Origin of the sequence: Pseudomonas mohnii, from assembly GCF_900105115.1 — a bacterium.
GTDB classification, from domain to species: domain Bacteria; phylum Pseudomonadota; class Gammaproteobacteria; order Pseudomonadales; family Pseudomonadaceae; genus Aquipseudomonas; species Aquipseudomonas mohnii.
The window spans coordinates 5122057-5176523 of the sequence record NZ_FNRV01000001.1 but is presented as its reverse complement, the minus strand read 5'-3'; the positions used below and the strand labels follow the sequence as shown (position 1 = coordinate 5176523).

At 59.2% G+C, this 54467-nt stretch carries 62 protein-coding genes (1 of these 62 running past the window's edge); 31 read left to right on the top strand and 31 right to left on the bottom strand.

Translation table 11 applies throughout. From position 1 onward, the window contains the following. Positions 1 to 133, bottom strand: the 5' portion of a protein-coding gene (locus BLV61_RS24145; protein WP_090467879.1) for a phage regulatory CII family protein. The gene continues 290 nt to the left of window position 1, outside the view; only the first 133 of its 423 coding nucleotides appear in the window; its start codon is at positions 131 to 133; its stop codon lies beyond the left edge, outside the window. 570 nt (positions 134 to 703) lie between these two features. Between BLV61_RS24145 and BLV61_RS24135 the strand changes: the two genes are divergently transcribed. The 3 genes from BLV61_RS24135 (at position 704) to BLV61_RS24125 (ending at position 2919) form a co-directional block, all read left to right on the top strand. After that, complete coding sequence (locus tag BLV61_RS24135) at positions 704 to 1603, top strand: LexA family transcriptional regulator (protein WP_341865091.1); 900 nt, start codon at positions 704 to 706, stop codon at positions 1601 to 1603. 363 nt (positions 1604 to 1966) lie between these two features. Further along, on the top strand, positions 1967 to 2470 hold the full coding sequence (locus tag BLV61_RS24130; protein WP_090467872.1) for a hypothetical protein: 504 nt from the start codon (positions 1967 to 1969) through the stop codon (positions 2468 to 2470). 8 nt (positions 2471 to 2478) lie between these two features. Next, positions 2479 to 2919 (top strand): type II toxin-antitoxin system YafO family toxin, encoded by a 441-nt coding sequence (locus BLV61_RS24125; RefSeq protein WP_090467870.1) that lies wholly within the window; start codon positions 2479 to 2481, stop codon positions 2917 to 2919. A 164-nt stretch (positions 2920 to 3083) separates the two neighbouring features. Here the strand turns inward: BLV61_RS24125 and BLV61_RS24120 are convergent, their stop codons facing one another. Continuing rightward, entirely contained in the window at positions 3084 to 3404 is a 321-nt protein-coding gene (locus BLV61_RS24120) for a DUF1654 domain-containing protein (protein WP_090467868.1), read from the bottom strand. A 966-nt stretch (positions 3405 to 4370) separates the two neighbouring features. Between BLV61_RS24120 and BLV61_RS24115 the strand changes: the two genes are divergently transcribed. The 9 genes from BLV61_RS24115 to BLV61_RS24075 all read left to right on the top strand — a co-directional run bounded on the left by BLV61_RS24115 (position 4371) and on the right by BLV61_RS24075 (position 10929). After that, the gene (locus BLV61_RS24115; RefSeq protein WP_090467865.1) at positions 4371 to 4892 is read left to right on the top strand and encodes a hypothetical protein; all 522 of its coding nucleotides are present in this window, start codon (positions 4371 to 4373) and stop codon (positions 4890 to 4892) included. 265 nt (positions 4893 to 5157) lie between these two features. Next, a complete protein-coding gene (locus BLV61_RS24110; RefSeq protein ID WP_090467863.1) occupies positions 5158 to 5610 on the top strand; it encodes a hypothetical protein in 453 nt (150 codons plus the stop codon). A 526-nt stretch (positions 5611 to 6136) separates the two neighbouring features. Further along, entirely contained in the window at positions 6137 to 6382 is a 246-nt protein-coding gene (locus BLV61_RS24105; RefSeq protein ID WP_090467860.1) for a hypothetical protein, read from the top strand. Positions 6383 to 6387: 5 nt separating this feature from the next. Then, positions 6388 to 6834 carry a hypothetical protein gene (locus BLV61_RS24100; RefSeq protein WP_090467858.1) on the top strand — a complete coding sequence of 149 codons (447 nt, stop codon included), beginning with the start codon at positions 6388 to 6390 and terminating at the stop codon, positions 6832 to 6834. 157 nt (positions 6835 to 6991) lie between these two features. After that, positions 6992 to 8191, top strand: a complete 1200-nt coding sequence (locus tag BLV61_RS24095; protein ID WP_090467856.1) for a hypothetical protein — start codon at positions 6992 to 6994, stop codon at positions 8189 to 8191. Positions 8192 to 8198: 7 nt separating this feature from the next. After that, positions 8199 to 9110: a hypothetical protein gene (locus BLV61_RS24090; RefSeq protein WP_090467854.1), complete on the top strand. Its 912-nt coding sequence runs from the start codon at positions 8199 to 8201 to the stop codon at positions 9108 to 9110. After that, on the top strand, positions 9107 to 9751 hold the full coding sequence (locus BLV61_RS24085; RefSeq protein ID WP_090467852.1) for a lambda exonuclease family protein: 645 nt from the start codon (positions 9107 to 9109) through the stop codon (positions 9749 to 9751). The genes BLV61_RS24090 and BLV61_RS24085 overlap by 4 nt, the downstream gene beginning before the upstream one ends. Then, the gene (locus BLV61_RS24080; RefSeq protein WP_090467850.1) at positions 9748 to 10341 is read left to right on the top strand and encodes a hypothetical protein; all 594 of its coding nucleotides are present in this window, start codon (positions 9748 to 9750) and stop codon (positions 10339 to 10341) included. The genes BLV61_RS24085 and BLV61_RS24080 overlap by 4 nt, the downstream gene beginning before the upstream one ends. A gap of 69 nt (positions 10342 to 10410) precedes the next feature. Further along, positions 10411 to 10929, top strand: a complete 519-nt coding sequence (locus tag BLV61_RS24075) for a hypothetical protein (protein WP_090467847.1) — start codon at positions 10411 to 10413, stop codon at positions 10927 to 10929. An 11-nt stretch (positions 10930 to 10940) separates the two neighbouring features. Here BLV61_RS24075 and BLV61_RS24070 read toward each other — a convergent pair whose 3' ends face one another. After that, positions 10941 to 11162 carry a hypothetical protein gene (locus BLV61_RS24070; RefSeq protein ID WP_090467845.1) on the bottom strand — a complete coding sequence of 74 codons (222 nt, stop codon included), beginning with the start codon at positions 11160 to 11162 and terminating at the stop codon, positions 10941 to 10943. A 502-nt stretch (positions 11163 to 11664) separates the two neighbouring features. Here BLV61_RS24070 and BLV61_RS24060 point away from each other — a divergent pair. From BLV61_RS24060 to BLV61_RS24050, 3 genes are all read left to right on the top strand, one after another. Continuing rightward, the gene (locus BLV61_RS24060; RefSeq protein ID WP_090467840.1) at positions 11665 to 12417 is read left to right on the top strand and encodes a phosphoadenosine phosphosulfate reductase domain-containing protein; all 753 of its coding nucleotides are present in this window, start codon (positions 11665 to 11667) and stop codon (positions 12415 to 12417) included. Between the two features lie 62 nt (positions 12418 to 12479). Further along, complete coding sequence (locus BLV61_RS24055) at positions 12480 to 12686, top strand: hypothetical protein (protein ID WP_090463572.1); 207 nt, start codon at positions 12480 to 12482, stop codon at positions 12684 to 12686. Next, positions 12683 to 12874, top strand: coding sequence for a hypothetical protein (locus BLV61_RS24050; protein ID WP_090467838.1), 192 nt, complete (start codon positions 12683 to 12685; stop codon positions 12872 to 12874). Before BLV61_RS24055 ends, BLV61_RS24050 begins: the two co-directional genes overlap by 4 nt. A gap of 21 nt (positions 12875 to 12895) precedes the next feature. Here BLV61_RS24050 and BLV61_RS24045 read toward each other — a convergent pair whose 3' ends face one another. Then, positions 12896 to 13138, bottom strand: a complete 243-nt coding sequence (locus tag BLV61_RS24045; protein WP_090467836.1) for a hypothetical protein — start codon at positions 13136 to 13138, stop codon at positions 12896 to 12898. 99 nt (positions 13139 to 13237) lie between these two features. On the opposite strand from BLV61_RS24045, the gene BLV61_RS24040 reads away from it, so the two are divergent. The 12 genes from BLV61_RS24040 (at position 13238) to BLV61_RS23990 (ending at position 23319) form a co-directional block, all read left to right on the top strand. Further along, positions 13238 to 14059: a hypothetical protein gene (locus tag BLV61_RS24040; RefSeq protein ID WP_090467834.1), complete on the top strand. Its 822-nt coding sequence runs from the start codon at positions 13238 to 13240 to the stop codon at positions 14057 to 14059. Then, positions 14056 to 14679 (top strand): coiled-coil domain-containing protein, encoded by a 624-nt coding sequence (locus BLV61_RS24035; RefSeq protein WP_090467832.1) that lies wholly within the window; start codon positions 14056 to 14058, stop codon positions 14677 to 14679. Before BLV61_RS24040 ends, BLV61_RS24035 begins: the two co-directional genes overlap by 4 nt. A gap of 46 nt (positions 14680 to 14725) precedes the next feature. Further along, positions 14726 to 15364 carry a hypothetical protein gene (locus BLV61_RS24030; protein ID WP_090467830.1) on the top strand — a complete coding sequence of 213 codons (639 nt, stop codon included), beginning with the start codon at positions 14726 to 14728 and terminating at the stop codon, positions 15362 to 15364. Then, positions 15361 to 15585, top strand: coding sequence for a hypothetical protein (locus BLV61_RS24025; protein WP_090467828.1), 225 nt, complete (start codon positions 15361 to 15363; stop codon positions 15583 to 15585). The genes BLV61_RS24030 and BLV61_RS24025 overlap by 4 nt, the downstream gene beginning before the upstream one ends. 49 nt (positions 15586 to 15634) lie before the next feature. After that, positions 15635 to 16111 (top strand): class I SAM-dependent methyltransferase, encoded by a 477-nt coding sequence (locus tag BLV61_RS24020; protein WP_090467826.1) that lies wholly within the window; start codon positions 15635 to 15637, stop codon positions 16109 to 16111. A gap of 159 nt (positions 16112 to 16270) precedes the next feature. Beyond that, the gene (locus BLV61_RS31085) at positions 16271 to 16609 is read left to right on the top strand and encodes a hypothetical protein (protein WP_139213647.1); all 339 of its coding nucleotides are present in this window, start codon (positions 16271 to 16273) and stop codon (positions 16607 to 16609) included. Positions 16610 to 16646: 37 nt separating this feature from the next. Next, entirely contained in the window at positions 16647 to 16991 is a 345-nt protein-coding gene (locus BLV61_RS31675; RefSeq protein WP_244159918.1) for a helix-turn-helix domain-containing protein, read from the top strand. Next, positions 16886 to 18013 (top strand): tyrosine-type recombinase/integrase, encoded by a 1128-nt coding sequence (locus tag BLV61_RS24010; protein ID WP_244159989.1) that lies wholly within the window; start codon positions 16886 to 16888, stop codon positions 18011 to 18013. Before BLV61_RS31675 ends, BLV61_RS24010 begins: the two co-directional genes overlap by 106 nt. A gap of 38 nt (positions 18014 to 18051) precedes the next feature. Continuing rightward, positions 18052 to 19824: an N-acetylglutaminylglutamine amidotransferase gene (locus BLV61_RS24005; protein WP_090467821.1), complete on the top strand. Its 1773-nt coding sequence runs from the start codon at positions 18052 to 18054 to the stop codon at positions 19822 to 19824. A gap of 3 nt (positions 19825 to 19827) precedes the next feature. Then, positions 19828 to 21573 (top strand): N-acetylglutaminylglutamine synthetase, encoded by a 1746-nt coding sequence (gene ngg / locus BLV61_RS24000; RefSeq protein ID WP_090467818.1) that lies wholly within the window; start codon positions 19828 to 19830, stop codon positions 21571 to 21573. Positions 21574 to 21721: 148 nt separating this feature from the next. Continuing rightward, positions 21722 to 22912, top strand: coding sequence for an osmoprotectant NAGGN system M42 family peptidase (locus tag BLV61_RS23995; RefSeq protein WP_090467816.1), 1191 nt, complete (start codon positions 21722 to 21724; stop codon positions 22910 to 22912). 179 nt (positions 22913 to 23091) lie between these two features. Further along, positions 23092 to 23319: a YheU family protein gene (locus BLV61_RS23990; RefSeq protein WP_003199186.1), complete on the top strand. Its 228-nt coding sequence runs from the start codon at positions 23092 to 23094 to the stop codon at positions 23317 to 23319. On the opposite strand, the gene csrA is transcribed toward BLV61_RS23990, so the two are convergent. The 3 genes from csrA to BLV61_RS23975 all read right to left on the bottom strand — a co-directional run bounded on the left by csrA (position 23308) and on the right by BLV61_RS23975 (position 24858). Continuing rightward, positions 23308 to 23499: a carbon storage regulator CsrA gene (gene csrA, locus BLV61_RS23985; protein WP_047527050.1), complete on the bottom strand. Its 192-nt coding sequence runs from the start codon at positions 23497 to 23499 to the stop codon at positions 23308 to 23310. The genes BLV61_RS23990 and csrA overlap by 12 nt on opposite strands. 146 nt (positions 23500 to 23645) lie before the next feature. Beyond that, positions 23646 to 23978, bottom strand: a complete 333-nt coding sequence (locus tag BLV61_RS23980) for a YnfA family protein (protein WP_047527048.1) — start codon at positions 23976 to 23978, stop codon at positions 23646 to 23648. Positions 23979 to 24042: 64 nt separating this feature from the next. Continuing rightward, positions 24043 to 24858: an SDR family oxidoreductase gene (locus tag BLV61_RS23975; protein ID WP_047527046.1), complete on the bottom strand. Its 816-nt coding sequence runs from the start codon at positions 24856 to 24858 to the stop codon at positions 24043 to 24045. Positions 24859 to 25144: 286 nt separating this feature from the next. Here BLV61_RS23975 and BLV61_RS23970 point away from each other — a divergent pair, with 286 nt between their 5' ends. Continuing rightward, positions 25145 to 25297, top strand: coding sequence for a DUF3309 family protein (locus tag BLV61_RS23970; RefSeq protein ID WP_008012020.1), 153 nt, complete (start codon positions 25145 to 25147; stop codon positions 25295 to 25297). A gap of 148 nt (positions 25298 to 25445) precedes the next feature. Here BLV61_RS23970 and BLV61_RS23965 read toward each other — a convergent pair whose 3' ends face one another. The 10 genes from BLV61_RS23965 to BLV61_RS23920 form a co-directional block, all read right to left on the bottom strand. Continuing rightward, positions 25446 to 27539 carry an LTA synthase family protein gene (locus BLV61_RS23965; RefSeq protein ID WP_090467814.1) on the bottom strand — a complete coding sequence of 698 codons (2094 nt, stop codon included), beginning with the start codon at positions 27537 to 27539 and terminating at the stop codon, positions 25446 to 25448. 293 nt (positions 27540 to 27832) lie between these two features. Further along, positions 27833 to 28438, bottom strand: coding sequence for an START domain-containing protein (locus BLV61_RS23960; protein WP_047527040.1), 606 nt, complete (start codon positions 28436 to 28438; stop codon positions 27833 to 27835). Positions 28439 to 28524: 86 nt separating this feature from the next. Further along, positions 28525 to 28779 carry a zinc/iron-chelating domain-containing protein gene (locus BLV61_RS23955; RefSeq protein ID WP_047527038.1) on the bottom strand — a complete coding sequence of 85 codons (255 nt, stop codon included), beginning with the start codon at positions 28777 to 28779 and terminating at the stop codon, positions 28525 to 28527. Positions 28780 to 28944: 165 nt separating this feature from the next. Beyond that, complete coding sequence (locus BLV61_RS23950; RefSeq protein ID WP_047527037.1) at positions 28945 to 29412, bottom strand: hypothetical protein; 468 nt, start codon at positions 29410 to 29412, stop codon at positions 28945 to 28947. 99 nt (positions 29413 to 29511) lie between these two features. Continuing rightward, positions 29512 to 30951, bottom strand: a complete 1440-nt coding sequence (locus tag BLV61_RS23945) for an aminotransferase-like domain-containing protein (protein WP_047527036.1) — start codon at positions 30949 to 30951, stop codon at positions 29512 to 29514. Between the two features lie 200 nt (positions 30952 to 31151). After that, on the bottom strand, positions 31152 to 31964 hold the full coding sequence (locus BLV61_RS23940; protein WP_090467812.1) for an OmpA family protein: 813 nt from the start codon (positions 31962 to 31964) through the stop codon (positions 31152 to 31154). Continuing rightward, a complete protein-coding gene (locus BLV61_RS23935; protein WP_047527033.1) occupies positions 31961 to 32317 on the bottom strand; it encodes a DUF4398 domain-containing protein in 357 nt (118 codons plus the stop codon). Before BLV61_RS23935 ends, BLV61_RS23940 begins: the two co-directional genes overlap by 4 nt. A gap of 9 nt (positions 32318 to 32326) precedes the next feature. Then, the gene (locus BLV61_RS23930) at positions 32327 to 33163 is read right to left on the bottom strand and encodes a substrate-binding periplasmic protein (RefSeq protein WP_090467810.1); all 837 of its coding nucleotides are present in this window, start codon (positions 33161 to 33163) and stop codon (positions 32327 to 32329) included. Positions 33164 to 33373: 210 nt separating this feature from the next. After that, positions 33374 to 34303: an electron transfer flavoprotein subunit alpha/FixB family protein gene (locus BLV61_RS23925; protein ID WP_090467807.1), complete on the bottom strand. Its 930-nt coding sequence runs from the start codon at positions 34301 to 34303 to the stop codon at positions 33374 to 33376. Further along, complete coding sequence (locus tag BLV61_RS23920; protein ID WP_007987229.1) at positions 34304 to 35053, bottom strand: electron transfer flavoprotein subunit beta/FixA family protein; 750 nt, start codon at positions 35051 to 35053, stop codon at positions 34304 to 34306. It lies immediately after the preceding gene. Between the two features lie 548 nt (positions 35054 to 35601). Between BLV61_RS23920 and BLV61_RS23915 the strand changes: the two genes are divergently transcribed. Continuing rightward, positions 35602 to 37266 carry an electron transfer flavoprotein-ubiquinone oxidoreductase gene (locus BLV61_RS23915; protein WP_090467805.1) on the top strand — a complete coding sequence of 555 codons (1665 nt, stop codon included), beginning with the start codon at positions 35602 to 35604 and terminating at the stop codon, positions 37264 to 37266. 185 nt (positions 37267 to 37451) lie between these two features. Here BLV61_RS23915 and BLV61_RS23910 read toward each other — a convergent pair whose 3' ends face one another. The 6 genes from BLV61_RS23910 to BLV61_RS23885 all read right to left on the bottom strand — a co-directional run bounded on the left by BLV61_RS23910 (position 37452) and on the right by BLV61_RS23885 (position 43352). Then, entirely contained in the window at positions 37452 to 38255 is an 804-nt protein-coding gene (locus BLV61_RS23910) for an IclR family transcriptional regulator (RefSeq protein ID WP_047527025.1), read from the bottom strand. 60 nt (positions 38256 to 38315) lie between these two features. After that, the gene (locus BLV61_RS23905; protein ID WP_047527023.1) at positions 38316 to 39626 is read right to left on the bottom strand and encodes an MFS transporter; all 1311 of its coding nucleotides are present in this window, start codon (positions 39624 to 39626) and stop codon (positions 38316 to 38318) included. Between the two features lie 164 nt (positions 39627 to 39790). Further along, the gene (gene dgoD / locus BLV61_RS23900) at positions 39791 to 40939 is read right to left on the bottom strand and encodes a galactonate dehydratase (protein WP_047527021.1); all 1149 of its coding nucleotides are present in this window, start codon (positions 40937 to 40939) and stop codon (positions 39791 to 39793) included. 47 nt (positions 40940 to 40986) lie between these two features. After that, the gene (locus BLV61_RS23895) at positions 40987 to 41607 is read right to left on the bottom strand and encodes a 2-dehydro-3-deoxy-6-phosphogalactonate aldolase (protein ID WP_090467803.1); all 621 of its coding nucleotides are present in this window, start codon (positions 41605 to 41607) and stop codon (positions 40987 to 40989) included. Between the two features lie 20 nt (positions 41608 to 41627). Continuing rightward, positions 41628 to 42620, bottom strand: a complete 993-nt coding sequence (locus tag BLV61_RS23890) for a 2-dehydro-3-deoxygalactonokinase (RefSeq protein WP_090467800.1) — start codon at positions 42618 to 42620, stop codon at positions 41628 to 41630. A gap of 249 nt (positions 42621 to 42869) precedes the next feature. Then, positions 42870 to 43352, bottom strand: coding sequence for a GNAT family N-acetyltransferase (locus BLV61_RS23885; protein ID WP_047527014.1), 483 nt, complete (start codon positions 43350 to 43352; stop codon positions 42870 to 42872). 209 nt (positions 43353 to 43561) lie between these two features. On the opposite strand from BLV61_RS23885, the gene BLV61_RS23880 reads away from it, so the two are divergent. Next, a complete protein-coding gene (locus tag BLV61_RS23880) occupies positions 43562 to 44767 on the top strand; it encodes an MFS transporter (protein WP_090467798.1) in 1206 nt (401 codons plus the stop codon). Between the two features lie 80 nt (positions 44768 to 44847). Continuing rightward, positions 44848 to 45171 (top strand): hypothetical protein, encoded by a 324-nt coding sequence (locus BLV61_RS23875; RefSeq protein ID WP_090467796.1) that lies wholly within the window; start codon positions 44848 to 44850, stop codon positions 45169 to 45171. A gap of 102 nt (positions 45172 to 45273) precedes the next feature. Here the strand turns inward: BLV61_RS23875 and BLV61_RS23870 are convergent, their stop codons facing one another. From BLV61_RS23870 to BLV61_RS23835, 8 genes are all read right to left on the bottom strand, one after another. Beyond that, positions 45274 to 46203, bottom strand: coding sequence for a PfkB family carbohydrate kinase (locus tag BLV61_RS23870; protein ID WP_090467794.1), 930 nt, complete (start codon positions 46201 to 46203; stop codon positions 45274 to 45276). Next, entirely contained in the window at positions 46196 to 47662 is a 1467-nt protein-coding gene (locus BLV61_RS23865) for a purine-cytosine permease family protein (RefSeq protein WP_090467792.1), read from the bottom strand. The genes BLV61_RS23870 and BLV61_RS23865 overlap by 8 nt, the downstream gene beginning before the upstream one ends. A 222-nt stretch (positions 47663 to 47884) precedes the next feature. Then, the gene (locus tag BLV61_RS23860) at positions 47885 to 48883 is read right to left on the bottom strand and encodes an ADP-ribosylglycohydrolase family protein (protein ID WP_090467789.1); all 999 of its coding nucleotides are present in this window, start codon (positions 48881 to 48883) and stop codon (positions 47885 to 47887) included. Further along, the gene (locus tag BLV61_RS23855; RefSeq protein WP_047527004.1) at positions 48880 to 49593 is read right to left on the bottom strand and encodes a GntR family transcriptional regulator; all 714 of its coding nucleotides are present in this window, start codon (positions 49591 to 49593) and stop codon (positions 48880 to 48882) included. The genes BLV61_RS23860 and BLV61_RS23855 overlap by 4 nt, the downstream gene beginning before the upstream one ends. Before the next feature lie 197 nt (positions 49594 to 49790). Then, complete coding sequence (gene araH, locus BLV61_RS23850) at positions 49791 to 50759, bottom strand: L-arabinose ABC transporter permease AraH (RefSeq protein WP_090469963.1); 969 nt, start codon at positions 50757 to 50759, stop codon at positions 49791 to 49793. Between the two features lie 12 nt (positions 50760 to 50771). Next, on the bottom strand, positions 50772 to 52331 hold the full coding sequence (araG, locus tag BLV61_RS23845) for an L-arabinose ABC transporter ATP-binding protein AraG (RefSeq protein WP_090467786.1): 1560 nt from the start codon (positions 52329 to 52331) through the stop codon (positions 50772 to 50774). A gap of 64 nt (positions 52332 to 52395) precedes the next feature. After that, positions 52396 to 53400 carry a substrate-binding domain-containing protein gene (locus BLV61_RS23840; protein ID WP_047527000.1) on the bottom strand — a complete coding sequence of 335 codons (1005 nt, stop codon included), beginning with the start codon at positions 53398 to 53400 and terminating at the stop codon, positions 52396 to 52398. A gap of 145 nt (positions 53401 to 53545) precedes the next feature. Then, positions 53546 to 54364 (bottom strand): SDR family oxidoreductase, encoded by an 819-nt coding sequence (locus BLV61_RS23835; protein ID WP_090467784.1) that lies wholly within the window; start codon positions 54362 to 54364, stop codon positions 53546 to 53548. Positions 54365 to 54467: the final 103 nt, after the last annotated feature.

The window sequence follows — 54467 nt, the reverse complement described above, 5'->3', positions numbered from 1 at the left end:
TGAACCAGGCGCCGTCGTAGTTCGCGTTGGCACGCTGAAGCAGGCTCACTGGCGGCATGCACATCAAGGTCGCAAGGTTCTTGGTGTTCGCCTCTTCAACGGCTACGTCACACGCCCTCAGAAATTCTTGCATTCCTAAAACCTCTAATTTGTTTATGTGGCTGCGTGCCATCACGAGTTGCAAAATGTGTCCATCAACTGATCAGGGACGCATCCATGACCGACTCTTCCGAACTTCAAGGCGAGGTAGCCGCCCTTTGCTGCTTGGTGGTTGCCTTGGCTTCCACCCTTCCCTTGTCGTCTCAACTCAGGCTTTGGCCTGCGTTTGAAAGGGTTGCCGGTCCGTTACGGGATCGGCTTGGTCGTGAAGAGCTGCGAGGGTTTGAGCGGGCGACTGCTTCGCTCAGTTCGCAGCGGGTTGTGGGTTAGGCGGCGGACTTCTTTGGGTGAGCTTCCGAGAGCAGCCAAGACGGCTGGAATGGTTTTCCATTCGCAGCAGCCAGAGCGGCAATTCGTTCGGCATAGCGCGTCTCACCGGTGTATTCAGTGCGCGGCAAACAGTCAGCTGTAAGCCACTTGTAAACAGCTCGAGGTGACTTTCCGCAGGCCAGCGCGACAGCTGGAACACCCCCAGCGTCATCGATAGATTTCTTGAGCGGCCGCATAAGGCCTCCGAGTCAATTATGAACTTACAGTACATATTATGTCGGAACTGAAAGTACATGCAAGGGCATGCGATATTGAACCTATGGTTCAAATAGAAGAGATTCGCGCCGCGTTCGCCTCCCGCCTTAAGAAATCAGTTGCCGCCAAAGGCATTGATCAATGGGGCGCGGGCGCTCGCCTCGCTGAAGTTGCCAAGGTCACGCCGAAGGCTGCTAGCAAATGGCTGAATGGGGAGTCCATCCCTGGCCCCGCCAAGATGCAGGCGATCGCATCCTTTCTCGGCGTGAAGATCGAGTGGCTGCAACATGCCTCTGGCGAGGGTCCTGACTTGTCAGTGAGCCCAGCTGCGCCTGAGCAGGCGCCCACTGCCGCCGATAAAATCCGCGAAATGCTGGCGGGCAAGAGTCTCGGTAACGACAAACTGCAAAAGCTGCTAGCCATCGCAGAAGGCGACGATGCTGAAGAGGCTGGTGGCGTACTTGTGCGAGACGCCTACAAGCCCGGAAAGGTCGGCGATGAGGTCTGGATCGCGCATTACGACATACGTGGAGCTATGGGTGATGGCGAGGTCAATCACGACTTTCCCGAAATGCTTCAGGACGTGCGCATTAGCCCCTCCCAGCTCCGGGCCATGGGTGTCGAATTCAAAGAGCACTACCACCTGAAGATTATCACCGGCTGGGGTCAGTCGATGGCGCCGACCATAAAGCACGGCGATCCATTGCTGGTGGATATCAGCATCAAGGACTTCGTCGGCGACGGGATCTACTTCTTTTCGTACCAAGGCTTTCAGTACATCAAGCGCTTGCAGATGAAAGGGAAGGACAAGCTCAAGATGATATCGGACAACCGGAAGCACAAAGCCGAGGACATCTTCATAGATGAAACCTACATACAGTCTCGGGTGCTGTTGGTGTGGAACGCTAATTTAGTTTAGTGATATTCCGCCGTAGACGACTCAATGGGAGCCCCTCCATGCCTCTCACCAAGCCCAACCAAGAGCTGCGCCGCGACCTGAAAGAGGCTGTAGCCCTGCTCGGGTTATGAGGCTGTGATTCGATCGCGGCAGGAAGGGTCATGTCGCGGTCCTTGTAAGCATTCTCTTACAAGACGAACGGCTAATCTCTTCAGCAGTTACTCAGGGTGAAACCTTCAGGTTCGATTACACTCGAATCGGGTACGCGACACGTTTTCGTAAATCTAATTTCGTGTCGCGCGATTTCATTTGACTTAGGTAGCACGCTGTTGATAATCGCGCTCCGGTTTCAGTACAAAATTTAACGCCCGCAGGGAGGTAATCATGTCCATCAGAGCAACAGCTTCGACTTTGATAGTCACGGCTTTGGCATTGGTGGGGGATTATTCCGCGATCCAGCCTGTGGGGCATGCGCATGCAAGTCATGAAGCAACCCATAGGCACCCCAAGGTTCGCGATTTGCGGCAAACCATTGCTGAGCTGACCAAAGGCTGGCAGGAGCTCGATTCAATCTACACCGAGGCTCTCAGGCTCGCCTACGACTCCAATACGTTTGATGACAAGCGATTCCTCCGCAACATGGAACTGCTAAGTGCCACTCGAACTCTAGAGTCGTCCCTAAAAGCTGCAGTTGTGCCGACCGAGCTTTCCTCCGACCATCTGACCCTCCGCCGCGCGATTGCCAAAACACGAACTCGCCTGGCGATGCTAGACAGCTTCTATAGGCAATTCTTTGTCGTTCCGGAGGAGTTTGAGAGCGCAGCATCTCCTGCAGGGCTCAGGGCTCTAGCTGACCATACTACTAGAAGACTCAGCGAGCTCGCCTAAGGGATAAAATGGCTGTCGAGGTGTATTTCCATACAGGGACGTTTACAGAATTTTTCCACCCGATTGACCTCAAGCACCCTGGGCTTTCAACCATCCTCAAATCTGAATTTACTCGCTATATCGAGTCGGGCAGAGAGGTGCTTCCGAGTATCTTCGGTAAAGATACTGCTTATATGCAGCCGCCTCAGGCCGTTCAAGCTTGTTTGATGCATATCCACATAAAGATTCCACCCGCACAATTCCCTGAAAACCTTCCACGCAACCAGCGAACGTGCTCTAGGGGTAAGCCAAACGAAGATGCTGCCTTGGTTTATGTGCCGGGCGAGCTGGAGGAGGACAGGTATTTAATACTAGCCTTTCTCTGGCCGGATGCTCATGGTAAAAGCCGGGACAGAGCAACAATGAAATACCTGGCTCGCCTCGCAAAAGATTGGCGCGACAGAAATTAGATCAAGCCCGGCCATGTGCCGGGCTTTTCGTTTCCGTCCTTCAGATCCCTGCATCACCCCCTACCCCTCGCAGGCATTGACCTGCAAATAACGTAACGGCCTGCTGATTTTCGGTCGCCCTGCACCCCATCGAAGCCCGCCGAGCGCGGGCTTTTTTGTGATCATCAGAACGGTGCGGGCTCTTCGGCGGACATGAATTCGTCTTGCGCTTCAACCTGATGAGCGTCCCCAGGTGACGGTTCCCACCTCAGCGTGACTGATTCATTCTCGTCATTGAACGTCATTTCTATCCCGTCCACCTCAGATAGTACGCTCATCACCTCCTCCCACTCCCTCTCACCATCCGTGTCGAGCCGATGGATCGTCACCCAGCGCTGAACCTGCGCAACCGGGTGATTGATCATATTTGACACTCGAAGGTTAAGCCGCTCGATACCTGTCAGCTCAACTCGTTGCTGCTCTTTTTGTTGCTGCATCACGCCCATGCATTGCTCCTTGAATGCTGTACATCCATACAGTTTTGCGAAGGATAGCGAACCATTGGTTCGCGGTAAATCCCCCTGCAGGCAATCGCGCGAAATCCTACAAATGCGTACTTTCTGAAAATTATGTACTTTTGGTGCTTGACCCAATGTGAACCTATAGTTCATATTTCACCCATCGCAGCGACACACAGCCACTGCGAAGGGCCGAGAGGCCTCGGGCAACCGGAACGCTCTTTAAAAGTCAGCGCAATACAGAAATACCAACAGACCGCATTGCCTCTACCGGCGACCGGCGATCAGACGGGTCAGATAGCCCGCCCACGACAGGAACACCCTGTACGGCTGATCGATGGTGAAACGCCTTAACCGAGTGAGTGACCCGGCAAGCAATGCGCCCCGCGAATCCCAGCGGATGAAGGGAGATTCAGAGAATACCGGCCCGCCGAATGTGGGTCGGATGCTCTCCAGGTGGCCCTACTCAGGACCACGCGGAAAGCAGGAGAGCGAAGTGAGACGACTTATTTGCAAAGCCATCTATTGGCTGATTGAGCCCTTGCTTGATCTTATCGAGCAGGGACGCCGCGAGCGGAGTATCCGTGAAGCCACTCGAATGACGCCTGAAGAAGCTAGAGCGTCAGGTGTGTTCCGCCTTACAGAAACTCCACTGGATTCGGTTGAGGGCTCTTTTGCGACTCAAAAGGCCTAGCGAAAACTGAGTGGATGATTCCACATTCGCCGCAGCTTGCGATCAGGATGTTTTTGCTGCCTGGAGCGGGCTGGATCGCGATATTGCCAAGCCCTTCGACTCCGCATGCAGAGCATTTCGGTTTTGCAGCTTCCATGTTGTTGCCTCAATGGTTGTAGGGACTGGAGAGGCTAGCACGGCCCGGCGTGGGTAAATATCCGGGCACCTATTTACTGATGCCGCTTCGATGAGGCGGCATTGGAAATCAACGGAGGTGAGAGATGGCCTACTACAAGACAAGCGATGCCGGAGTTTTGGCAGCGTGGAAAGCGTACATGGAAAGCGCAGATCGCTTGCAGGCGCTGGGTGATGAATTCGCCAAGCGCTATGAAGGCGCCTCTGCTCTTTTCTCAACCTGCATCCACAGCGGCCGGAACTTCTACGGGCTCAAATTTAACCCGCCGATGCCGCAGCCGCTTTGGACCAAGCCAGACCCGAAAGCAGAAGGGGCTCAGTTCCCACGCCAGAGCTTGCCGTCCGGTTTCAAGGGTGACGAGCGCAAAGCGCTGAAGGATGAGCTGACAAAGCTTCAGGATGGCTTCAAAGAACACAGGCCCAAGGAAAAGGCTGATCTTCAACCGTTTATGGATGCTATGGGGCTCGGCGGCGGCGCGCTGTTCTTCTCCAGCTATAAGCACGTCGCCAAGGACGATTGCATCTATGTCAGCACCTCGGCCAAGCCGTCGGATGTGATGACGGAAATCCTTGGCAGCGAGTTTGAAGCAGCCGAAAAAGCCAACTGAACAACCAGCGCCACGACAGCATGTCGTTAACTGCCCGATCTTTCTTGCCGGCCCGGATCTCGTACCCCTGGCAAGACCGCATCGGAGATCGCTCGGCCTTCTGTCGTGATAGCAGGGTGGCCACCTTGTCCTGAGCTGGTGCGATCAATAGCGCCTTGTGAAGACGGACAACACTCGGAGGGATTCGAGCGATCTCCGATGCGGACGATTCTGCACCGCGCAACGCGGCCCCCTGCATCAACCCTCACGTATTGGAGACTCGCCGATGAACTTCGAGCGGAAAGTGATTATCACGCTGGCCGCGCACGAAGCGTGCCTCCAGCAAATAAAGCGCCTGACACGCGTCATTGGAAGTTGCATTAACAAGTGCCAGAGCGGCTACGACGAAATCGGCCCTCGGCCTAATGGGCTGGCTGAGCTCATGCCCTGGCCGAACGGCAACCATCACGAAATTCTGCACGACGAGCAGAACCGCCGGAAGACGCACATCTGGAAAGCCTTTCAGCACCGCGAGCCTTCTAGCTGCGGATACGGAATGGTCGGCCTGGCGGTAGACGAGATTGCCGACTTCCTCGCTGACGAAGGTTGCGTGCATTGCACCAGGGCATGGCACTTCATTCGAGAGCGCAAGAAGGCCCGGAAAGACCTCGGGCACTTCCGGCTTTCAATTCGCGGCCTTGGCAAGTCGGCACTCAAGAAGATGTTGCCGCAAGGGTAACCGCAAGAGGCTGCATCGGAATGTCGGCGCCCCATGAAAAAAGCTGATCCAGGCCAACTGTTTGTATGCGAACGGGCGGACGTAGTTAGGCATCTTGGTCAGGACCGACATTCCAATGCAGCTTCGACAGGTGGCCACTGCCTTCCCAGTGAGCGAACGAAAGGAGTCACTGCCATGAAGCGCTAACCCGCCGTTGCCGAGCAACAGCATACCCAGCCACTACAGTGCTGGGCGCTTGGACCGACGAGAGAATATCGGTTCCGGAGAGCGCGCTTTGTCAGCGCCCCGCAGCGGGCATGGCCCACAGGATCTGCTGGTGACATCAGCACCGGACAAGTAACCGGTACCGCAGGCGAGTCCGAGGGCGTAGCTGGCCAGACTTGACGCATCCGGGAAGCGCCGGCGCCTGCACCCCCTTTCCCCGACACCACCCGCATGCACTCCCCTCCGCGCCCAACGGCAACCAGCGGAATGGATGAGTGCAGCCGAGTTTTGTTGGATCAACACCGCCACTCTGGAGGCGAACATGCACCCAAGCATTCAAAGCCGACGCGAAGTTCTTTCAGGGCTTCGCCAGCGCTCTCAAATCGCAACTGCTGACTTCTACCGGTTGGCCGGAATCAGCGAGCCGGTGCGTGCGCCTCGCTTTCTGGTGTCGCCAGCCGGCCTCGCTTTCTTCCATATCATCGATAGCCGCACCGGCAAGGTGAAGGGCTTTCGTCGCGACCATAACGCTGCCTGCGCCTTTGCGCGAAAGCTCGAACAGGAGTAGATGCCATGACCGACTTTCTCAGCACTCCAGAAGGGCCTGACTGGCTTCACGATGCAATCAACGCACTGATCTGCGGCGAGAACGTGACCGCGCCGCGCTCCCATGGCAAAGCTGTTTCCCTGGTCACTCCGCAATCGTTGTGGGAGGCGGTCGCCGAGCATCTTGGGGCGCAAGAACACATCGCCCCGCTACTCACCGACAACCGCGAATACCCGATTGAGCGAATGCTGTGCGAGGTCATTGCCGACGGCCGCCGTGTGCATGGCAAGGCCTTCGATCTGGCATGTGAGGCGCTAGGCCAGTCGAAGCATGGCCACCCTACCGCGCTGCATGACGTTGCCGAAGCGCTGATCAGGCCTTGGGCCAATGAATTTGGCCGTGCTCGCGCAGATGAATTGGCAGCAGATGAAGCGGCCTGTCGAGCAGAGCAGCGCAAGGCTGATGCGGCATGACCGCCTACCAACGCGCCAAGCGCTTCTGGTTCTGGCGTGGCTCTGCCATCGCCCTTCTCTTTTTCACTGCCTGGATGCTGGCAAGCGCTTACTCCGGCCAGATCACTCAATAACCCCACACTTTCAAACGCTGCGTGCATCGCGGCAAGGAATCCTCATGTCCGCAGAACAGCAACTGGCGATCCTGCCAGCCAAAGAAGTAGCCCTGGCAGTGTTCAGCGCGCCTAACGGCCTTGATCCATACCTGCAGAGCGTCCGGGAAGAAATCGACAAGTTCAACGCCTCGGCGCCCGACGTGAAAACCAAGAAGGGCCAGGCCGCGTACCGATCGATTGCATACGACCTCGCCACATCGAAAACAAAGCTCGACGCCATGGGCAAAGAACTGGTCGCCGAACTGAAGGATGTCCCGAAGAAGATCGACGCCGAGCGTAAGCGTGTTCGAGAGTTGCTTGGAGCATGGCAAGAGGAAGTCAGGAGGCCGCTGACTGAATGGGAAACGGCTGAGGCTAACAAGAAACGAGAGATAGAAGCCTGGGTTGGCGAGCTTCGTCTTGACCCGCAAATCATCAGCACCGCCGATTCCGAATACCTGAAAATCAGCATCGGAGCCTTTGAGGGCATCGTGATCGACGGCGATTGGCTGGGCGAGCACGAAGCTGAGGCGCTTCGATTGAAAGCTGACACATTGGCCATGCTGCGGACTGCACTTGAAAAGCGTACCAAGTACGAAGCCGAGCAAGCCGAACTTGTCCGGCTGCGCGCTGAGGCTGAAGCACAGGCCCAGCGTGATCGGGAAGCTCAGATCGCCCGAGAGGCAGAAGAGCGAGCTCGACGCGAAGCCGAGCAGCGCGTCCAGGCCGAGCGTGATGCAACAGCCAAGCGTGAAGCTGAGGCAAAGGCTGCCGCAGATCGCCGGGAACTGGAGCTGAAATTTGCCGCCGAGCAGGCGGAAAGAGCCGCTGCCCAGGCTGCGCGGGAAAAGATCGAATCAGAACAGCGCGCAGCTCAACAAAAAGCTGATGACGAACTGCGCCACCAGCAAGCCATCGCCCAAGCCGAAGCGGATCGAATCGCCGCAGAGCAGCGCGCCGAACAAGAGCGAATTAACTCGGAAGCGCGCCAGGCAGAAGCCGCAGAGCGAGCCCGTCTCGCTGAAGTCGCCCGCCAGAATGCAGCAGCTGACGAGATCCTGCGCCAAGCAGCAGCCCGCGAGGCCGACAAGGCTCACAAGATGAAAATCAACCGTGCTGCGCTGGACGCCTTCGTCGCTGGCGGGATGCCAGAGGAATGCGCCAAGCAGGCTGTCGTCCTCATCGCTCAGCGCAAGATTCCTGCCATCACCATTCAATACTGAGGCCGCCATGAACGAGATCATACAGATGCCAGCACGGGAGGCCTCAGGACTCACCGCGGCGGAAACACACCGCTTCTCGGCGGTCGAGATTCGCCAGCGAGTGAACCTGGTGCAAGAAGTGATGCAAGGCATCATGAAGCGTGAAACCCACTACGGCACCATCCCAGGCACTCAAAAGCCAACCCTGTACAAGCCCGGCGCCGAAGTGCTTTGCGTGACCTTCAGGGTTGCCCAGGAATACAAGATCGAAGACCTGTCTGTGCAAGGAGTGGCTCGCTACCGGGTCACCTGCGTGGGTCGCCATCAGATTTCCGGCGTAGCCCTCGGCGAAGGCGTTGGCGAGTGCTCATCCAGCGAAGAGAAATACAAATGGCGAAGCGTGATCTGCAAGGCAGAGCTCGACGCCACCCCGGAAAACCTGCGCCGGAAAAAGTACTACAAGAACGGCAACACCGCCGACCAGATCCGCACCGAGCCGGCAGACCTGGCGAACACCATCCTCAAGATGGCATGCAAGCGCGCCATGATCGCCATGACGCTCAACGTCACCGCAGCCTCGGACATCTTCACGCAAGACATCGAAGACCTGCCGGAAGAGCTGCGGCCACAGGAGTCGACGCAGTCGGGAAACCAAAAGCCCACCCCGGCACCGCACGACCCAGCGCTGGCTGAGCATTGGATTGCCCAGGCCAATGCAGCAGCCACACCGGAAGCCCTGACAGAGGTTTGGAAGGCAGGCGTATCGGCCATCAACGAAGTCAAAGACATGACCTCTTACGAGGCATTCAAGGTGGCTGTTGGAGCTCGCGGTGTAGCACTGAAGCCCGCCGAAACGAAACCTGAGCCAGTGGCTGACGCCGAAACAGTCGGCGATGCAGGCGCAGACGAAGAAGTCGAATTTGAGGAGGTGTCAGCATGATTATCGTAAATTGCGCCCAGGGCTCAGAGGCTTGGCACCAGGAGCGGGCCGGCGTTATCACCGCCAGCATGTTCGGCGACGCCCGAGCTCGCCTGAAGTCAGGCCCAAACAAGGGCGAGCCTACTGCCAAGGCTTTGGATTACGCATTCCGCCTTGCCGTTGAGCGGATCGGTGGCAAGCCGCTGGATAACGGCTTTGAAACCTGGCAAATGCGCCGGGGGCACGAACTGGAACCTGAGGCGAGGATGGAGCACGAAATCCAGACTGGCCTGATGGTTACTCAGGTGGGGCTGGTCAAGACCGATGATGGTGTGTTCGGAGCCAGTGCCGACGGCTTCATCGGCGAAGATGGCGGCGCAGAATACAAGTGCTTCCTCGCACCGGAAAAGCTCCGCTCGTTCCACATCGACAATGATGCCAGCGAAATCATGGACCAAGTCCAAGGCTGTATGTGGATCACCGGGCGCAAATGGTGGCACATCGGGATGTACTGCCCGGACCTGAAGGTGGTTGGTCGCCAGCTCTGGTGGAAAGAGTTCCAGCGCGATGACGACTACATCGAAAAGCTCGAAGAAGACCTTTGGCAGTTCAAGCTCCTGGTTGACGGCTATGAGGAGATACTGCGGAGTAAAGCCGCATGATCAGCAACCACCTCAGTCTGGTCGAGCAGCTTCGACCCAAGGCAAATGAACTGGCGGCCCAGGTCGAGCGGTACCTGGCCGCTGGCGGCAAGATCGAAGAAGCCGAGCCCTACAACTACAAGCCCAAGCCGATCAGCTACAGCAATCAAATGCCGCCGGCGCCCAAGCCATTTGTTCGGCGCCGGGTTGAAGCGCCTCCCCCACCACCAACTGCATTCGATGCCCGCCAGCAGGCGCGCGAAAGGCTGGTCGATCAAGTCCGTGGGTTGAGCAGCAAGCATACCCAAGTGGAAGTTGCGGCAGCCGTCGGCATCAGCAGGAAGGCTATCTACAACATCGCCAAAGAGCATGACATCACATTCCAGCGCCCAACCCGGGGCGGTGCGAATGACGCGCTGCGCAAGGAGCAAGCAGATGCCAGAGATGCGAAGTATGCCGAGCGGATCAGGGCCTTCCTGGAGCTTGGAATCTCCCGGCGCCAGTGCTGCGGAAAGCTGGCCATCGGCAATAAAGCCTTCGAGCGAATCATTGCCGCCCACGGCATCGACTACCCGAAAGCACGTCAGGGCAGAACCTCATGCGCCGCATAGCTCGAGTCCAACAACGCAAACGACAAACTTGGCTGGCATTGCCGGCCAGTGGGATAGAAGAGGTAGGTCATGGCGATGACAGATCAGCAGCGATCGGCCAAAGCTGCGTTAAAGCGTGCTGCGCTCAGCGAAGAGGAGTTGAGGTTGCGCGTTCCACCCAGTACACGCCATGCGCTGGCCGAGCTGATGGAGTGGGCCGGGATTACTGAGCAAGGCGAGGCGCTGACATTGATGATTCATCATGTCCAAGACCTGGGCCCGGAAGGCGTTGTGCGGTTTATTGGCTCGCGCCACAAAATCGAAAATAGCCAAAACGTGGCGCGCATTGCAGACAGTGCACCGATCAGGTTCGGCGCCAGGCCGGGCACCTTGGCAGCACTGGATGACTTGGTGAAATGGACTGGTGCACACGATCAAAGCGCAGCGATGAGGCTGATAATTCCCGCCCTTCACGAGGTCGGACGTGAGCAGGCCATTTGCTTCCTAAAGCCGCCACCGCGACAAAAATACGAAGTGCCCGAGCCCATGGCGCGAAAGCTTGAGCTCGCCTACAGGCGTGAAGCCCTGCGCATCTGTCGTGACGAATAATCCTGCCTCGACTATGAAGCTGGAGCGGTGCTCAATGCCTGTGTATGAGCATCACTCATCACTTGAATGGCATTTGATACATGCGGGTGCCCTACCCAGCGATATGGCGCATTACCCAACAAGCCCGCCGCCGCGTCATCCAGCAGAGTTTTAACATCGAGTCCGCTGGCAATGGCCGCGCCAATGATGGCTACCAACGCCTGCTCTAGCGCAACTTCGCGATCTGTAATCATCCGGATTTACTCCATTTGCCTGAATACCGGGCGGAAAGAAATACTCCAAAAATATTAAACCAATGTCTACAACCTCTAACTTTGAGAAAACTCAACAAAATGTCGCATCCGGTCACGGAGGGCGGCGCCTACCCGGAGATAACCTTGACCCCACAATTCGAAAGCCCCAACGGGCTATGGCGGCGTCTTGGTTACGCCGTTGAGCGTGGGCCGCGCGGAGCTCGGACGATTCGCCGCCCAGACGGATCGGAAGTGGGCATCGATAGCGAACGCGGACGCCACGTTGGAGAGATTGAAGCGGCGCGGCAGGAGCTGGCGTGCCTACCCCATAGTCAGGGTGAGTGCCAGGCTGCGCAGTTCGACATCGCCTACTGAGTCGAACCAAACAAAAAAGGCACCCGCTAAGCAGGTGCCTCTCACCGGATTAAGCAGGGAAGTGCCCCGCTCCGGCAATTCAAAAAATACCCCACTTCAACGAATCACGCCAGCCGGCGAGGTCAACATGAAACTCAACGAACACGTTGAGGCCCTGGCGGCCTCTGGCGCGCTTTTCGTCGCCAATCATTCAGGCGGCAAGGATTCCCAGGCCCAGCTCATCAAGTTGCTTGAGGTGGTGCCAGCCGCTCAGATACTTGTGATCCACGCCTCGCTCGGGGCGATGGAATGGCCTGGTGCAATGGAGCTGGCACGCGATCAGGCTGCTGCTGCCGGTCTGCCTTTCATTGTGGCCACCGCGACCAAAACGCTTCTGGAAATGGTAGAGCGCCGTTTTGAGGGTCGCCCCGAGGTACCGAGCTGGCCATCGGCATCGACGCGTCAATGCACCAGCGACCTCAAGCGTGGACCAATCCAGCGCGAGGTGCGTCGGTTCGCCAAGGCCAACGGATACAAGGTGATCGTCAACTGCCTGGGATTGCGCGCTCAGGAATCGCCAGGACGAGCCAAGCGAAAGGAGTTCAGCCATATGAGGATCAGCAACAGCGTGAACACCTGGTACGAGTGGCTGCCCGTTCACGACCTGTCCACAGTCGAGATATTCGACACCATTGAGCAGGCAGGCCAGAAGCCGCACTACGCCTATGCTCTGGGCAACGATCGTTTGAGCTGCGTGTTTTGCATCATGGCCAGCAAGAAGGACCTGGCCACGGGAGCCGCGCATAACCCAGGCCTGCTGAAGCAGTACGACGCCCTTGAAAAGCGCACCGGCTACACCATGCACATGAGCCGAATTCCTCTGGCCGAGCTGTCGGCCTAACCCATCCCAACAACTACGAATCACGCCAGCCGGCGAGGCAGGCGCGCACCTGGAGGCAATCAATGTCTACCCCCCCCCTTCGCATCAAGCGGATTGACCTGTCGCGCCCACGCATCCGTCGGCGCGTCCTGCGGGCTCTCAAATCCAGCTACAGCCTAACTGGCGGACCGATCACAAGAGCCTGGCTGTGCACTCCCGGCACTCTGGTATTCAAGCTTGGCGAATGGCGCGGTCACTACAACGCCAAGAACGAATGGGTGCCGCTATGACACCTCATGAATTCATCGAGAAAAATGTGCACGACGAGCTGGTTAAGCAGGGATTCAAAGAGGGGATTTGCTTCTCGGTATCCCGCCACGCTGTCGACTATTACCGCCAGCGCAGCATGTTCAAGAAGAACGTCATTGCAGATGTTCTGGCCTGGTCGAAGAAGCAGGCTAAAGAGTTGTCGCGGTAACCCTCCCTCGCATATTGAAATTCAAGTCGCCCAGTGATCGTCGACGAACTTCTCGGCCGCCTTTATTCCCGAGTGAAGCGCCTCCTCATACGTCGGCCAGCTTCCAAAAATCACATCGTACACAACCAGCTGGCTATCAGTAGGCCTATCGGGCTGCTGGTCAGGAGAAATGAAGATCCTCTGGTAATTTCCCCTTACCGAAAAAGAGATGAGCAAATTTTCTTCTCGATAGGAGTGGATGTAGGAAGGCCAGGTTTCACTCATAAATCGCTCCTTGATCCGGCCTTATGCCGGATTATCAATCAATAGCCCACATATCCAATTCACGCCACCGCCCGGGCATGACCCGGCATAGGACGCCCCATGCCCCCAGAAAACAAACCGGCGAGCACGTTCATCGTGCTTAGCCTGAAACACACCCATCGCCGCCATAAGGCAATCACGCTCTGGCGAGCAGACGACAGTGGCTACTGCTGGAAGCTTTCCAGCGCCGGAGCTTATGAAGAAGCCCGGGTGCTGGAGCATCTGGGCTACTACAACAGCGGCTGCTCGAACGTTGCAGTGCCTGCGGATCTGGTGGAACGGCTCTCCTGCGAAGTCGAGTACGACACTAAGGAGTTTGGGATTTGTCTGCCAAACAATGCCGACACCTGGGCGCAATTACTGGCCTGCGTGATCCGCCCTACCGATTACGAGCCGAAGCCGGAATATCGCGGCTGTCGCTACAAAGAAAACAGCCTGTGGATCAAGCGTAAGCGGTGTGAGCAGGTCAATCAGGCCATCCGCATCATCGCCGACCACGGCCGCCGGTTCTTCTACAGCCAGACCGTGAATCGCTACGCCAGCATGGAAGTCGACGCACGCGGCAAGGTCTGGTTCATCGACGATTACAGCGGCAAGCGCATTTTCACGCATGAAACGGTGCGGGGTGGTCGGTGGCGCGGATTCAGCCACGGCGGAACGCTGCGCAGTCTGGTCGAAGCCCTCCGTGATTACATTTGCACCGGCACTCCGCTGAACCCCGGCTATCTAGGGCCTGAACGGTTCGATGACAGCAACATCTGGGGTTATGACGAAGCGGGCATGAAGGCTGTGCGCGAGCAGGCAGGCGCCCTTCCCGTTTTTCGTCAGCCCAAGCCAGTTGTGGATGCCCATGATCTGGTATCGATGGAGATTGCAGGATGAGGAACATCAAAACGCGCGAAGGTTTCGAGTTCTGGGACAAGGTAAATGCGCTACCACACTACGCCTTCCTCCTTTCGCCATCCGGCAAGTCAGTGCAGAAGTTCGAAGACAAGGCCATGGGCAACTGGATCGACGTGCACGAAGCACAGAAGATCGTTGACCAGGCGCAGGATCGGATCAGCGAACTACGCGACGAACTTGGTGCGGCGAAAGGTGAATACGATCGGGCGGTGAACAAGCTGGACGACCTGCAGCTGCGCCTGAGCGCAGCGGATCAGCGGATTGATGACTTCGCCGGCGGCGAATGCGAGTGGCACCGTGAAGCTGACAGCGGCATCTGGAACAGTGGCTGTGGTGAGACTTGGTCATTCCACGAGGACGGCCCGGAAGAGAACGGCATGAACTTCTGCCATTCGTGCGGAAAGTCGCTGGTGGTTGCGTGCGATGAGGAAGAGCCGGACTCGGATGACGACTGGCGCATGAACCCGTGCAAGCAAGGGCACCGCGATGTCGGAGCGGCCGGCAGCGTTGCGCACTGCTACCAGTGCGACGAGAAGATCGAAGCAGCTACCACGCAAGAAGCCTTCGAACGCTGGAACGCCACCCACCCCAAGCAGTAACCCCCTCCCCCTTCAAAGTCAGCCGCTATAGCGGCAAGGAATCCGCATGTCTGAGATAAAGGAACGGCCGATCTTGTTCTCGGCCCCGATGGTGCGCGCCATCCTGGAAGGCCGGAAGTCAGTCACGCGGCGGGCACTAAATGAACGAGCGCTGAAGAACATTGGTTACGGCGTTCAGCTCGGCGAATGCCACGAACTGCCAACCGAAGGCCCGCTGCACCCTAACAGCGTCGGTTACTACAACGACTTCTGCCCCTTTGGCCAGCCAGGTGACCGGCTTTATGTGCGCGAGACGTTCAATCGCACCAACCCAGGTGGCGCGGAGGGCGTTTATTACTATCGCGCTGATGGGGAGTTCCCAAAGTGCATCGGCGGTGGGAAGTTCACCGACGTCGAATCATGGAAGCCTTCGATTCACATGCCTCGCACGGCCAGCCGAATCCTGCTGGAAATCACTGCCGTCCGCGTCGAGCGGTTGCAGGACATCACGCCAGAACAGGTAACCGCTGAAGGCGTGAGCACCCGCGGCGAAGCAATGTGGGGAAGTCGATGGTGGGTAGATGCGCCTGAGCAGACTATCGAAGACGCTCGGAAGGACTTCGCTGATCTTTGGACTTCCACCGGTGGCGACTGGGACGCGAACCCTTGGGTCTGGGTCGTCGAGTTCAAGCGGGTGACGCCATGAGCCTGCGCGAAAGGATCATCCAGTACATGAGCGGCGTGCCGGGCTCACGCGGATGGTTCTGCACCTGGTGGTTTCGGTTCCACATCGAGCCTTTCACCACCAGGCAGATCCGCCAAGAACTGGAAAGCATGAAGCGCGACGGTCTGGTCGAGTCTGACCATAGTCAGAGCAACAACACCAAATGGAAGCTGACACAGCAAGTAGCGGAGGTGACCCCATGATCGCCCTCGCCTGGTTCGTCTGCGTGTACTGCTACAAGGGGCCTAAGTGATGAGCGCTGCAGCGAAAGTCCTCGACCCTTGCAGCGCCAGCCGAATGATGTGGTTCGACAAGAAGGATCAGCGCGCACTGTTCGGCGACATCCGTGACGAGCAGCACCTGCTTTGTGATGGCCGGGTATTGAAGGTTGAGCCGGACGTGCTGATGGACTTCCGCCAGTTGCCCTTCGATGACGGCGTCTTCCGGATGGTGGTGTTCGACCCGCCACACCTGACCCGCGCCGGCGTCGACAGCTGGATGCGCGCCAAGTACGGAATGCTCACTTCCGACTGGCGTGAAGACATCCGCAAGGGGTTCAACGAGTGTTTCAGGGTTCTGGAGCCCGAGGGGATCCTGATCTTCAAATGGAATGAAACTCAGGTACTGGTCAGCGAGCTGTTAGCTCTCACCGACGAAAAGCCCCTGTTTGGCCACAAGTCCGGCAAGCGTGAAAAGACGCACTGGATCACGTTTATGAAACGCCGGTAAGGGTTCGTCCCGCCAGCCACTTCAGGGGAGAAAGCGTGTACGCAACTGGCGAGGCGAACCAATAGACCTTAGCTCGCCTGTTCAGCCTCCCTCTCACCCTTCATCCGATTTCACAATCCATCTACAAGTCTGCCGGTGAACGGCGGGCGAGGAGTCTCTATGTCCGAAAATAAGCACACGCCAGCACCGTGGAGCATCGGCGACTACCAAGGTCCGTGCGAAAGCAGCGACCTCGTATATGGCGCGCCGCTGCCTCATGGCCACTTTTCAATTTGCTCGCTGACCGGGTATTTCCCAAGGGAGCAGCGAATGGCCAACGCCAAGCTGATTGCCGCTGCGCCGGATCTGTTAGCTGATCTGCGGGAAGCAGCCAGCACCCTACGCCGCTACGAAGCCTTGCATCGCGACAAAGGCACCGACGAGAGCACGGCAAAAGCCGAGGTCAATGCTGCGCTCGCCTCGCGGTTCGAGACCACCATCGCCAACGCCACCCAATAACCACCTTCTGCCGCCACGCGCGGCATGGAGCAACACAATGGCAGCAGCCGAAAAACTGGCCGATGAGTCCGGCCATGACAAGGTCACCGAAAAGCGGATGGCCGAACTGCTGGGCACCACGCCGAAAGCCCTGCAGCGCAAGCGAGAACGTAACATCATCCCGGCCGGCGTCTGGTCGAAAATCGACGGACGAATCATGTACAGCAAATGGAGGTATGACGAATGGCTAGAGAGCCAATGGAGCTGCCCACCGGAGTTGAGTTTGTCGGGAAGTCGATCAGGATCAGGTTCTCCTGGAACAAGAAACGGCACTGCGAAACGCTCCCTCTCCCGCAAACCCCAAAAGGAATCGCAGCAGCCGAGGCTTTACGTTCTCAAATAACGCAACTGGCCAAGCTGGGAGTCCTCACCCCTGAAAAGTACCGGGAGCTATTCCCAAACAGCCGAAGCGACTCGACTGGGCAGATGCCGATCTTTTTCGACTATGCCCAGGACTGGTTGAACAGCCTCCAGATCGAGGACAGCACGCGGAAGAACTACCGAAGCACCATGCAAAATTACTGGGTGCCACACCTGGCCGAGTACCCCCTCGACAAAATCACGCCGGTGCTGATGCGCAAAATCGTCAACGGGATCACGTGGACATCGCCGATCCGTAGAAAGGGTGCCATCCGGCTCGTTACCAGTCTGCTAACCCAGGCTGTGAACGATGAACTGATCCTGAGAAACCCGGCCAACTCCATTCCACCGACGAGAGTTGTTAAGCGCGAGATCGACCCGTTCAGTCGAGAGGAGGCGGACGAGTTGATCGCCAAGCTCTACGAAGTGACGAGCGGTTTGCAATCAATTTATGCATGTTTTTTTGAGTTTTCTTTCTATACAGGAATGCGTCCAGGAGAGGCGATGGCCCTGCGCTGGAGCGAGGTTGATACGCGATCGAGGCGCGCCAAGGTTTGTCGTATCAGGCTGTACGGCAAGATCAAGGAAAGAACGAAGACGAAGGTGTCGCGGGAAGTTTTATTGAACGATCGCGCGTTGCAGGCGCTCGAAAAAGCCAGACCTCTTACGGCGGCGCGCTCTGATTACGTTTTCGCGCCGGAAGGTTCGGGTGAAAGATCAGAGCTGTACATCCGTTCCGAGACAGGGGCTAAGCGCTATTGGTTGGCAGCGCTACGCAAGGCGGGAATCCGTTATCGCCGGATGTACGACACCAGGCACACCTACGCAACGATGTGCCTGATGTCCGGGATGAATCCGGCATTCATCGCCGCGCAGCTTGGACACAGCGTTCAGGTATTGCTTTCAACCTATGCCAAGTGGATCAGTTCTTCGAGTGATTTCGCGGAGCTTGAAAAGCTGGATTTGCCGAAAAACGGTACAAAATTGGTACTTGATTCGAGGTAAATACGCTTAGGCCCAGCAATTAAAAGGCCTTTTGGAATATGTGCGGATTAGCTGGCGAGTTACGTTTTGACAATCAACCTGCAGACCTCGCAGCGGTTGAACGAATCACCCATCACCTGGCGCCTCGCGGCCCCGACGCCTGGGGTTTTCACAGTCAAGGGCCGATAGCCCTGGGCCATCGCCGCCTGAAAATCATGGACCTGTCGAACGGTTCGGCGCAGCCGATGATCGATCATCAACTGGGCCTGTCCCTGGCCTTCAACGGCGCGATCTACAACTTCCCCGAACTGCGTATCGAACTGGAAAGCCTCGGCTACGCCTTCTATTCCGGTGGCGACACCGAAGTGCTGCTCAAGGGCTTTCACGCCTGGGGCGAGGCATTGCTGCCCAAACTCAACGGCATGTTTGCCTTCGCCATTTGGGAGCGCGACACCCGACGCCTGTTCATCGCCCGTGACCGGCTCGGGGTGAAACCGCTGTACCTGTCGCGCACCGGCCAGCGCCTGCGCTTTGCCTCGTCCCTGCCGGCGTTGCTCAAGGGCGGCGACATCAACCCGATCCTCGATCCGGTCGCGCTCAATCACTATCTGAACTTCCACGCCGTGGTACCGGCCCCGCGAACCTTGCTAGCGGGCATCGAAAAACTGCCGCCGGCCACCTGGATGCGTGTCGAAGCCAATGGCAGCACCGAGCAGAAAACCTGGTGGACCCTGCCCTACGGCCCACACGCCGATGAGATGAATCTGACGCTCGAAGACTGGACCGACCGGGTGCTCGACAGCACGCGTGACGCCGTGGCGATCCGTCAGCGTGCGGCGGTAGACGTTGGCGTGTTGCTGTCCGGCGGTGTCGATTCGAGCCTGCTGGTCGGTCTGTTGCGTGAAGTCGGCGTGGAAAACCTGTCCACGTTCTCCATCGGTTTCCAGGACGCCGGCGGTGAGCGTGGCGACGAGTTCCAGTATTCAGATCTGATCGCCAAACACTACGGCACTCGCCACCATCAACTGCGTATCGACGAAAAAGAAATCATCGAGCAGTTGCCCGCCGCGTTCCGCGCCATGAGCGAACCGATGGTCAGTCATGACTGCATCGCCTTCTATCTGCTGTCACGGGAAGTGGCCAAGCACTGCAAAGTGGTGCAAAGCGGCCAGGGCGCCGACGAACTGTTCGCCGGCTATCACTGGTACCCGCAGGTGGACGGCGCACGCGACCCGTATGCCGCCTATCGCGAGGCGTTTTTCGATCGCAGCTACGACGAATACGCCGCCACTGTTCAGCCCAAATGGCTGACGGCCAACGACGCTGCAGGCGACTTCGTGAAGGAACATTTCGCACAGCCCGGTGCGGACGCAGCGGTGGACAAAGCCCTGCGCCTGGACAGCACGGTGATGCTGGTGGATGACCCGGTCAAACGCGTCGACAACATGACCATGGCCTGGGGCCTGGAAGCGCGCACACCGTTTCTCGACTATCGCCTAGTGGAGTTGTCGGCCCGGGTGCCGGGTCAATACAAATTGCCGGATGGCGGCAAGCAAGTATTGAAGGAAGCCGCGCGCCGGGTGATTCCGAGCGAGGTGATCGACCGCAAGAAAGGTTACTTCCCGGTACCGGGTCTCAAGCATTTGCAAGGCGACACGCTGAACTGGGTCCGCGAACTGCTGCTCGATCCCAGTCAGGATCGCGGTCTGTTCAAGCCCGCCATGCTCGACCGCCTGCTGACCGATCCGCAGGGGCAGTTGACCCCGCTGCGCGGTTCCAAGCTGTGGCAACTGGCGGCCCTGAACCTGTGGCTCAGCGAACAAGGAATCTGATCGATGAAACCTCACGCCACGGCCATCAACCAACGCTTGTTGCGCGGCCAGACACCCTCGTACGAACGCTTGCAGGCACGTCTGGCCGAAGACGGCAGCGAGTTGGGGGGCGCGCCAATCGCCCTGCATTGCGGCTGGGGCAGGTTGCTGATCGGCCACACCTTTGCCGATGCGGCCAGCCTTGCCCAAGAGTTACTCAACGAGCAGCCCGGCGAACGCGATATCGCCCTGTACGTCGCCGCGCCGCAACAAGTGCTGGGACTGGAACCGACCCAGTTATTTCTCGATCCCTCCGACACCTTGCGCCTGTGGTTCAGCGATTACCGTCAGGCCACCCGGGTATTTCGCGGCTTTCGCATCCGCCGTGCCCAAAGTGAAGCGGACTGGAACGCGATCAATCAGCTGTACCAGGCGCGGGGCATGCTGCCGATCGATGCCACGTTGCTGACGCCACGGGGCTCGGGCGGGCCGGTGTACTGGCTGGCCGAAGACGAGGACAGCGGCGCGGTGATTGGCAGCGTCATGGGCCTCAATCATCACAAGGCCTTCAATGATCCGGAAAACGGCAGCAGCCTCTGGTGCCTGGCGGTCGATCCGCATTGCTCGCGACCGGGGGTCGGCGAAGTGCTGGTGCGGCACCTGATCGAACACTTCATGAGTCGTGGCCTGAGTTACCTCGACCTGTCGGTGCTGCACGACAATCGGCAGGCGAAGAACCTCTACGCCAAGCTCGGTTTTCGCAACCTCTCGACGTTCGCCATCAAGCGCAAGAACGGAATCAATCAGCCGTTGTTCCTCGGCCCGGGCCCCGAGGCGCCGTTCAATCCCTATGCGCGGATCATCGTCGAAGAAGCCCATCGACGCGGCATTGATGTGCAAATCGATGACGCCGATGCCGGGATGTTCACCCTCAGTCATGGCGGGCGCCGGGTGCGTTGTCGCGAGTCCCTCAGCGATCTGACCAGCGCCATCAGCATGAGCCTGTGCCAGGACAAAAGCCTGACCCACAAAGTGCTCAAGAACGCGGGCCTGAACCTGCCGGCGCAACAATTGGCGAGCAACGCCGATGACAACCTGGCGTTTCTCGACGAGCACCACAGGGTGGTGGTCAAGCCGCTGGACGGCGAACAAGGGCAAGGTGTGGCGGTGGATTTGCAGACCATCGAAGACGTCCAGCACGCCATCGAAGCCGCTCGCCGCTTCGACAGTCGCGTGCTGCTGGAAAGCTTCCACGAAGGCCTTGATCTAAGGATTCTGGTGATTGGCTTTGAAGTGGTCGCCGCCGCGATTCGTCGACCGGCCGAAGTGGTTGGCGATGGCCAGCATTCCATCGGCGCGTTGATCGAAGCCCAGAGCCGACGCCGACAGGCCGCCACGGACGGTGAAAGCAAAATCCCGCTGGATGCGGAAACGCAACGCACCTTGCAGGCCGCCGGTTACGACTACAGCAGCATTCTGCCGGCGGGCGAGCATTTGTTCGTAAGGCGTACGGCAAATCTTCACACCGGCGGGATTCTCGAAGACGTCACCGCGATTCTGCACCCGACACTGGCGGATGCCGCCGTGCGTGCCGCGCGGGCGCTGGATATTCCCGTGGTCGGCCTCGACCTGATGGTGAGTGCCGCCGATCAACCGGAGTATGTGTTCATCGAAGCCAATGAGCGGGCCGGACTGGCCAACCATGAGCCACAGCCGACGGCTGAACGCTTTGTGGATCTGTTGTTTCCCCATAGTCAGCCGGTTGCATGACATTGATGCATTGCCAGCACCATCGCCTTCGCGAGCAAGCTCGCTCGCACATTTGCCTGCACCCCCCTGCTCGAAAAAGGGTCCTGACCGACACCGACTCACTCCCTCATCGAAACCATCGATGTGCTCAACCCCATCAGGAGTTTCCATGACCATCAAATACCCGGAACCCGATCTGACCTATATGCAAAAAGTCCTGTTGGAAATGCTTGCCATTCCCAGCCCTACCGGGTTCACCGACACCATCGTGCGCTATGTCGCCGAACGCCTTGAAGAGCTGGGCATTCCCTTCGAAATGACCCGCCGCGGCACCATTCGCGCCACGCTCAAGGGCAAGAAGAACAGCCCGGATCGCGCCGTTTCCGCGCACCTGGACACCATTGGCGCGGCCGTACGCGCCGTCAAGGACAACGGCCGCCTGACCCTCGCCCCGGTGGGATGCTGGTCGAGCCGTTTCGCCGAAGGCAGTCGCGTCAGCCTGTTTACTGACAACGGAGTAATCCGTGGCAGCGTATTGCCGTTGATGGCGTCGGGACATGCGTTCAACACGGCGGTGGATGAAATGCCGATCAGTTGGGATCACATCGAATTGCGCCTGGATGCCTACTGCACCACCCGCGCCGATTGCGATTCGCTGGGCATCAGTGTCGGCGATTTCGTCGCCTTCGACCCGCTGCCGGAGTTCACCGAAAGCGGCCACATCAGCGCTCGCCACCTCGACGACAAGGCCGGTGTGGCGGCGCTGCTGGCGGCGTTGAAAGCGATCGTCGACAGCGGTGAGGAATTGCTGATCGACTGTCATCCACTGTTCACCATCACCGAGGAAACCGGCAGCGGCGCGGCGGCGGCATTGCCTTGGGACGTCAGCGAGTTCGTCGGCATCGACATCGCACCGGTCGCCCCCGGCCAGCACTCCAGCGAACATGCAGTGAGCGTGGCGATGCAGGATTCCGGCGGGCCGTATGACTATCACTTGTCACGGCACCTGCTGCGCCTGGCCAGTGACAACGAGTTGCCGGTACGCCGCGATCTGTTCCGTTACTACTTCAGCGATGCTCACTCGGCCGTGACCGCCGGCCATGACATCCGCACCGCCCTGCTCGCTTTCGGCTGCGACGCCACCCACGGCTACGAACGCACCCACATCGACAGCCTCGCGGCCCTCAGTCGCCTGCTCGGCGCCTATATCCTCAGCCCGCCGGTGTTCGCCAGCGATGCGCAACCGGCCAAGGGTTCGCTGGACCGCTTCAGTCACCAGATCGAACACGACACCCAGATGGAAAGCGACACGCGAGTGCCGTCCGTGGATAGCCTCCTGGGCCAACGCAACAATAGCTAAGCCGGTATTTCGCTGACCGGTCTACCGTCATCGCCAGCAGGCTGGCTCCCACTGGGTTCTGCACTTAACTGTGGGGCCAGCCTGCTGGCGATGGCGCCTGACCCGACAACGCAGGACCGAGGCTAGCCCCGGCCCGTGATTCACCGTAGCATCGCGCCATTGATTTAACCGAGGTGCCTATGCTGATCCCCCACGACCAACTGGAAGTCGACACCCTGACCCGCCTGATCGAAGATTTCGTCACCCGTGACGGTACCGACAACGGTGATGACACCCCGCTTGAAACCCGTGTGCTGCGAGTGCGTCAGGCATTGACCAAGGGCCAGGCACTGATTGTCTTCGACCCGGAAAGCGAGCAATGCCAGCTGATGCTCAAGCACGACGTACCCAAGCACCTATTCGACTGATTTTTTGGGCCGGGGCAGTTTGCGCTGGATGCGCTCGTAGATTTCGCATCGGTACACTTTGACGTTGCGCGGAGCCTCGACGCCGAAGCGCACTTCACCGCCGTTGATGCCAACGACGCGTATCGAAATGCTGTCACCGATGGAAATCAACTCGCCTACAACACGGCTGAGTACAAGCATGGCCTTCGTCCTTCAAGGTTACCGGACCTTGAAGATGCCCGGCGTACCGCAGCGCTTCAAGGCAACAGTGGCAATCCAGACCGAAGCTACAAGCACAGACCCACAGCACTGAAAGAAACGTCTGACAAATCGATCAGGCACTTCCTTCACGACGCGGTAAAGCGCGGGCCAAACAGGATGACGCTCGCCCCGATCACACACAATGCCACGCCGATCCAGTCCGAACCGAGTGGACGAATCCGCTCGACCACCGCCAGCCAGCCAATCGATGCAATGATGTAAATGCCCCCGTAGGCGGCATAGGCGCGACCGGCGTAGACCGCTTCGACACGGGTCAGCAACACCGCGAACAAGGTCAGGCTGAGCAGCGCCGGTACGATCCACCAAGCGCTTTTGCCCTGGCGCAACCACATCCAGAAGGCAAAACAGCCAGCGATTTCAAACAGCGCGGCGAGGAAAAACCACAGATAGTTGAGCATGCGAACGCCTCGCGAGGATGACCGATGGCGGCCACCCTAACGAGGCTGTTCCGTGCGGGCAAGTTCAGCCTGCGGTTTGTTTGGCCTTGGCGCGCATCTTGTCGGCCATCAGGGTCATTTCGTTGTAGAGCAGTTGCGGGTTTTTCTGCTTGAGCGCCCAAGCCATGCGGCCCTGCTCATGGGGCAGGATCATGAACTCGCCGGCGGCGACCTGCTGATAGATGTAGTCAGCGATGTCTGCCGCGCTGATCGGCGAGCTTTCCAGCAGTTTGCCGACCTGGGCTTTCATCGCCGGGGTCGGGCCGCGGAACGAGTCCAGCAGATTGGTCTGGAAGAACGATGGGCAAACCACGTGCACGCCGACTTCCTGCTGGGCCAATTCAATCAGCAAACTTTCGGACAGTGCCACCACGCCAGCCTTGGCCACGTTGTAGTTGCTCATGGCCGGACCTTGCATCAACGCGGCCATCGACGCGATGTTGATGATCTTGCCCTTGCTTTGCTCCAGCAGCGGCAGGAAGGCCTTGCACCCCTTGACCACGCCCATCAGGTTGATCGCGATTTGCCAGTCCCAGTCTTCCAGGGACAGTTCACTGAAGAACCCACCGGACGCCACGCCGGCGTTGTTGACGATGACATCGATACCACCCAGTTTCACTTCGCAGGCCTGGGCGAAGGCGGTCAACTGGCTGTAATCGCGCACATCGCAGCGCTGGATGAAACCGTCGCCGCCGGCTTCGCGAACCAACTTCAGGGTTTCCTGCAGGCCCGGCTCGCTGACGTCCGACAAGGCCAGCTGCCAGCCTTCGCGCGCCCAGCGCAGCGCGATTTCGCGACCCAGGCCGGAGCCCGCACCAGTGATCATCATGCGATTTTGCATAGCAAACAGCCTTGTTGTTCGGGGGAAGATGCAGCGAGTGTAGCGAAGGATATTGCCCGACCCACGCTCCATCAGATTGCTGAATGCCCCGAGCAAACCGCAGGCGCGTCCGACCCAACTAACACAATTAACCCCGAAACAGCACATTGTTCGAAAAACATCGAAAAAACTTGGAATTTTATAGCGTGCGCGGCAGTCCGATTTTTTAAGCAGCTAGAATTAATTTCATTCCCGCTGACCGTTAACGATCAGGTCATTCCCGAATACATCCAACAAGGAAACAGTCATGGGCACAATTCTTATCGTAATTCTGATCTTGTTACTGATCGGTGGCTTGCCGGTCTTCCCGCACTCCAGAAGTTGGGGTTATGGCCCATCAGGCATCATCGGCGTCGTGTTGGTCGTGCTGCTGATCCTGCTCTTGCTCGGCAAAATATGAAGATCTGACCGGCAAAAAAATATAGGAGCGAGCCTGCTCGCGATGGACTTGATGACGACGCGCTTATCCAGAAAATACGCGTCGTCGTTAACGTCCATCGCGAGCAAACTCGCTCCTACAAGTGTTTGTTTCTCTATTGCCGCGTTACTTAGTCCGGCTTGCCGTCAACCACACCGGCGGTGTTGTCGAGCAGGCTCTTGGTGGCCGTCTGCAGGAACGACTCAAGCTTCAGCTTCAGTGCCGCTTCATCGGACGACTCCGGAATCAACTCACCTTTAGGATTCGCGCCCAGCTCGTACCGGTAGAGTTTCGGCGACATTTCCTTCGGCAATACCAATACGCGATCGGCGGTGAGCAAGGCGACGGTCTGATCGCTGCCCGATGGCTTGATCACGCCAAAACCCTTGTCGCCTTCCGGCAGGTTGAGCAGGTCGCGCCCCCAGCACTGATGGCGCACTTCACCACCCAGTCGACCCATGATGGTCGGCACTATGTCAATTTGAGTCCCGACGGTGTGGTCACGCTGGCCGAATTTTTCCTGAATGCCCGGTGCAATCATCAGCATCGGGACGTTGAAACGCCCCAGATCCATTTCGGTGATCTGCTGTTCGTTGCCAAAACCGTGGTCACCGACGATCAAAAACAGGGTTTCGTTGAAGTACGGCTCCTTGCGTGCCTTCTCGAAGAACTGACCCAGCGCCCAGTCGGAGTAACGCATGGCGGTCAAGTGCTCATTCAGGTTGCCGCGATCGGTCACTCGCTCAACGGGCAATGGCGACGGCAAGGCGTAAGGTGTGTGGTTGGACAGGGTTTGCAGCAAGGCATAGAACGGTTTTTTATCCTTGCCATCACGAGCCTTCAGCTCTTCCAGGCCACGGTTGAACATGTCCTGGTCAGACACACCCCAGGTCGGGTCGGAGAACACCGGGTTAACGAAGTCGTTACGCCCGATGAAGTTGGTCATGCCCTGGTTGCTGAAGAAACCTGACTGGTTATCCCAGGCGAAGTCACCATTGTAGACATACACGTCATCGTAATGACGGGCACTGAGCAATTGCGGCAGACCAGACAGCTTGTGACTGCCTTCCGGCGTTTGCATCAGGTATTCGAAACCCGGCAGGTTCGGGAAGCACGCCATGGTGGCGAACATACCCTGGTGGGTGTGGGTGCCGTTGGAGAAGAAGCGGTCGAACAACAGACCCTCCTTCGACAATTTGTCGAGGTATGGCGTGATGTTGCCCGGTGCACCCAATGCCCCCACCGAGTGACCGGCCATGCTTTCCATCAGGATCACGACGACGTTCTTGATCGGCAGGGTCTTGTCTGCCGGAGGCGTATAAACGCGACGTACGGCAGCGGTATCGCCATCCACCAGTTTTTCGTCCTTCATCACCAGCATGTCACGCACGGTCTGCTGTGCCTCGGGTTGTGGCAATGTCGCTTTCCAAATGTTGCTGCGCTCGTCGGACATCCGGCTCTTGGCGGCGGCAATCAGTTGCAGGGTACCGTTAAGGCCCAACTGGTTGGCGAAGTTCGAGTCGGTGGTGTAGACGTCACCCCAACGCAGCGGTGGGCCCTGACGCAAGGTGCCACGGGCAGCGACCACGCAGATCAGCAGGCAGACCACGAAAACCGCCATTCGCGCATACCACGGGGCAACCTGACGCGTACCAATGCTGCCGCCGCTGAAGGGGCCACGAGGACGGGTCGCACGATCAGCACCCTTGAATGCCAGGCTGAGGATCCAGGTGCCTACGGCCCAGGCCAGCAGGTAGCGAACGACCGGAAAACCGTACCAGAGCATGCTCATCACGGTTTTCGGATCTTCTTTTACATACTGGAAAACCAGGCCGTTGAGGCGCTGGTGGAACTCACGGTAGAAATCCATCTCCATGAGGCCCAGGAACAGGGCGATGCTCGAAGCAACCGTCAACCAGAAGCGGAACAGCCCGCGCGCCGCCATGGTACGGACGCTAAACAACGCGAGCAGCAACGGAACGCTGAGGTAAACCACCAGGCGCAAATCGAAACGCAGGCCGTTGGCGAATGCTTCGAGAAATGTCGAGGCTGGTGTGGAGAGGATCATCTCGCGGTTGTAGACCAGCAGCGCGACGCGCAGTGCGGAAAACATCACCATCATGACCAAAGCACACAGCAGTGTATAAGCCAGATGCGATTTGACGGTCGGTTGCAGCAGGCGATTTGAAGCTCGCTGCTGATTCAGGGCGTCCGGGATTGCCATGTCGTATTAGGACCCATTGGAAGTTGAAGTTTCAAAAATACAGCTGCGCCCTGCCCTCTGTTGGCCAGATCCTGGCCCGGGGTTTGCGCGATGCGCAAATGTTGCACGATCAACCGCAGCATTGCCATTGATAAGTGTTCGTCGATGCAGACGCGCGCGAATTGTCTTGGAGGCGTTGTGAAAATTTCGTGCAACGCATATCTGGAAACAAAATAAAGCCCTGCCCTGCAAATACGGCAACGCCCCGAACCGGTCGGGGCGTTGCTCAAGCCTTGCTCAACAGCGCAATGCGATTACTTCTCGGCGCGTGCTTTGAGGTTTTTCAAGGTATTGAACGGCGCATCGACCACAAACTTGTTGGCCACCATCGACGGAACACTACCGCCCGGCTCGGTGTGAACCTGATAGGTCACTTCAACCTGATCGCCCTTGGGAACGAACTTCCAGAAACCATCGATCTTGGCCACCCGGACCAGACCTTTTTCCTCAGGCAGGTATTTCGGCACACCTTCGAGCTTGCGGGTCAGGCTGCCATCGGCACCTTCGATAATGGTGACGTGCATCACCGAATCACGCGGGGTGACTGGCCAAGGCGTATTGAACTGGGTGTAGGTCCAGAGCTGATTGCCTTCCTGCTTGAGCAACTTCTGGGTCTTGCATTCGTGAATCCAGGCGCAGGCGCCGGGGACGTCATCCTGTAGTGCGCGCAGTTTGGCCATGGTGGTCTTCATCAGGGTGACGCCCTGGTAGGCCTTGTAGTCGGAACCTGGCACTTCACTCAGGGATACCTTGATGCCGTCTTCGTTCTTGGCAACTTTCCAGTCTTCGGCCTGAGCGACCGAGGTGGCCAATACAGCTGTCAAACCACACAGCAGAGCAATACGATGCAGCGAACCCATAGTCTTATTCCTTATTGTTGAAGTTCAGTTCGTCGGGCTTGCACCTCCGATCACCTTCCGGTTTTTCGGAGGTGCGAGCCCACACATCACGCAGCCGTCATTTGCTCCCACCAGCCGATCAGCCTGATCGCGTCTTCACGGCTATTGCCGCACACCTCGATGTCAGCCTCGAACGCCGAACAGACTGCCGGGCGCTCTGGCTGGCCGAAAATAGTGCACAGGTTTTCGGCAGACAATTGCAGGCATCGTTCCCCCGCGGCTTTTCCGTTGGGCATGCCGGGGATGGGTGAGCTGATGGATGGGGCAATGCAACAGGCGCCACAGCCTTCACGGCATTTCATGACGACAAGCTCCTCGCGACGGGCAATGTGTTAAAGGACGTGGCACAGAGTAACCGCTAAAACAGTTGTTTGAAATTGGCGAACCACGGGTTTTTGCCTGCAACCGGGCGTGACCGGGCAGTCTCCGACAAAACGCCTGGTTGGCGGGTCATCAGCAGGGAAGAATTAATGCTTGAACTCGAATTCCAGCGCCGCGCCTTCGACTTCACGACGTTCTTCGTTGCGCAGCTGCAATTGCATTTCGTTGCTGATCAACCTTCCGTTGAGCTGGAACTGACTGCTTTTGTCACCGAACATTTGCGGCAGTACCGGATCTCGCCTCGGTAATGGCACGGTGCCCACCGGCTTCAGCTCCTCGACCATGCCCTTGGGCAAACTCAAATCCAGGTCGACTGAAGGCAGCGGGGTTTTCGCCACCTCGCTGGCCGGTTTCGACTTGGCCGCAATCGGAGGACGCTTTTTGACCGGCGCGGCTTTCTTTTTGACCGGGGCGGCTTTGGTGGCTGGAGCGGTTTTTTTCGAGGTAGTGCTTGCTGCCGGTTTTTCCTGAACAGAAGCGGCCATCACGGAGAGCGGCTGAGCGCTCAATAACAGGCAAATCATCAGCCAGGTGGCGGGAAAAATCGGTTTCATGGACCCAACGGCGCAACTGCGCTAACGACAGAGGGGCCATATGCTCGCTTGTTGCAATCAACATGACAAGCGCGGACAGGCATTACCTGCCCGCCTCCGTCACAGACCACCGGCCATTTCCTGGCAGAGCTGGGTGGCGAGCATGCCAAGGGTCATCAAGGCACGTTCGGCTTCACGATTCCACGGGATGCCGCAGTTCAAGCGAATGCAATGATTGAATTGCTCGGTATTACTGAAAATCAGCCCCGGCGCGATGCTGATGCCCTGCTGCAGCGCCCGCACGTGCAATTCCTGGGTATTGACCCGACCCGGCAGGCTCACCCACAAAATGAAACCGCCGGTTGGCCGCGTCATCTGGGTGCCTTCGGGGAAATACTGCTGCACGGCCAGCTGGAAGGCGCTGAGGTTCTTGCGGTATTCCTGACGGATGTAACGCAAATGACGGTCGTATCCACCGTTTTCCAAGTAGGCAGCAATACCCATTTGCGTGACGCTGCAGGCGGAATGGGTGCTGAACGTCTGCAAACGCTGGATTTCCTGCTGGTACTTGCCGGCAATCATCCAGCCGATCCGTACACCCGGCGACAGGGTCTTGGAGAAACTCGAGCAATAGATCACCCGGTCCAGGCGGTCATAGGCCTTGAGCGCTTTGGTGCGCCCCTGCTCGAACATCAACTCGCCGTAAATATCGTCCTCGACAATCTGGATATCGAAGTCAGATGCCAGGCGCAGCAGTTGTTTCTGCCGCTCCTCGGGCATGGTGCCCCCCAGCGGGTTGCTTAAACGAGTGGTCAGCACCAAGGCCTTGATCGACCACTGGTTGGCCGCCAATTGCAAGGCTTCGAGGCTCATGCCGGTGGATGGGTCGCTGGGAATTTCGATGACCTTGAGGCCCAGCAGATCAGCCAATTGCAGCAAACCATAGTAGGTCGGCGACTCGGCTGCGATCAGGTCACCCGGTCGGGTCAGCACTCGCAGGGACATTTGCAAGGCATCGACACAGCCGTGGGTGATCACCACTTCCGACGGATCGACCACCACGCCTGCATCACGCATGCGAATCGCCACTTGCCGGCGCAACGGTTCAAAACCCGGGCTGAACATATAGCTGAACGCACGCGGACTGTGAAAACGGGTGACTTTGGCCAGTTGCTGATGCAGTGCCCGCACCGGCAAATAATCGACGCTCGGTACTGCGGCGCCCAACGGAAAGACGCCTTCGCGGCGGGATTCGACCAGCACCTGTTGGATGATGCTGCTGCGAGTGACCAGCCCAGGACGCTCAACCCTGGCGATATCCGGTGTCGGTGCGGTCAGGGCCGGGGTCTGGTGCACGTAGTAGCCCGATTGCGGCCGGGCACGGATCAGCCCCTGATCCTCGAGGTTGGCATAGGCCTGCAGCACTGTCGCATGGCTGACATTGAGCTGCGAGCTCATCTTGCGCACCGAAGGCACACGCTCGCCGGGTTGATAGACACCTCGACGGATATCTTCGGCCAGTTGCTGAGCAATACGTTGGTAGAGCAGGAGATTGGTCATGACGCAGCACTCGATTTCACGGGCATTTTATTCTTGTGTGAAACAATACCGGAACAGTTTAGAAGTGTACGGGGACAGTTGCCACAATAGTCGACAGTACAGTGCAGTGTCAGCAAGAACTGTACTGTTCTGAGCACTATTTGGCAGGCGAAAAAAAACCCGGCGCTGACTGGCAGGCCGGGTTTCCAGTGACGCAACCCTTAGCGGGCGGCGCCCATCTGGCCTTTTTCATCGGAGAACACAATTTCCACCCGACGGTTCTGGGCACGACCCCGCTCGGAAGCGTTAACGTCCACAGGGTATTCATCACCGTAGCCTTCAACCTGAATACGTTTGTCGTCGATCCCAAGATCCGTCAAAACGTCCGCCACCGATTGCGCACGGTCGCGGGACAGCTTGAGGTTTTCCTGTTTGCCGCCGGTGCTGTCGGTGTAGCCTTCGATCCGCACCACACGCTTGGGGTTGAGCTGCAGGAACTGGACGACTTTCAGCACGACGCGGTTCGCCGAGTTTTTCAATTCTGCTTCGCCGGTGTCGAACAGCACGTCGCCCAGGGTCATGACCAAACCACGGTCGGTCTGGGTGGTGGCCGTCGCAACGATTTGCTCTTCGATCCATTTGCCCTGCTGCTGCACGCTGAGCAGTTTGGATTCACGCAAGGCCAGTTGCAGGCGCTGCCGCTCCAGTTCGAGTTTTGCCGCGCGCTCTTCGTTAAGCACCTGATCGGTGTGTTCCCGAGCGATCTCGCTGTAACGCTGGCTCAGATAAGCGTAATGCACCACGTCCGACCCGCTGCCCCAGTAGCTGGACAAACGATCAGCGCGCGCCAGGGACTCACCGGCGCGGATCACGTCCTTGGGGGCGATACGCAGCACGTTGGAATCTTCCTTGACCTTCTGGAAGTTGGCGCCCGCCTCCTGCAATGCCGCTTCGCTGTGCTGGCCGGCGCAGCCATAAAGGCTCGCGCAACCCGCCAGGATCAGACCACCGAGGGCCTTGGTCTTGAGGCTCATTGGGAGTCCCCCACTTGCTTGCGCAGACGGGCGATGCGGGTATTGAGCACGCTCAACTGCTCCTCGCTCTTGAGGGTCAGGACCCGGGCCTCAGCCAGACGCGCGTCCAGCTCGGCCTGTTCGGCCCGCATGCGTGCGTTTCTGAAGGATTGGTCGGCCATGTTGCCCTTGGCCCGGTTGAACTTGTCTTCGGCCAGTTTCATTTCAGGCACTTCGTCGGCAGTGGCGCCAACAGCCTTGGCTTGTTCGAGTGCCTGTGCAGTCAGGCGCATTTGTTCATTCGGCGCAGGATCGGCTGCACAACCCGCCAGAGCCAGAACGGCCAGGGCAGCGAAAAGAGGTCGAATACTCACTAAAAATCCCTACTGTTTTGGGCTACTGACAGGTGGCGTCTGCCGTTGAGAAAGTTGAGCATTCCAACGCTCGATATTGCGCAACAGCACGGCCTCCGTCAGTCCGGACGCGGGCAATTCTGTCATCTTTTTGGCCAACTGTCCGCGCAACCACGGATCGTTGCAGGCGGAGTCATGGGAAATGGCCAGAAACAGCCCCGGCTTGTCTACCGGTTGCACGCGAGCCACCAGGTCATTGGACATGCCCAATGTCTGCGCCATCGCCACGCCCGAGTAGCGTCCGGCCAGGACATATTCCACCTCGCCCAACAGCAGTTTCTGGAAGGCCTGGGTCAGGTTGGACGTACGCGTCAGGGACAATTGCTGCTCGGCGAAAGTGGCGAATGCCGGGGTCAGTCGGGACTTTTCCGACAAGGCGCCAGTATGCCCCGGCAGGTCCTGCACCTTGCTATAGACCAGTGACGAATCCTTGCGGGTCCAGACCAGATAATCGTTTTCCAGCAACGGCGGGTGAATGTAATCCAGGGTTTCCAGTTCGCTGACCGTCAACGAGGCGTCAGCCAGCATGTCCATGCGTCCACTGCGCACTTCGTCCAGGGCCTGGGAGCGTTTTCCGGCGTACAACAGTTCAACCTTGATCCCTAACTGCCCCGCCACTAGCTGCAACAAATCGGCACTGGCGCCGATCAGATGCCTGGGATCCTGCGGGTCTTGCCACAGGAAAGGTGGCGCATCCGGACTGCCGGTCACCACCAGGCGATCGCACTTGCCGGCTGCAGTGGACAGCGCTGGAAATAGCGTCAACCCAAGAAGCAATGACCAGCCACATAGGCGGCTCAAATCCATGGCGAAACACTCCCGTTGAGACCGTTTATGTTCTTGTAGGAGCGAGCCAGCTCGCGATGGTTTCAAGGGCACCGTGCTAATTCAGGTTCCCCGCGTCATCGTTGACGTCCATCGTCGGAACGCCGCCCGGAGCCGGCTCGCTCCTACAGAAAAAAAGGCAAAAAAAAGCCCGACCAGAAGGCCGGGCTCTTTATAAGTGAAGCAGCCGGATTAGACCAGCTTCTCCAGCTCAGGGATGGCTTCGAACAAGTCCGCCACCAGGCCGTAATCGGCCACCTGGAAGATCGGCGCTTCTTCGTCCTTGTTGATCGCAACGATCACTTTGGAGTCTTTCATGCCGGCCAGGTGCTGGATCGCGCCGGAGATACCGACGGCAATGTACAGCTGTGGAGCAACGATCTTGCCGGTCTGACCGACCTGCATGTCGTTGGGTACGAAACCTGCGTCGACCGCGGCGCGGGAAGCACCGACGGCAGCGCCCAGCTTGTCGGCCAGGGCGTACAAGTGTTTGAAGTTGTCACCGTTCTGCATGCCGCGGCCGCCGGAAACGACGATCTTGGCAGCGGTCAGTTCCGGACGATCGGACTTGGCCAGTTCTTCGCCGACGAAGCTGGAGATGCCAGCGTTGTGGGCAGCGGCAACGGCTTCTACAGCAGCCGAACCACCTTCAGCGGCAACCGGGTCGAAACCGGTGGCACGCACGGTGATCACCTTCACTGACGCGTTCGACTGAACGGTAGCGATGGCGTTACCGGCATAGATCGGACGCTTGAAGGTGTCAGCGCTTTCGACCGAGATGATCTCGGAGATCTGGTCAACGTCCAGCGCAGCGGCGACGCGCGGCAGGATGTTTTTGCCGTTGGAAGTGGCGGCAGCCAGGATGTGGCTGTAGCCCTTGCCCAGCTCGGCAACCAGAGGCGCAACGTTTTCCGGCAGCTGGTGAGCGTAGGCAGCGTTGTCGGCCACCAGCACTTTAGCCACGCCAGCGACTTTCGCAGCGGCTTCAGCCACGGCGCCAGCGCCCTGGCCTGCAACCAGCACGTGGATGTCGCCGCCGATTTTGGCAGCGGCAGCCACGGTGTTCAGCGTGGCCGGGGCCAGCACTTTGTTGTCGTGTTCAGCAATAACCAAGATAGTCATTTAGATTACCTTCGCTTCGTTTTTCAGTTTCTCGACCAGTTCAGCCACCGACTTGACCTTGATACCCGCGCTGCGTGCAGCAGGCGCTTCGACTTTCACGGTCTTGTTGGTGGAGGCGGTGGAAACGCCCAAAGCGTCCGGAGTCAGCACTTCGAGAGGCTTCTTCTTGGCTTTCATGATGTTTGGCAGGGACGCGTAGCGCGGCTCGTTCAAACGCAGGTCGGTGGTGACGATGGCCGGCAGTTTCAGGGAAACGGTCTGCGCGCCGCCATCGATTTCGCGGGTCACGGCGACGCTGTCGCCGCTGATTTCGACTTTCGAAGCGAACGTGCCCTGACCGTAACCGCTCAATGCGGCAAGCATCTGGCCAGTCTGGTTGTTGTCGCTGTCGATGGCTTGTTTGCCAAGGATCACCAGCTGAGGCTGTTCCTTGTCGACAACAGCCTTCAGCAGTTTGGCAACGGCCAGGGAAGTCAGATCTTCGGCGGATTCGACGAGGATGGCGCGGTCAGCACCCAGAGCCAGCGCAGTGCGCAGTTGCTCTTGAGCGGTGGACGGGCCGACGGAGACGACGACGATTTCAGTCGCGACGCCTTTCTCTTTCAGGCGTACCGCTTCTTCCACTGCGATTTCGCAGAACGGGTTCATCGACATCTTGACGTTGGCAAGATCGACGCCGGAATTGTCCGCCTTGACGCGGACCTTGACGTTGTAATCCACAACGCGTTTGACAGCTACAAGAACCTTCATGGATTCCTCGTTACTCTCCGGTGAAAAGGAAGTCGCCTAGGCGAACCTGGCGGTTGATGCTCATCGGGCGCAAGGGCACCTCTAAAAACGCCGGCAAACGTGTCAAGTGACCATCGCTCATAATGTTGATGACCGTTCGTCAGTCGTGACTCACGAGTCATTCATTATCGCGGCGTGTAAACTGCGCGCCAAACCTGCGCGGCTCATCACTTTCCAGTGCCATCGCCCTGTCTTTAGAGGTGCTCTTGAAACCAACAGTCAGCCTACGGCGAGCGCAAAACCGCCCGTATCTTGACCGGAACACCTATTCCGGTCAATACGGCAAAATAGCCGTTCATAAGCCGCGTGACTTTGATTTCTCTGGCTTTGAGCCAATTCAAACAAACGTTTGTATTGGACGCTGAGAGTGGTGTAGATATAATGCGCCACCCAAAGAGAAAGGTGGTTACTCGATTGTCCTCTCCCGGCGTTGCGCAGGGATTCAGGGATGCGACACCCAACCTCCCAATTAGAAAAAAAACTGTTGAGCCTTGAGTAGGAGATAACCTGTGGAACGCGAATACATGGAATTCGACGTCGTCATCGTCGGTGCCGGCCCCGCTGGTCTTTCCGCTGCCTGCCGATTGAAGCAGAAGGCCGCCGAAGCCGGTAAGGAAATCAGCGTCTGCGTGGTCGAAAAAGGCTCCGAGGTCGGTGCTCACATCTTGTCTGGTGCCGTGTTCGAACCACGGGCCCTGAACGAATTGTTCCCGGACTGGAAAGCACTCGGCGCGCCGCTGAACACGCCGGTCACCCGCGATGACATCTTCGTGCTGAAAAACGCCGAAAGCGCGCAGAAAATCCCTGACTTCTTTGTGCCCAAGACCATGCACAACGAAGGCAACTACATCATCTCCCTGGGTAACCTGTGCCGCTGGCTGGCCCAGCAGGCCGAGAACCTGGGCGTGGAAATCTACCCGGGCTTCGCCGCCCAGGAAGCCCTGTTCGACGAGAACGGCGTGGTTCGCGGGATCATCACCGGCGACCTGGGCGTTGACCGCGAAGGTCACCCGAAGGAAGGCCTGTACACCCCGGGCATGGAATTGCGTGGCAAGTACACGCTGTTCGCCGAAGGTTGCCGCGGCCACATCGGCAAGCAGCTGATCAAGCGTTTCAACCTCGACAGCGATGCAGACGCCCAGCACTACGGCATCGGCCTGAAAGAAATCTGGGAAGTCGACCCGGCCAAGCATCAGCCAGGCCTGGTGGTCCACACCGCCGGTTGGCCGATGGACATCATGGGCACCGAGAACACCGGTGGCTCGTTCCTCTATCACCTGGAAAACAACCAGGTGGTGGTCGGCCTGATCGCCGACCTGTCCTACAGCAACACCTACCTGTCGCCGTTCGACGAGTTCCAGCGCCTCAAGCATCACCCGGTGCTCAAACAGTACCTGGAAGGCGGCAAGCGCATCAGCTACGGCGCTCGCGCCATCTGCAAGGGCGGCCTGAATTCGCTGCCGAAAATGGTCTTCAAGGGCGGCGCGCTGATCGGTTGCGACCTCGGCACCCTGAACTTCGCCAAGATCAAAGGCAGCCACACCGCGATGAAGTCCGGCATGCTGGCCGCCGAATCCGTGGCCGACGCGCTGTTCGCTGATCTGGACGGCACTGCAGAACTGACCAGTTACGTCGACGCGTTCAAGAAGAGCTGGCTCTACGACGAACTGTTCGCCAGCCGCAACTTCGGCCCGGCGATCCACAAGTTCGGCGCTATCGTCGGTGGCGGTTTCAACTGGCTCGACCAGAACATCTTCGGCGGCAAACTGCCGTTCACCCTGCACGACACCAAGCCGGACTACGCGTGCCTCAAGCTTGCGGCCGACTGCAAGAAGATCGACTACCCGAAACCGGACGGCAAGATCAGCTTCGACAAACTCAGCTCGGTGTTCATCTCCGGTACCAACCATGAAGAAGAACAGCCGTGCCACTTGAAGCTGACCGATCCGAGCATCCCGATCAACAAGAACCTGCCGCTGTACGATGAGCCAGCCCAGCGTTATTGCCCGGCCGGCGTGTACGAAGTGATTACCAAGGAAGATGGCGAGAAGCGCTTCCAGATCAACGCCCAGAACTGTGTGCACTGCAAGACCTGCGACATCAAGGACCCTTCGCAGAACATCACCTGGGTGACGCCGGAAGGCGCTGGCGGCCCGACTTACCCGAACATGTAAGCCGTACGCCTGAACAACGAGGCTCCCGAATGGGGGCCTTTTTGTTGCCTGAAATTTCGCGCAATGCATCGTCCTCTGTGGGAGCGAGCTTGCTCGCGAAAGACGCCAATACACCGCTTGTATTCAGACACTACGCGTCAGCGCTATCGACCTTCGCGAGCAAGCTCGCTCCTACAGGTCACGTGTCAGACTTTCGCGCCTAGGTCGTTCGACAACCGCGCCGTGACCCCTTTGATCAGGGGAATCAACTCGGCCATTTTTTCCAGCGACATATACGGCACGGTACTGGCGATGCTGATGCCGGCGACGATGCGCTTGCTGGCATCACGAATCGGTGCCGCCACGCAACGGATCGACGGTTCGTTGTCCTCCAGGTCGAACGCATAACCTCCGGCCACATACTCGATCATGCGCTGCTGAAATTGCTCCCAGGACTGCTCCGGGTGCTGCGGCCAGAACTGATTTTTCCCACCTGCTGGCAAACTGACTTCGTACAACCGTTGCCACTCTTGTGGCGTGTCGTCGAGCATCAGTGCCTTACCGATGCCGGTACGCGCCAACGGCATGCGATGGCCGACCCGCGAGCGCATTTCCGGGCCGTTGCGTCCCGGATTCTTGTGCAGGTACAGCACTTCGTCGCCTTCTCGGATCGCCAGGTGAATGGTGTCACCGGTCAGCGCCGACAACTCATCCAGATACGGCCCGGCCAGGGTGACCAACGGCAGTTCTTCGCGCGCCTGAAACCCCAATTCGATCAGCTTCGGCCCCAGCAGGTAACCGACTTGCGGCACCACCCGCAGATAACGTTCGTCGACCAGGCAACTGGCCAGTCGATGAGTGGTGCTGCGCGTGGTCCCGATCAACCGGGCGATCTCCTTGAGATCACGGGCGCCACTGGCCACGGCCTGAACCACACCCAAACCTCGAAGCAGTGTCTGGGTGCCGGTTGGCGCGGCGTCCTTGGCGATTTTTGGGGCGTCTTCCTGCATATCCAGCCTTTACCGTTGAGCGAGTGAACGGGCGGCATTATGGTCGCCCTCCTGCTGCGACTACAACTTGATACGCTCGACCTTGCCCACCAGCAAAATGTAGGAAAGTGCACCCAGCAATGCCAGAACCGAGATGTAGGTGATCGCCGGGGCAAAGGACTCACCGCTGGCGAGGAAACCGATGACGATTGGCGTGGCAATGGCCGACAGGTTGCCGATGAAGTTGAACACGCCACCGGTCAGTCCCAGCAAACGTGCCGGCGCCAGCGTGGAAACCAGCGACCAGGTGATCGAAGCCAGACCGTTGCCGAAGAACGCCAGGGCGAGGAAGGCGATCACCAGCGGCGTCGACTCGACGAAGTTGGCGCCGATGATCGAAGTGGAAATCAGCAGGCCACTGATGATCGGCAATTTGCGAGCGAAACCGACCGTGTACCCGCGCCGGATCAGGAAATCCGAAAAGAATCCGGAACACAGCACACCGACGAACGCCGCGAGAAATGGCAGCGATGCCAGTAAGCCGGATTTGATGAAGTCCATCCCCCGGTATTTCACCAGGTAGGTCGGGAACCACGTCAGGAAAAACCACAGCGTCGAGTTGAGGCAGAACTGGCCCAGGTAGATGCCCCAGAGTTTGCGCTTGCTCAGGACGATCCCCAGGTCGGCCCAGCTGAATTTCGCTTTGACCCTGGCTTGCTCGGCCTGGATGTCCACCAGCCCGCCGCCTTCGCGGATCAGGTCGATTTCGGCCTCGTTGGCGCCTTTGAAGTCACGCGGTTCGCGATACACCGCGTACCAGATCACCGCCCAGAGAATGCCTACCGCGCCGGTGGTGACAAACACCATGTGCCAGCCGAATTCGTGCTGAAGCCAGGCCAGTAACGGCGTCAGGAATGCCAGGCCGACAAACTGCCCAGAGGTATAGAAACCGATGGCCGTGGCGCGCTCGCGTTCCGGGAACCACGTGGTGACGACGCGGCTGTTGATCGGATAGGCCGGCGCTTCCAGGGCACCGACGGCCATGCGCAGCACGAACAGCGCGATGAAGCTGCCGGCGAAGCCAAGCATCACTGTGGCAATCGACCATAGCAGCAAGGCAGCGGTGTAGAGAATGCGCGGCGGAACACGGTCCACCAGCCAGCCACCGGGGATCTGCATGGCGGCGTAGGTCCAGCCGAAGGCCGAGAAAATCAGGCCGACGTGAATCGGGTCGATGCCCAGTTCGCTGGTCAGCGCCGGGGCAGCGATCGACAGGTTGCTGCGGTCCAGGTAATTGATCACCACGGTGATGAACAGCAGGACCATGATAAAAAAACGCTTGCGGCTGGGCGTCACCAACGTCGCCTGCCCGGTGAGGGTTTGCGGTTGCATGAGGAGTGCCTCTTCTTATGTTTATTGAGGACGATTGGAAAATTTGCACTGTCTCTGTGGGGGCGGGCTTGTCCGCGATGGCGGCGGCACATCCGGCATTGATGTGACCGACAGGACGCTATCGCGGGCAAGCCCGCTCCCACAGGTTATGTGTCAGGAGAAACTCACCACTCGGCAAAACTGCCATCGGCATGGCGCCAGATCGGGTTGCGCCAGCGGTGCCCGATGGCTGCGCGTTCGATCACGTACTCCTCGTTGATCTCAATACCCAGGCCCGGGCCGTTGGGGATTTTCACGAAGCCTTTGTCGTAGTCGAACACCCGCGGATCCTTGACGTAATCCAGCAGGTCGTTGCTCTCGTTGTAATGGATGCCCAGGCTCTGTTCCTGAATGAACGCGTTGTAGCAGGCCGCGTCCAGTTGCAGGCAAGCGGCCAGCGCAATCGGGCCCAGCGGACAATGCAGCGCCAGCGCCACGTCGTAGGCTTCGGCCATGTTGGCGATCTTGCGGGTTTCGGTGATGCCACCGGCGTGGGACGCATCGGGTTGAATGATGTCGACGTAGCCTTCGCTGAGCACGCGTTTGAAATCCCAACGGGAAAACAACCGTTCGCCCAGGGCAATCGGCGTGCTGGTCAGCGGCGCCAGCTCCTTCAGCGCTTCATAGTTTTCACTGAGCACTGGCTCTTCGATGAACATCAGTTTGTACGGGTCGAGCTCTTTCATGAGCACCTTGGCCATGGGCTTGTGCACCCGGCCATGGAAGTCGACGCCGATGCCGACGTTCGGGCCCACCGCGTCACGCACGGCAGCGACGTTGGCCAGGGCCAGGTCGACTTTCTCGAAGGTGTCGAGGAACTGCAGCTCTTCGGTGCCGTTCATTTTCACCGCGGTGAAACCGCGCCCCACCGCTTCTTTCGCTGCCCGCGCGGTATCCGCCGGACGGTCGCCGCCGATCCACGAATAGACACGAATCTTGTCGCGCACCTGGCCGCCCAGCAGGTCGCTGACCGACACCCCCAGCGCCTTGCCCTTGATGTCCCACAACGCCTGATCGATGCCGGCCAGTGCGCTCATGTGGATTGCGCCGCCACGGTAGAAGCCACCGCGATAAAGCACGGTCCAGATGTCTTCGATGTTGCGCGGGTCTTTGCCGATCAGGTAGTCGGACAATTCTTCGACGGCAGCCGCCACGGTGTGGGCGCGGCCTTCGACCACGGGCTCGCCCCAACCGGTGACGCCCTCATCGGTTTCGACCTTGAGGAAGCACCAGCGCGGCGGAACGATGAAGGTGGTCAGTTTGGTGATTTTCATCTTTTTGTCTCTCTTATTCAGATGCAGCGCACGCAGCGCCAAAAGCCTTAGCGAAGGGATTTCCAGGCCGCGACATAGGCCTTGGCATTGGCCGCCACTTGCGCAGGGGTCATGCCTGGCTTGAACAACCCGGAGCCGAGGCCGAAGCCTTTGACGCCGGCATCGATGAACACCTGCATGTTGTCCGGGGTGATGCCACCGACCGGTGCCAGAATCGTTCCCGCCGGCAACACCGCGAGCCATGCCTTGACGACCGCCGGCCCCATCTGTTCGGCCGGAAACATCTTCAGGATGTCCGCCCCTTCGGCCAGTGCCGCAAAGGCTTCGGTCGGCGTGGCGACACCCGGCGACAGGTACAGCCCCGCAGCCTTCGCGGCGCGCAATACCTTGGGATCGCTGTGGGGCATCACGATCACCTGACCGCCCGCCGCTTTCACTTGCTCGACCTGTTCCGGTGTCAGCACCGTGCCGGCACCGATCAGGCAATCAGCGGGCAAGGTGCTGCGCAGGATACGGATGCTTTCGTACGGCTCCGGGGAGTTGAGCGGTACCTCGATGACGCAAAATCCGGCTGCGTACAGGACTTCGCCGATGGCCGCCGCTTCTTGCGGACGCAAGCCGCGCAGGATCGCGATCAGACCGTTTTGCGCCAGTGCTTGTTTGAGCATGTTCAGAGCTCCAGTCAGGTTTAACGGGATGGGTTGGGCGTGATCAGTCCGGCGGCCAGCGCCAGTTGCCACAGCCCGCGTTCGGTGGCCTGTTCGACCAGCGCCACTCGGGCAAACCCGCAAGCGTCCAGGGCCCGGCTGTAACGCGTACAGAGTTGGGCGTTGCCGATGAGGATGATCGATGGCAGGTGCACACTGTTGCGCCGATGTCGCAGGACGCGGGCAAGGGCCGACAGTTCATGGCCGATCAACAGGCCGGACAGGTAGTCCGGTTGTGCGGTGGCGCTCAGCGCCCCCGTCAGACCGAGGCTGCGAGCGCTGAACATGGTCGAGAGCACACCGGTTTCGCCGTCCGCCGACAATGCCACCTGCACGCCGCGATCAAACGCTTCGTCATCGAACGACCCGCCGCGTTGCTGGGTACGCCCCAGAATGCTGTGTTCGCTGAGCACGGCGAAGACTTCGCCGGTCATGAAAGTGTCGAAATGGACGATGCAGCCGTCGGCCACTTCCACCCATTTCGAATGACTGCCCGGCAGGCCGATCAACAGATCGGCGCCCGCCTCGTTCGACAGGGTTTGCAGCACGCCGAGCACTTGGGTTTCTTCGCCGCGCATCACGTTGGGCAAGCGCGAGCGCTGGATCACACCCGGCACGATGTGCACGTCGACACCACGAAGACTGCGTACGGTTTGCAAGGCGGTGCCGAGGGTGGCGACGTTTGCCGGCGTATCGCGGTAGGCCGCTTCACACCAGCCCTGGGCGCTGCCGACCATGCCACAGGCAATCACCGGCAGGCCGGGCTGTTCGTCGAGCCAGTCGCCGCATGCCTGGTCAAAGGCCAGTTCAAAACCGTCGGTGCATTCCCGGCCGGCAATGACGCGCGGCGCCTTGGGCAGCTGCATGATCCCCGACGACAGCGAACGCTGTTCGAGCACTTGGCCACCTTCGGCCAGTTTGTAAGCACGTAATGAGGTTGTCCCCCAATCGAGCGCGATCAATTGCGCCAGCATCGCTTCACCTGTTTTGGTTTTTGGCAGTGAGTGAGCTGGACTATAAACCCGGACGGCGCAAAATCTCAATATATAAATATCAATCCCATATATTGGGAGAAGACAAAAAAAATCGCAGCGTTCGCGAGCCCCTGGAATGCAGGAGCTCGCTTGTCTGCGATGGTCGTCAACGAAGAAGCGTGAAGCCTGACACCCCGTGGTGCTTTCGATTTCTTCGCGAGCAGGCTCGCTCCTACGGGGGTTGGGCGTTTATTGACCTTCGGCGAACTCGCGAAGCACTTTGCCGTCCATGCGGTAGCGAACCCACTCCTCCTGTGGCTGCGCGCCCAGGGATTTGTAGAAATCGATGGCTGGGGTGTTCCACTCCAGAACGCTCCATTCGAAGCGCCCGCAATCGTTGGCACAGGCAATTTTCGCCAAATGCCGCAGCAGGGTTTTGCCGGCACCGCCACCCCGCTGCTCCGGGGTGATGTAGAGGTCTTCGAGGTACAGGCAGTTGCTGCCCAGCCATGTGGAATAGCTGAAGAAGAACACCGCGAAACCGATCGGCAACCCGTCGCGCAGGCAGATCAGGCCATGGGCGGTCGCCCCTTCGCTGAACAGGCTGCGCTCGATGTCGGCGACGCTGGCAATGACTTCGTGGCGGGCACGTTCGTAGTCGGCCAATTCCGTGATGAACGCGAGGATTTGTGGCGCGTCACTGGGGGTTGCCGGGCGGATTTCGATCGTCATGGACGCGCCTTGTCAAAAGTTGAAAACGCCATACTAAGGCGGCGCGCGATTTGTGGCGAGGGAGCTTGCTCCCTCGCCACAGAACACCGTCGCCACAGGTTGTTACTCCGGCTAGGGCTAACCCTTGCATCGCGAACCTCGCACCTAAGATAGACGCCTTGCGTGATAGATAGATGACCTGCCATTTGATCGGGTGAAGGAACCACGTCATGTCTACCGCAACACCCCCTGTCTCCAGCAAGTTGTTCGGCCTGTTTTGCCTGGCCAGCTACCTGCTGTCGCTGTCTTACGGTTCGACCTTTTTGCTGTCGCTGTTGATCGGCTCTCGCGGTGGCAATGAGCAGGATGCCGGCAGCGTGATTTCGGTAGCGATGCTCAGCACTTTCGCCGCCGTAATCGTCTCCGGTCACTTGTCCGACTGGCTCGGCGCGGCCCGTTCGGTGGCGCTGTTCGGCCTGTTGCTGGTCGCCGCCAGCCTTGGTTTTGCCCTGACGCCAGGCTTCGGCCATCTGCTGCTGATTTTCGGGTTGTTGCTGGGGTTGGGTTGGGGCGTGTTCTACACCCTCGGGCCGATCATCGTCGCCAGCCTGGTGACGCCGGCGCAGCGAGCCAAGTATTTCGCCCTCCTGTCGGGCAGCATGATGACCGGCATCGGCAGCGGTCCGTTGCTCGGTCGCGCCGCGAGCGCCCTCGGCTATCCGGTAACGGCGGCGTTTTACCTGGCGGCGCTGGCGAGTCTTGTGGGGGTACTGCTGTTCTGGCGTCTGGACCGACACCTGAAAACGGCCGCGGCGCAATCGACCGTCGTATCGCGGATTTCCTGGCACGCCGCGGCCCGAGTGCTGTCGTCCAGAGCGGTGTTTCCGATCATCATGGTCGGCCTCGGTGGCTGCGTGTTCGGCGGATTGTCGAGCTTTCAAACCAGCTACGCGGCGCAGCGCTCGCTCGACTATTCGTTGTTCTTTCTCGGCTTCATGAGCGCGGCGATCAGCGGTCGCCTGCTGATCGCCGGATTCGTGGTCAAGCGCGATCCACTGCGTGCGTCCTGCCTGCTTTCGGGGCTGATGCTGGCCTCGATCCTGATGTTCGGGTTCGTGGTCGACAACGGCTTCAACTACGTGCTCGCCGCCGTGATGCTCGGGGTCGGTTACGGCCTGACCTATTCAGTGATCAACGGCCTGGCCGCCAATGAGGCGCCGAGCGGCACCACCGCGCAATCCTTGCTGCTGTTCAGCCTGTCGTACTTCATCGGCGTATTCGGCTTTCCATTGCTGGCCGGGAAAATCATCGTCGAACACGGCATGGCCACGCTGCTGCTCACCGTAATGGCGGTTGCATCGCTCAATTGGTTGATCACCGTCGGGCGCCTGCTCTGGCGTCGAATGAGCATGGCCAAGGCGTTGCAGCGCGCCTGAGCCGTCCGTCGCCCATCAGGCACCCATCGAGATCCGGGGCGGACTAATCAGGTAGGACTCTATTTATTGGAGACAACACCATGAGCCTGTCCCGGTTGACCGCCCTCGCCCTTGCTGCGCTGCTGTCCTCTACCGCCTTCGCCGGGACCACCGGCCCCACTAACCCTGTGGAGAAACCCAAGGCCCCGGCCATCCAGAGCGCCCCTGGCATCAACACCGACGGTGCGGGAATCGACAACCGTTTGCCGCCTTCCACGGGGACCGATCCACGCACCCAGGGCAACGACCCCGGGCGCCAGGGCGGATTCGACTTGCCGGACACCGAAACACCCGGTGACACCGGCGGCGGCCTGGGCTCAAGCACCAGCGGTGACTCGGGCAAAGCCGGCGGAATCAGCCAATAGCTGCCCCACCCCCGGAAAGCAGGATTGCTGTCCCACTTTCGGGGTGCGGATCAGCTATCGCGAATCGCCTTCAGGAGCCGGCTTGCCAACGATGACGGCAGATCAACGGCTAGAGCCATCGCCAATCAACGCATCCACTTCAGCCGCCCCTGGCGAAGTAGCAGGCCCCCAGCGAGTCACCGCCAAAGCCGCCGCCGCATTCGCCCGCCGTGCTGCATCAAACGCCGACAATCCCTGGGCCAGCCCCGCCACGAACACCCCGGCATGGGCATCGCCCGCACCATTGCTGTCCACCGCGTCGACCTTGAAGCCCGGCACATGCCGACGCTCAGAACCCTGGCTGATCCAGCAGCCTTGCGGCCCATCGCGCACGACCATCAACACCGTGGCCGGTAGATGCGCCGCCAGGCACGTCAGCGCGTCGGAGATGTCCGACACCCCCATGAATCTCTGCGCCTCGACCGCGTTGCTGGTCCACAGGTCGATGCGTGGCAACAACGCCTGCATCAGCGGTGCATCCGGTGAATCCACCAAGGGCCCCGGATCGAATACCACCTTGATAGCGCTCGGCAACGCCAGCACCCAGTCCACCAGCGCCTGTGCCTTGCCGACGTGCAGCAGGCTGTAGCCACTGACGTAGACATAATCACCCGCCTCGGCCGACACGCTTGCCAGGTCTTCGGCCGTCAGTTCACCTTCCGCACCGATGTAGGAGACAAAACTGCGCTCGGCCGAAGCGTCGGTGATGGCGACACACAATCCGGTATCGCGCTCGGCGCGCTGAGCGATGCCGATCTGGATGCCCTCCGCGTTCATCGCCTCGCGCGCTAAGTCACCGAAGCGCCCGGTGCCATGCCGACCCAGGTAAACCACCGGCAGACCATTGCGACGGGCGGCGGCCATCACATTGAAACCGCCACCGGCTTCGAAACGGGCCGATTGCGCGAGCACATCGCCACCTGCTTGCGGCAATTTATCCACGGCCATGACCAGGTCGATGATGACCTGGCCGGTGTGCAACAACTTAGGCATGGGCATTCTCGATCAATGCGGCGCGACGATCCTTCGCCCCGCCGAGTACCCGATAAATCCCACCAGCGACCACGAAGGTCACGATCCAGCCGAGGCCGTTATGGCCCAGCCACGAATCGGACAGAAAGCCTTTGAACCAGACGTTGTCTGCGGTAGTGCCAATGGTGGTGAAACTGAAACCGAGCACAATGGCGATGGCCCAGGCACCGAAGGCTCGCCATTCGACGCCGCCGCGATACCAGTAGGCGCTGCTCGGGCTGACATCCAGCAAGTCCTTGGGACTGTAATAGTGACGATGGATCAGGTCGACCACGAAAATCCCGACCCACGCGGTGATCGGCACTGCCAGCAGGGAAATGAAGGTGATGAACGGACCATAGAAACTGTCGGCGATCAGCATGAAGTAAATCGAACCGGCGAAGATCGCAACGATGTCGACCACCACGGCGTAGACACGCTTGACCTTCAAACCGAGGGTCAGCGTGGTCAGGCCGGCGGAATACACCGAGAGGTTATTCGACAGCAGCAGCCCGCCGAATGCGGTGACTAGGTACGGCACGGCCATCCAGGTCGGCAGCATGTCGCGAATCGCGATGATCGGATCGGTGGCCTGGGCCAGGTCGTTATTGCCCACCGACAGCAGGCCGCCGAGGGTGATCAGCAGCACCAGCGGAATGCCCGCGCCGAATGCCGCCGACGCCACCAGGCGCACAGCCTTGACGCTGCGGTGCTGATAGCGCGACATGTCGGCACCGGCATTGGCCCAACCAATCCCGGTGCCCGCCGCCATGGTGCCAACGCCGATGATCATGGCGCTGAGCGGCGCAGGCGTGGCATTGAATACCGCGCTCCAGTCGATGGTGGCGCAGAGGAACCCGCCGACCAGAATGTTCAGCGCGCCGAACACGTAGGTCGCCCATTTCTGGATCACCAACAGCGTGGCGTGACCGAGGCCGGACACCGACAGGGTCAGCAACACGAAAATCGCGATGAACAGCAGCGTCAACAGCGGTGCGCTTTTCGCTTCCACCGGCGAGCCGAACAGAATCGAACACAATGACAACAGCACGAACGCGGCAGTGGTGGTGTTGACCGTTTCCCAACCCAGGCGCGACATCAGTGAGACCAGGGTCGGGCCGATGTTGCCGCGTACGCCGAAGATCGCGCGCGACAGGGTCAGGCTAGGTGCCCGGCCTCGACGGCCGGCGATGGAGATGATCCCGACCACCGCGAAAGAACCGGCGGCACCGAGGATCGCGACGATGATCGCCTGCCAGATCGCCAAGCCGCGAAACGCTACGAGGGTTGCGCCCAAAGGCAGGCCGAGGATGGAAATGTTGGCGGCGAACCAGACCCAGAACAGTTGCAAGGGATGACCCTTGCACTCGGCTTCCGGCACAGGTTCGATGCCACGGGTTTCCAGTTGTCCGGCATTTTGCCCCGCGTTTGATGAACTCATGAAAAAAATGCTCCTGTTGCCTTTGTTGTGGTTGTGGGCAATACGGAAGTCGACACAACGTCTCGGCGTTCCTGGCCGTGCTCGTGCGATCCATTGCGGGTTATCAAATCCAGTGTTCAGCGCGACTATCGCGAGCAGGCTTGCTCCCACAGGGTCACTGCGATCCTGAAGGTACACGCTGTACCTGTGGGAGCGGGCTTGCCCGCGATGGCGTCAGCGCAATCAACGCAAAGCCAATAGCCCCTGCACCAGTGGCTTCAGCTCCAGATCGTTGACAGCCTTGACTGTGTCGATCAACGCGACAGGCCAAGTCTCAAGGCCCAGGTTGGCCCCGAGCATCGCGCCGAGAATCGCGGCGATGGTGTCGGTGTCGCCCCCCAGGCTGGCGGCCATGCACAGCGCTTCGAAGGCATTCATCTCGCCGATGGCCACTTGCTGCGCCAGGGCAAACGCTACCACCACCGATTCCTGTGATGCCACCGAAGTGCCAATCACGTCGTACAGCAGGTCGGCCAACAACGCCTTGTCGCTGTCGATGCTGATGCTGCGCGCCCAACTGATGCGCGAGGCAATGCGTCCGCCGGCAACCCAATGGCCATGGCTTTCGGCTTGCTGGGCGACTTGCTGGCCAAGGTTCAGCGCTTCCCCCAAATCCATGCCGTTGATCCCGGCCGAAACCACCGCCGCCACCGCCGCCGCGCTCGAAATACCCAGCGTGGTGTTATGGGTCACCTGGCAGGCCTGTACCACGGCATCGATAAAACGCGCGGGATCTGCGACGTCGGCCGCGATACCGACCGGGGTGATGCGCATCGCCGCACCGTTGGTGGTGCCGTAACGCCCCGCCTCTTCCGGCGAATGACCGGCCAGGATCATTTCAATCGCACGTTTGGTCGACGGCCCGAGCAAATCCTGGGAGCCCTTGGCCTGCATTTGGGCTTCCCATTCGATCAAGCGCCGGGCGAGCAGCGCCGGTTCGATCCTGCCCTTGCCGTCGATCAGCAACTGGCCGACCAGGATCGCCTGTTCGGTGTCGTCAGTGATCGAGCCCCTGGGCATGTTGGGGGCAATCGGTTGCAAGGGGCCGGCGTCTTGCAGGTCGGTGATTTCGCCGAAGCGCGCCTTGATTTCGGGGCGGCTCAGGGATTGGGTCGGCATTCCCAGCGCATCACCCAGGGCCAAGCCATAGAATGCGCCAAGCGCACGGTTGAGCGCCGTCATTGCGCCGTTCCAAACTGCAGGTGAAGACGAAAGTGCACAGGGTCGAGCAAACTTTCCACCTGTTCCATGAAACGGTTTTGCCGGTCGTACGTGGTGCGCAAGGCTTTCAGGAATACCGTACCGACCGGGCGGCCCAACAGTTCCGCGTCTTCGGCGTTCAGCGGTTCGGCACCGATCCATTGATCGCCGCGTTCACCGATATAGCCATAGGCCGCCAGGGTGATGGTCAGGGAGTTGTCGATCAGACCGACACGCGGCAGGCTTTCCAGACCTCCGGTGGCGGGCATCAAGGAGCGTTCGAGGGAGACCAGCGTGCCGTCGTTGGAACGGCGGCGTCGGTCGAGCGTAATGAACTGGTCGATGCCGAAGCGCGACAGCAGGTCAGGACGGGTCACCGCCTCCAACCGCAGTACTTCGGTGTTGACCAGCGCGCCGCTGTCGGCCAGGGCCTGGGCCCAGCCGTTGCGCTGGTCGAGCACCATACCGTCGAAGGTGACGATGGAGCCTACCCCGCTTTGCGTCGCAATGTAGTTGCGCCGTTTCAACTCGGCCAGGGCTTCACGCAAAGTACCTCGGCTGACTTTGAATTCTTGAGCCAACTGATGCTCGCCCGGCAGATGAAAGCCGTCCTCCATGAGGCCGCTTTCAATGCGCCGGATGAGTTCGTCGACCACCCGTTGTTTCTTGTCGAATCGTACCTGTCTAATCATGTACAAATTGATACCCGAAACGGGTTGGGACGGGCAAGAAATATTTAAGGGAGGTGACAGAAGGATGCGATTGTTCGCGAGAGCGGGAGTGAGTCAGTCATGCAGCCATCGCGGGCAAGCCACGCTCCCACAGATTACGCAAAAACCTGTGGGAGCGTGGCTTGTCCGCGATGGCGCTCGTGAGAGCAGCGAAAATCTCAGCGCTGTTTCAAACGGTCAATCACCACCGCCAACAGCAGAATCGAACCCCGAATCACATACTGGTAAAACGTATCGATATTCTTCAGGTTCATCGCATTCTCGATGATTGCCAGAATCAACACCCCGGCAATCACGTGCCGGATCATGCCGATCCCGCCACTCAACGAAACCCCGCCCAGCACACACGCCGAGATCACCGTCAGCTCGAAGCCCTGGCCGATCATCGGCTGACCCGAGGTCATGCGCGAAGCCAGAATCACACCGGCCAACGCGCCGATCAGGCCATGCACGGCGAAGATAATGATCTTGGTCCGATCAACGTTGACCCCGGCCAGCAGCGCCGCTTCCTGGTTACCGCCGATGGCCATGGTGTTGCGGCCATAGGTGGTGTAGTTGAGCAACCAACCGAAGAACAGGAAGCAGACGATGGTAATCAGGATCGGCACCGGTACACCGAACAGTTGGCCATTGCCGAACACGAAGAATGATTCCTGGGACACGCCCACCGCTTTGCCGTTGGCGAAGATGTAGGCCAGGCCGCGCACGATCTGCATGGTGGCCAGCGTCGTGATCAACGCATTGACCCGCAGCTTGGCAATCACGATCCCGTTGACCAGCCCGACGATCAGCCCCATGACCAGTGCCGCACAGACACCGAGAAACACGCTGTTGGTGTCGCGCATCACCACGGCCGCGACGACCCCGGCACAGGCGATCACCGAGCCCACCGACAAGTCGAAATGCCCGGACGCCAGGCAGTACAACATGGTGCAGGCGGCAATCCCGGTGGTCGAAATCGCCAGGCCCAGGCCACGCATGTTCAGCGGCGATAGGAAATTGTCGATCAGCAAGGTGCAGAGCACGAAGATCCCCACCGCCGCCAGCAGCATCACCCAGTCATCAAGAAAGCGTCGCAGGTCCAGAGGCTTGCGCACGGTCGGCAGGGTTTCGTTTTGGGTTGTCATCATAGTCACCTCTCAGTTCGCCACGCCGTCAGCGCGTTGGCGCGGCAAAGCCAGTTGCAGCAAGTTGGATTCGTTGGCCTGTTCTCGGCTCAGTTCGCCGCGCATGGCGCCTTCGCACAGCACCAGGATGCGGTCGGAAATGCCCATCACTTCCATCAGGTCGCTGGACACCACGATCACCGAAATACCGTCGGCGGCCAGGTTATGGATGATCTGGTAGATCTCGGCCTTGGCGCCGATGTCGATACCGCGAGTGGGCTCGTCGAGCAGCAACACTTTCATCGGCATCGACAGCCAGCGACCGAGAATGGCCTTCTGCTGGTTGCCGCCGGATAGAAACTTGATCTGTTGTCCGGCATGCGGCGTTTTTACTTTCAGTGCCTTGATCTGCTTGTCGGCGTTGCCCTTTTCCCACAGCCCGCGCAACAGGCAGCCAAACGTGGAATGGGCGCCGCGCGCACTGATGTTGATGTTTTCGGCGACGCTGGAGAGCGGCATGATGCCCTCCTTCTTGCGATCCTCCGGGCACAGCAGAATCCCGGCGGCGATGGCGTCGCGGGGTGAACGCAACTTCAATTCGTGGCCGCGCAGTTCAAGGCGTCCGGCGGTGTTTCGCGTAAGCCCGCTGAGCATGCGGAACAGCTCGGTACGGCCGGCGCCCACCAGACCGAACAGCCCGAGAATCTCGCCTTTGTGTGCCTCGAAACTCACCGGTTCGCGCAAGCCTGGCCCGAGCAGGCCGTCGACTTTAAGTGCCACCGCGCCACGCTGGCGGGGACGGTAATCGTAGATGTCCTGGATGTCGCGACCGACCATGCACGTGACCAATTGATCGTGGGTCAGCTCGCTCATGTCCTCGAAGGTGCGTACGTAGCGACCATCCTTGAACACCGTCACCGCGTTGCAGATACGGAACACTTCTTCCATGCGATGGGAGACGTACAGCACCACTTTGCCCTCGTCGCGCAGGCGAGCGATGATCGCCATCAAGCGGTCGATTTCCCGCGCCGACAGGCTGCTGGTCGGCTCATCGAAGGCAATCACATGGGCGCCACGGGACAAGGCCTTGGCGATTTCCACCAGTTGCCGTTGCCCAAGGGACAGGCGTCCGACTTTTTCCTGGGGGTCGATTTCATCGGCCAGTCCCTTGAGGCAGGCCAGCGCTTGCTGGCGCAGGGTACGGCGATTGATCAAGCCGAAACTGGCTGGCAAATGCCCAAGGAACAGGTTTTCCGCCACGGTCATTTCCGGCACCAGGTGCAGCTCCTGGTGGATCACCGCCACCCCGCTGCCAATGCTGTCGGCGGTAGACTTGAAGACCATTGCCTGCTTGCCGATCTGCAAGTCGCCGCTGCTCGGGGTATAGGCGCCACCGAGGATTTTCAGCAGGGTCGACTTGCCGGCGCCGTTCTCGCCCATCAGGGCATGAACCTGCCCCGGATGGGCGACGAAGCTGATGCCATCCAGCGCCTTCACGCCGGGAAAGGTTTTGCCAATCCCGTTGAAGCGCAAGCTGCCACCGCCACTAAAGGAACGGCCGGTGCGTTGTTGTATTTGTGTTTGCGCGTGCATAACCACCTCATGACACAGATCAGGCAACCCCGTGGCCGGGGCTGCCGATGAAATCAACCCGCCCTCAGTTCCACAGACCGATCTTTTCCAGCTCCTGCTTGAAGTTGTCGCGGGTGATCAGCGTCACGTCATCCATGGCCGTGTATTTCGCCGGTTCTTTGCCGGTGGTGACCCACTCGTACATCATGCTGGCGGTGTTGTAGCCCTCGATGTGCGGGCTTGGCAGCATCGAGCCATAGAAGCCACTGTCGGGTTTCTTCAATTCACCGATGGCATCGGTGCCGTTGATGCCGATGCCGATCACATTCTTCGCCGCGAAGCCGGCAGCTTCCGTGGCGCGCACGCCGCCGAGCACGGTGTTGTCGTTCATGCCGCCGATGATCAGGTTCTTCGCCGCGCCCGGCAGCTTCACCAGCGCCGAGTTGGTGGCGTCCATGCTGCCCGGCACGTCGAGGGTTTTCAGCGCCGAGAACAAGATGTGATCCTTCGGCATGCCGGCGTCTTCCAGCGCCTTGACCGAACCGTCGGTGCGTTTCTTGCCGGTGTCGAGTTCGTTGTAGGTGTTGATCACCGCGTAGGTGTCTTTCCAGTCCCAACCGCGCTTTTTCGCTTCGGTGGCCATGGCGCCGCCCTGCTTCTGGCCGACTTCGAACGCTGCCATGCCAAGGTACGGAACCTCTTCCATGAATTTGCCACTGGCATCGACGAAGCGGTCATCGACGGCGATCACTTTCAAGCCGTTGAGCTTGGCCTTGGCCATGATCGCAGGGCCGAGGGACACATCGGGCGGGCAGATCACAAAACCCTTGGCGCCGTTGGCGGCCAGGCTGTCGATGGCCGACAGGGTCTTCTCGCCATCAGGCACGGCAATCTTGATCAGGGTGAAGCCCTTCTCCTTACCGGCCTTTTCGGCGAAGGCCCATTCGGTCTGGAACCACGGCTCTTCCGCTTGTTTGACCAGAAACCCGATTTTCACTTCCTCGGCCGCCAGCAGCGTACTGCTCAGGCTGACCGCAGTGACCGCCAGAGCGGCACAGCACAGGGAACGGATTGCACGACGACGATTCATAGGTTTTGACTCCTTGTTATTTTTGTTGAGCATTCTTCGAAAGCGTTCTTTTCAACCAATGGCGCGGTGAAACCTTATCGCTAAATAGTCATATCGTATGATGATTGAGTTTCAGGCGCAGTACTGCGCCTGAAATCCTCAGGTTTCAGTCGTGGTACATGACCGAGCGCCCACCATCGATGGTGATGCACGACGCGTTGATGAACGGCGCTTCATCGCTGGCCAGGAACACCGCTGTCATGGCGACTTCTATCGGCTGACCGATTCGTTTTGGCGGGTGCAGATCAAAGGCGCGCTGACGCTCGGCATAAGGATCGGCAAAACCGTTCCAGTAATCGACGTTCAACTGAGTTTCGATGTAGCCCGGTGCAATGGCATTGACGCGAATACCCTTGGGCGCATATTCGATGCCCAGGGCACGGGTCAGGCCGAGCAAGCCGTGCTTGGCCACCGGGTACGGGAAGCAACCGGGAATGATGTGGCTGGAATGGGTCGAGGCAATGTTGATAATGCTGCCGATGCCCTGCTCGATCATCTGCGGCAAAACGGCCTTGCAGCCGAACCAGGCGCCGTCGAGGTCGATGGCAAAGCAGCGACGCCAGTCTTCTTCGGTCATTTGCAGCGGGTCGCGGAACACATTGACCCCGGCACAGTTGACCAGCACGTCGATCCGGCCGTGACGTTCCACCGCCAGCCTGGCCATGGCGTGCAGATCCTGCTGGTGCGAGACATCGGCCTTGATCGCCACCACATCGGCACCTTTTCCCCGCCAGTGCGCCGCAACCTTTTCGACTTTATCCCCCTGAATATCGCTGATGATCAGCCTGGCTTGCTGAGATGCGAAGCTGGCGACGATCGCTTCGCCAATACCCTGAGCCGCGCCGGTGAGCAACACGACTTTGTTTTTCAAGCGCTCGCCCTTCGGCGGTTCGGGTACCGGTGGCAAGGAAAGAGGTTCAGCCATGGATCAAGACTCCTGTTCGAAAGCACGACGAAAACCGGGCATCCGTGGATGTCCGGTCAAAAGGCGTTGAGGCAAGAACAGGCACGCAAAAAACGTTTCAGCT

Coding starts and splice junctions, on each gene's coding strand:
- BLV61_RS24135 (WP_341865091.1), top strand. CDS start 704: ATGTCGGAACTGAAAGTACATGCAAGGGCATGCGATATTGAACCTATG.
- BLV61_RS24130 (WP_090467872.1), top strand. CDS start 1,967: ATGTCCATCAGAGCAACAGCTTCGACTTTGATAGTCACGGCTTTGGCA.
- BLV61_RS24125 (WP_090467870.1), top strand. CDS start 2,479: ATGGCTGTCGAGGTGTATTTCCATACAGGGACGTTTACAGAATTTTTC.
- BLV61_RS24120 (WP_090467868.1), bottom strand. CDS start 3,404: ATGGGCGTGATGCAGCAACAAAAAGAGCAGCAACGAGTTGAGCTGACA.
- BLV61_RS24115 (WP_090467865.1), top strand. CDS start 4,371: ATGGCCTACTACAAGACAAGCGATGCCGGAGTTTTGGCAGCGTGGAAA.
- BLV61_RS24110 (WP_090467863.1), top strand. CDS start 5,158: ATGAACTTCGAGCGGAAAGTGATTATCACGCTGGCCGCGCACGAAGCG.
- BLV61_RS24105 (WP_090467860.1), top strand. CDS start 6,137: ATGCACCCAAGCATTCAAAGCCGACGCGAAGTTCTTTCAGGGCTTCGC.
- BLV61_RS24100 (WP_090467858.1), top strand. CDS start 6,388: ATGACCGACTTTCTCAGCACTCCAGAAGGGCCTGACTGGCTTCACGAT.
- BLV61_RS24095 (WP_090467856.1), top strand. CDS start 6,992: ATGTCCGCAGAACAGCAACTGGCGATCCTGCCAGCCAAAGAAGTAGCC.
- BLV61_RS24090 (WP_090467854.1), top strand. CDS start 8,199: ATGAACGAGATCATACAGATGCCAGCACGGGAGGCCTCAGGACTCACC.
- BLV61_RS24085 (WP_090467852.1), top strand. CDS start 9,107: ATGATTATCGTAAATTGCGCCCAGGGCTCAGAGGCTTGGCACCAGGAG.
- BLV61_RS24080 (WP_090467850.1), top strand. CDS start 9,748: ATGATCAGCAACCACCTCAGTCTGGTCGAGCAGCTTCGACCCAAGGCA.
- BLV61_RS24075 (WP_090467847.1), top strand. CDS start 10,411: ATGGCGATGACAGATCAGCAGCGATCGGCCAAAGCTGCGTTAAAGCGT.
- BLV61_RS24070 (WP_090467845.1), bottom strand. CDS start 11,162: ATGATTACAGATCGCGAAGTTGCGCTAGAGCAGGCGTTGGTAGCCATC.
- BLV61_RS24060 (WP_090467840.1), top strand. CDS start 11,665: ATGAAACTCAACGAACACGTTGAGGCCCTGGCGGCCTCTGGCGCGCTT.
- BLV61_RS24055 (WP_090463572.1), top strand. CDS start 12,480: ATGTCTACCCCCCCCCTTCGCATCAAGCGGATTGACCTGTCGCGCCCA.
- BLV61_RS24050 (WP_090467838.1), top strand. CDS start 12,683: ATGACACCTCATGAATTCATCGAGAAAAATGTGCACGACGAGCTGGTT.
- BLV61_RS24045 (WP_090467836.1), bottom strand. CDS start 13,138: ATGAGTGAAACCTGGCCTTCCTACATCCACTCCTATCGAGAAGAAAAT.
- BLV61_RS24040 (WP_090467834.1), top strand. CDS start 13,238: ATGCCCCCAGAAAACAAACCGGCGAGCACGTTCATCGTGCTTAGCCTG.
- BLV61_RS24035 (WP_090467832.1), top strand. CDS start 14,056: ATGAGGAACATCAAAACGCGCGAAGGTTTCGAGTTCTGGGACAAGGTA.
- BLV61_RS24030 (WP_090467830.1), top strand. CDS start 14,726: ATGTCTGAGATAAAGGAACGGCCGATCTTGTTCTCGGCCCCGATGGTG.
- BLV61_RS24025 (WP_090467828.1), top strand. CDS start 15,361: ATGAGCCTGCGCGAAAGGATCATCCAGTACATGAGCGGCGTGCCGGGC.
- BLV61_RS24020 (WP_090467826.1), top strand. CDS start 15,635: ATGAGCGCTGCAGCGAAAGTCCTCGACCCTTGCAGCGCCAGCCGAATG.
- BLV61_RS31085 (WP_139213647.1), top strand. CDS start 16,271: ATGTCCGAAAATAAGCACACGCCAGCACCGTGGAGCATCGGCGACTAC.
- BLV61_RS31675 (WP_244159918.1), top strand. CDS start 16,647: ATGGCAGCAGCCGAAAAACTGGCCGATGAGTCCGGCCATGACAAGGTC.
- BLV61_RS24005 (WP_090467821.1), top strand. CDS start 18,052: ATGTGCGGATTAGCTGGCGAGTTACGTTTTGACAATCAACCTGCAGAC.
- ngg (WP_090467818.1), top strand. CDS start 19,828: ATGAAACCTCACGCCACGGCCATCAACCAACGCTTGTTGCGCGGCCAG.
- BLV61_RS23995 (WP_090467816.1), top strand. CDS start 21,722: ATGACCATCAAATACCCGGAACCCGATCTGACCTATATGCAAAAAGTC.
- BLV61_RS23990 (WP_003199186.1), top strand. CDS start 23,092: ATGCTGATCCCCCACGACCAACTGGAAGTCGACACCCTGACCCGCCTG.
- csrA (WP_047527050.1), bottom strand. CDS start 23,499: ATGCTTGTACTCAGCCGTGTTGTAGGCGAGTTGATTTCCATCGGTGAC.
- BLV61_RS23980 (WP_047527048.1), bottom strand. CDS start 23,978: ATGCTCAACTATCTGTGGTTTTTCCTCGCCGCGCTGTTTGAAATCGCT.
- BLV61_RS23975 (WP_047527046.1), bottom strand. CDS start 24,858: ATGCAAAATCGCATGATGATCACTGGTGCGGGCTCCGGCCTGGGTCGC.
- BLV61_RS23970 (WP_008012020.1), top strand. CDS start 25,145: ATGGGCACAATTCTTATCGTAATTCTGATCTTGTTACTGATCGGTGGC.
- BLV61_RS23965 (WP_090467814.1), bottom strand. CDS start 27,539: ATGGCAATCCCGGACGCCCTGAATCAGCAGCGAGCTTCAAATCGCCTG.
- BLV61_RS23960 (WP_047527040.1), bottom strand. CDS start 28,438: ATGGGTTCGCTGCATCGTATTGCTCTGCTGTGTGGTTTGACAGCTGTA.
- BLV61_RS23955 (WP_047527038.1), bottom strand. CDS start 28,779: ATGAAATGCCGTGAAGGCTGTGGCGCCTGTTGCATTGCCCCATCCATC.
- BLV61_RS23950 (WP_047527037.1), bottom strand. CDS start 29,412: ATGAAACCGATTTTTCCCGCCACCTGGCTGATGATTTGCCTGTTATTG.
- BLV61_RS23945 (WP_047527036.1), bottom strand. CDS start 30,951: ATGACCAATCTCCTGCTCTACCAACGTATTGCTCAGCAACTGGCCGAA.
- BLV61_RS23940 (WP_090467812.1), bottom strand. CDS start 31,964: ATGAGCCTCAAGACCAAGGCCCTCGGTGGTCTGATCCTGGCGGGTTGC.
- BLV61_RS23930 (WP_090467810.1), bottom strand. CDS start 33,163: ATGGATTTGAGCCGCCTATGTGGCTGGTCATTGCTTCTTGGGTTGACG.
- BLV61_RS23925 (WP_090467807.1), bottom strand. CDS start 34,303: ATGACTATCTTGGTTATTGCTGAACACGACAACAAAGTGCTGGCCCCG.
- BLV61_RS23920 (WP_007987229.1), bottom strand. CDS start 35,053: ATGAAGGTTCTTGTAGCTGTCAAACGCGTTGTGGATTACAACGTCAAG.
- BLV61_RS23910 (WP_047527025.1), bottom strand. CDS start 38,255: ATGCAGGAAGACGCCCCAAAAATCGCCAAGGACGCCGCGCCAACCGGC.
- BLV61_RS23905 (WP_047527023.1), bottom strand. CDS start 39,626: ATGCAACCGCAAACCCTCACCGGGCAGGCGACGTTGGTGACGCCCAGC.
- dgoD (WP_047527021.1), bottom strand. CDS start 40,939: ATGAAAATCACCAAACTGACCACCTTCATCGTTCCGCCGCGCTGGTGC.
- BLV61_RS23895 (WP_090467803.1), bottom strand. CDS start 41,607: ATGCTCAAACAAGCACTGGCGCAAAACGGTCTGATCGCGATCCTGCGC.
- BLV61_RS23890 (WP_090467800.1), bottom strand. CDS start 42,620: ATGCTGGCGCAATTGATCGCGCTCGATTGGGGGACAACCTCATTACGT.
- BLV61_RS23885 (WP_047527014.1), bottom strand. CDS start 43,352: ATGACGATCGAAATCCGCCCGGCAACCCCCAGTGACGCGCCACAAATC.
- BLV61_RS23880 (WP_090467798.1), top strand. CDS start 43,562: ATGTCTACCGCAACACCCCCTGTCTCCAGCAAGTTGTTCGGCCTGTTT.
- BLV61_RS23875 (WP_090467796.1), top strand. CDS start 44,848: ATGAGCCTGTCCCGGTTGACCGCCCTCGCCCTTGCTGCGCTGCTGTCC.
- BLV61_RS23870 (WP_090467794.1), bottom strand. CDS start 46,203: ATGCCTAAGTTGTTGCACACCGGCCAGGTCATCATCGACCTGGTCATG.
- BLV61_RS23865 (WP_090467792.1), bottom strand. CDS start 47,662: ATGAGTTCATCAAACGCGGGGCAAAATGCCGGACAACTGGAAACCCGT.
- BLV61_RS23860 (WP_090467789.1), bottom strand. CDS start 48,883: ATGACGGCGCTCAACCGTGCGCTTGGCGCATTCTATGGCTTGGCCCTG.
- BLV61_RS23855 (WP_047527004.1), bottom strand. CDS start 49,593: ATGATTAGACAGGTACGATTCGACAAGAAACAACGGGTGGTCGACGAA.
- araH (WP_090469963.1), bottom strand. CDS start 50,759: ATGACAACCCAAAACGAAACCCTGCCGACCGTGCGCAAGCCTCTGGAC.
- araG (WP_090467786.1), bottom strand. CDS start 52,331: ATGCACGCGCAAACACAAATACAACAACGCACCGGCCGTTCCTTTAGT.
- BLV61_RS23840 (WP_047527000.1), bottom strand. CDS start 53,400: ATGAATCGTCGTCGTGCAATCCGTTCCCTGTGCTGTGCCGCTCTGGCG.
- BLV61_RS23835 (WP_090467784.1), bottom strand. CDS start 54,364: ATGGCTGAACCTCTTTCCTTGCCACCGGTACCCGAACCGCCGAAGGGC.